The following is a 47,927-nucleotide window of genomic DNA, read 5'->3' as shown; positions in this document are numbered from 1 at the left end:
AGCCGACTCCGCAGGCACCCCGAGTACGGGTACGTCACCCCGCTCGAAACGAGAACCTTGCTCAGGCAGGACCTCACCCCCGCAGCGTAAACACCCGCTGTCCAGGACCCGGGGGGAACTTCAGGCAGCCGACCCGGTGACACCGCAAAACCCTGCGAATCACCCCAACGAGGCACCCTCACAAGATCTGCACCCAATCGCTTTCCGTGCCCGAGTCCCTCGTTTCCGGCCTCTCCTTCGCCGATTCCTACGCCTATCTGGACGACTGGGTCCTGACCGCACTCGGGGACATGGGCATCAAGGCGTGGTACCAGCCGCTCAACGATATCGCGACCGAGGTCGGCAAGATCGCGGGCGCGGCGCAGAAGCGCCTCCTCCCGCGCGACGGCGGCACCGGAGCCGTCCTCCACCACGTGACCATGTCCTACGACATCGACGCGGACAAGATGCTGGAGGTCCTGCGGATCGGCAAGGAGAAGATGTCCGACAAGGGCACCACCTCCGCCAAGAAGCGCGTCGACCCGCTGCGCCGTCAGACCGGTCTGTCCCGCTCCGAGGTCATCGACCGCATGATCGCCTCCTTCCGCACCCGCTACGGCCTGACGGTGGGTCACGTCACGAGGAGATGGCCAAGGCCGAGGAACTCGTCCGCACCAAGTTCGCCACGGAGGAGTGGCTCCACCGGGTGCCGTGACCGCCAAGTGTCTGATCGGCCCGTGCGACCAGGGGTCTTCAGCGGGCCCTTCGGTGATAACCAGGCTCATGCCCGAGGGCCCACGGTGACGGAGCGGTACCTTGCCCGCGAGGACATCCGTGAACTGGGATGGGACGCGACGATATGTGTTCCTCCAGGTCTGCGGTGCGGGTGGGGTCGATGAACGGCCCCTCCCGGCTCCGCACCGTTCGCACGACGGAGAGCCGCCCTCGTGCGAACGGTGCGGACAAGGGGGCCCGCCGCACGTGTGCCCCGAACACGGGCGAACACCCGTAAGCCACCAGGTGCTACACCCTCACCGCCGGGATCGAGGTCCTCGCACAGGGGCTTACGCCACGCCCGCATCGGCGGGCGCAGCGGCGTCGGCGTCGAGCAGCCCGGCTCGCAGTTCGTGGGGTTGGCCGAACAACTGCGTCAGTGCCTGGGTGCGTTTGAAGATCAGGTGGGCGTCGTGTTCCCAGGTGATCGCGATGCCGCCGAGCAGCTGGATCATCTCCCCTGCCGTCTTCAACGCCGCTTCGGTGGCGTAAGAGGCCGCGACTTCGGCCTTGATGTCGCCTGCGGCTGCCGCCCAGGTGGCGCTGCGGCTGGTCTCGACCAGGACGAGCATGTCGGCCATCCGGTGCTTCAGCGCCTGGAACGATCCGATCGGCCGCCCGAACTGGTGTCGCTCCTTCGCGTACGAGACGGTCACGTCCAGGGCACGCTGGGCGGCGCCGGTCGCGAGGGCCGCGGCCCCGATGCGGGCGGCTCTCCTTGCTCGTACAGCCGCTGCTTCTGCGCCGGTCGAGACCGGTGTCGCAGCCGCCGGGTCGAATACCACGGTCGCCAACTGGATCGTCTGGTCCATCGCGGGCGTCATGGTGACGTCGGCGGCGTCGACGAGCAGGAGGCGGTCGCCGTCGACGGCCAGGAGGATCTCCGCCTGCCCGGCGTAGAGCGTGGGGCCGGCCTGGACGACGGTGGCGACCGCACCGGCCGCGATGCGGCCGAGCAGCTCGTTGCGCAGATCCGACTCCGGTGCGGCCAGGAGGGCTTCCGCCGCGATGACACCGGCGATCAGGGGCGTCGGTGCCAGGGACCTGCCCAGCTCTTCGAGGACCAGCACGGCTTCGACGAGGGAGGCGTCGGCGCCGCCGAACTCCTCGGGGATCGTGAGGGCGGCCGCCCCGATCTGTTCGACGAGCACCTCCCACAGGGAGGAGTCGAAGCCCGCCGGGTCGTCGAGTGCCTTCCGCACGGCGGCGGAGGCGGCGCGCTTGCCCAGCAGCGCCTGGACGGTGGAGACGAGGGCCTGCTGTTCGGGAGTCACCGTGCCGCCCCCTGCCGGACGTCCCGCTCGCCCAGGAGGGAGTCGAGCACGCGCTGCCTGTGGAACGCCGGCGTGCCCCAGGCGGTCGACAGCGCCTGGATGCGCAGCAGCCACAGTGACAGGTCGAGCTCGCGGGTGTAGCCGACCGCGCCGTGCACCTGGAGCCCGGTGCGGGCGGCGAGGACCGCCGCGTCGGAGGCGCACGCCTTGGCGGCGGAGACCGAGCGGGCGGCGTCGGCGCCGCCGGCGTCCAGGGCGAGGGCGGCGCCGTGGATCAGCGGACGCACGAAGTCCAACTGGATGCGGACGTCGGCCAGGGCGTGCTTGACCGCCTGGAAGCTCCCGATCGCACGGCCGAACTGGCGGCGCTGCTGGGCGTAGGCGACGGTATCGGCGAGCACGCGCTCGGCGGATCCGAGGAGTTGGGCCGAGGCGGCGAGGCAGGCGGCCTCGAACCCGGCTCCTGCGGAGGTGGCGTGCACGCCGGGAGCGGGCGCCTCGCATCGGAAGAGTCTCCGCGTGATGTCGACGGACTCGGCGAGGTCGCCGACGCAGCCGTCGCCCACCACCGTGGCGACATCGGCGTCCAGCACGTACCCGTCGATCGGGACGCTGGCGACCAGGCCCTCGGCGATCGCGGTCGCCTCCTTGCCGCTCAGCGTTGCGGCCAGGAAAGCGGTCGACTCGATCCAGGGGCCGACGGCGAGGTGGCGGCCCAGCGCCTCGTGCGCGACGGCCAGGTCGACGAACGATCCGCCGACGCCCCCGTCCTCCTCGGCGACGAGCAGGGCGTTGACGCCCTGCTCGGCCAGCCTGCCCCAGATCTCCAAGCCGGGCCCGTGCGAGCCCTCGGCCCAGGCCCGGGCGGCGTCGACGGTGCGGGACGAGGCGAGCAGGGCGTCGAGGGAGGCGGCGAAGGCCTTCTGCTCGGCGGTGAGCTCGAAGTCCATGTCAGTTTCCCTTCGGTTCGCGGGGAAGGCCCAGGATGCGCTCGGCGACGATGTTGCGCTGCACCTCGTTGGTGCCGGCGTAGATCGGCCCCGCCAGGGCGAAGACGTGCCCGTCGGTCCACGCGTCGACCACTTCGGCGGAAGGCCCCCGCAGGGCCAGCGCGGTCTCGTGCAGGGCTAGGTCGAGTTCGCTCCACCAGACCTTGTTGACCGAGCCGGCGGCGCCCATCTCCGCGCCCGCGGCGAGGCGGGTCACGGTGCGCCAGGTGAAGAGCCGGTACGCCTCGGCTTTGATCCAGGCGTCGGCCACATCAGCTCCGAGGCGCGGATCCGGGGCGGTGGCGTACAGGTCGAGCAGTCGGTCGGCCGCCGCGAGGAACCGGCCGGGGGAGCGCAGGGAGAGGCCGCGCTCGTTGCCGGCCGTCGACATGGCCACGCGCCAGCCGTCGCCGGGTGCGCCGAGTACGTCGGCGTCGGGGACGAACACGTCGTCGAAGAAGATCTCGGCGAATCCGAGCCGCCCGTCGAGCTGGGCGATCGGGCGGACGGTGACGCCGGGAGCGTCCAGGGGGTAGAGGAAGTACGTGAGGCCGCGGTGGCGTTCGGCGGTCGGGTCGGAACGGAACAGCCCGAAGCCCCAGTGGGCGAAGGAGGCACGCGAGGACCAGGTCTTCTGGCCGTTGAGGACCCAGCCGCCGCGCTCGTCGTCGCGGGTCGCCGTCGAGCGCAGCGACGCGAGGTCGGAGCCGGCTTCGGGCTCCGACCAGCCCTGTGCCCAGATCGCCTCGCCGCGCGCCATCGCGGGCAGGAAGCGCTGCTGCTGCTCGGGCGTGCCGTGTTCGAAGATGATCGGTGCGAGCAGGAAGATGCCGTTCTGGGAGACCCGGCCGGGGGCGCCGGCGCGGTAGTACTCCTCCTCGAAGATCACCCACTCGTTCAGCGAGGCGTCACGCCCGCCGAACGCCTCGGGCCAGGACACGACGGAGAACTTCGCGTCGGCCAGTCGGGCCTCCCACTCCTGGTGGGCTGCGAACCCCTCTGCGGTGTCCATCGAGCGGAGCGGCTCGGCGGGCACGTTGGCCTTCAGCCACGCGCGCGCCTCGTCGCGGAACGCGGTCTCGGTGGGGGAGAGCTCAAGATCCATCGGCTGCCGCCTTGTTCTGTGCCGCCATCGACTTGGCGTCGAGGCCGCCGAGGGAGTCGCTGGAGACCTCGGCGTTGTGGGCGTGGGCGAAGTGGTGGAGCCCGAACACGGAGTCCATGCCGGCGCGCAGGCCCTGCAGGTCCTCGGCCTGGTTGATCGCCTTCTTGGTCAGGGCGAGGCCGAACCGCGGCATGTTCGCGATCCGTTGGGCCAGCGCGGCGACGTGGTTCTCCAGGTCCGCTCGCGGGACGACCTGGTTGACCATCCCGAGTTCGAGCGCCCGGGCGGCGGAGAAGCGGTCCCCGGTGTAGAGGAACTCCTTCGCGGCGCGCGGGTTCATCACCCACGGGTGCGCGAAGTACTCGACGCCGGGGATGCCCATGCGCACCACGGGGTCGGAGAAGAACGCGTCGTCGGAGGCGACGATGAAGTCGCAGCTCCAGGCCAGCATCAGGCCGCCGGCGATGCACGCGCCGTGGACGGCGGCGACGACGGGCTTGGGGATCTCGCGCCAGCGGCGGCACATGCCGAGGTAGACCTCGGACTCGCGGGCGAAGCGCTGGTCCCCGCCCTCCTTGTCGACGTGGGTCCACCACATCACGGCCTTGCGCTCGTACGCGACGTCGACGTCGCGGCCCGGCGTGCCGATGTCGTGGCCGGCGCTGAAATGCGCGCCGTTGCCGGCCAGCACGATCACCTTTACCTCGTCGTCGTCGACCGCCCGCGTGAAGGCGGCGTCGAGGGCGTAGGTCATCGCGGAGTTCTGCGCGTTCCGGTACTCGGGCCGGTTGAGCCGCACCCACGCCACACCGTCGACGACCTCGTAGGTGACGACGTCCTCAGTGGTTGTCACTGCTTCCCCAATTCTTTCTTGAGCACCTTGCCCGACGGGTTGCGGGGAAGGCCGTCGACGACCTCGACCAGGCGCGGCACCTTGAAGTTGGCGAGCTGGGCCCTGGCGAACGCGATCACCTCGTCGGCGGCGACCGTCCCGACGACGTAGGCCTTGCCGACCTCGCCCATGCGCTCGTCGGGCACGCCGACCACGGCGACGTCGCTGACGCCGTCGAGGCGCATGAGGGTCTGTTCGACTTCGGCGGGGTAGACGTTGAACCCGCCGGAGATGTACATGTCCTTGAGCCGGTCGACGATCTTCAGGTTGCCGTCGGCGTCGACGGTTGCGACGTCGCCGGTGTGCAGCCATCCGTCGGCGTCGATCGCCTGGGCGGTGGCCTCGGGGTCGTCGAGGTAGCCGAGCATCACGTAGTCGCCGCGCACCAGGAGCTCGCCGCCGTCGCCGAGGCCGATCTCCATGCCGGGGACGGCCCGGCCGCTGGTGTTGGCGACGGTCTCGGCGGAGTCGCCCTCGCGGCACATCGTGACCACGACCGCCTCGGTCATGCCGAAGGCGGAGACGATCCGGTCGATCCCCAAGGCGTCGCGCATCTGCTCGATCAGCACGACGGGCACGACGGCCGCACCTGTGACGGCGAGGCGGAGCGAGGACACGTCGTACTGCGGCCGGCTGGGCGCGGTCAGCAGCGACTGGTAGATCGTCGGGGCGCCGGGCAGGACGGTGATCTTCGCGTCCTGGATCAGCCGCAGCGTGTCGTCGGGGTCGAACGTCGCCGGCGGGTAGAGGGTCGCCCCGGTGACGAGCCCGGTGACGATGCCGACCTTGTAGCCGAAGGAGTGGAAGAACGGGCTGATCGCCAGGTAGCGGTCGTCAGCGGTCACGCCGGTGAGCCCGCTCCAGGCGCGGGCGACGCCGACGGTCTGGCGGTGGGCGCTGAGGGCGCCCTTGGGCTTTCCGGTGGTGCCGGAGGTGAACAGGATGTCGGCCACGTCGTCGGGGGAGACCTTCGACGCCCGCACGACCACCTCGTCCTCGGAGACGGTCGGTTCGACCGCGTCGAAGAACTGCTCGGTCCCGCTCGGGCGGAGGGTGACGACGGCGGCACCGGTCGCACCGGCGGCGCGCAGCTCGGCCGCCTGGCCGCGGCCGAGGAAGCCGTCGTCGAGCACCACGACCTTCGCACGCGTACGCGTGACGATGTCGGCCGCCTCGCGACCGGTGTAGCGGCTGTTCACCGGGACGAGCGTCGCCCCGCAGTAGTGCACGCCGAGCGCGGCCATCACCCACGCGACCGAGTTGGGCGCCCAGACCGCCACCCGGTCGCCGGGGTCGACGCCGAGGGTGGCGAACCGGCGGGCAGCCGCCCGCACGCGCTGCCGCAACTCGTTGAACGTGACGACGTTCGAACCGCTGACGTACGCCGGCTTGTCGCCGTGGGTCCGCGCGGCGGCGTCGAGGACGGCAGGGATGGTGTTCGGTGCGGCGACCGGTTCTCCGGAACGCACAGGGCCATCCTCCTTTTCGGGTTCTATCAAATGCTTGTTAGGTAGGCTATCGTAACGCCGTCCGGTGGCAACAGGGGCCGGGCCGCACATCTTGATCCCATCCAGGAGGCCGGCGACGTGTCCGACAACGAGGCGTTTCGCACCGATGTGCGAACTTGGCTCGACACGCACCTGTCCGGCGAGTTCGCGGGCCTTCGCGGGACGGGCGGCCCGGGCCGCGACCACGAGGCCTTCGAGGAGCGGCTCGCCTGGAACCGCCACCTCGCGGCGGCCGGTTGGACAGGGCTGGGCTGGCCGGAGGAGTACGGCGGTCGCGGCCTCTCGCTGGAGCAGCAGGTGATCTTCCACGAGGAGTACGCCCGCGCGGACGCGCCGCACACGGTGAACCACCTCGGCGAACAACTGCTCGGACCGACGTTGATCGCCTTCGGCACCGAGGAGCAGAAGCAGCGGTTCCTGCCGAAGATCCTCGACGTAACCGAGCTGTGGGCGCAGGGCTACTCCGAGCCCGGCGCGGGGTCGGACCTCGCCTCGGTCGCCACGAAGGCGCGGCTCGACGAGCGGACCGGCGAGTGGGTCGTCGACGGGCAGAAGATCTGGACCTCGCTGGCGCACTGCGCCCAGTGGATCTTCGTCCTGGCCCGCACCGAGCCCGGCTCGGTCAAGCACGCGGGCCTGTCCTTCCTGCTGGTGCCGATCGACCAGCCCGGCGTCGAGGTGCGCCCCATCGAGCAGCTCACCGGTGGCTCGGAGTTCAACGAGGTCTTCTTCACCGGTGCGCGGACGTCGGCCGACCTGGTGGTCGGCGAGGTCGGCGGAGGCTGGCGGATCGCCACCGGCCTGCTCGGATTCGAACGCGGCGTGTCGACGCTGGGCCAGCAGGTGGGGTTCGCCCGCGAGCTCGACGACCTCATCGACGTCGCCCGGGGCAACGGCTCCATCGACGACCCGGTGATCCGCGACAGGCTCGCCCAGCTGAAGGTCGAGTTCGAGGTCATGCGCGCCAACGCCGTGCGCGGACTCTCCCGGCTCGACGGCGGGTCCGACTCCGCCGCCGGCGGGGGCGCGGCCTCGATCGCCAAGCTGGTCTGGGGCAATTGGCACCGCAAGCTCGGCGAGGTGGCGATGCAGGTGCGGGGGCCGGCGTCCCTGCTCCAGAGCTCCGGCCCGGAGGCCTACAACCTGGACAACTGGCAGCGGCTGTTCCTGTTCAGCCGCGCCGACACGATCTACGGCGGATCCGACGAGATCCAGAAGAACATCCTCGCCGAGCGCGTGCTCGGCCTCCCGAAGGAACCGAAGGTGGCCCTGGCATGACCGCAAAGCCGTTCGCCCTCAATCCGACCTATGTGCCCGGCCACAACCTGCTCGACGGCAGGACGGTCGTCGTCACCGCGGGGGCCGGCGCCGGGATCGGCGCCGCTGTCGTGCGCCGGGCGCTCGACGAGGGCGCGAGGGCCGTCGTCATCGGCGACACCCACGAGCGCCGGCTCAAGGAGGCCCAGGAGGAGCTGGGCACGGAGTTCGGCGCCGACCGGGTGCGCACCCTGGTCTCCGACGTCACCAAGGACGCCGACATCGAGGCGCTGCTGGATGCGGCCGACGAGTTCGGCGGCGTCGACGTGATGATCAACAACGCCGGACTCGGCGGCACCGCCAACATCCTGGACATGACCGACGAGCAGTGGGACAAGGTCATCGCCATCTCCCTGACCGGGACGTTCAAGTCCATCCGCGCCGCGGGCACACGGATGAGGGAGCGCGGGGGAGTCATCGTCAACAACGCCTCCGTCGTCGGCTGGCGCGCCCAGGAGGGCCAGGCCCACTACGCCGCGGCCAAGGCCGGGGTGATGGCGCTGACCCGGTGCGCCGCCCTCGACCTCGCCCCGTACGGCATCCGCGTCAACGCGGTCAGCCCGTCACTGGCGATGCACGCGTTCCTGGCCAAGGTCACCTCCGACGAACTGCTCGACGAGCTCACCGGCCGTGAGGCGTTCAACCGCGCCGCCGAGCCGTGGGAGGTCGCCAACGTCATGGTCTTCCTCGCCTCCGACTACTCCTCCTACATGACCGGCGAAGTGGTCTCCGTGAGCAGTCAGCGAGCCTGAGGAGGACCCGTGTCGGCGAACAGGCGGCACGGGTGAGGCGAGAATTCCTCTGTGACCAAGACCAGCAGCAGCGACAGTAAGAAGACCGCGATGAGCCCGTCGCCCGAGCGGCGCGAGGAACTCCTGGCCACCGCAGCGGAAGTGTTCGCCGCGCAGGGCTACAACGCCACCACGGTCCGCAAGATCGCGGACGAGGCGGGCCTGCTCGCAGGCAGTCTCTACTACTACTTCGACTCCAAGGAGTCGATGCTCGACGAGATCCTCTCCGGGTTCCTCACCGAGCTCTGGGCCCGGTACGACGCCGTGCTCGGCACCGACCTCGGGCCCAGGGAGACCCTTGAGGCCCTCGTCACCGAGTCCTTCCGGGAGATGGACCAGCGCCGCGCCGCCGTCGCCATCTACCAGAGGGAGTCCAAGCACCTCCAGAACCAGCCGCGCTTCGCCTTCCTCGTCGAGTCGCAGAAGAAGTTCGAGAAGGCGTGGCTGGGCACGTTGGAGCGCGGAGTGGCCGCCGAGGTCTTCCGCGCGGACCTCGACATCCGGCTCACCTACCGCTTCCTGCGCGACACCGTCTGGGTCGCCGTGTCCTGGTACCGGCCGGGTGGACAGCACAGCCCGGAGGAGATCGCCCGCCAGTACCTGTCGATGGTGCTGGAGGGCATCGCCCTCCGCGAATGACACCGATACATCGCAGATTCGAAGAAGGAGCGGCCATGGCCGAGGCATACATCATCGAAGCGGTACGCACCCCCGTCGGCAGGCGGGGCGGCGGGCTGTCCGCCGTGCACCCGGCCGACCTCGGCGCGCACGTGCTGAAGGCGCTGATGGAGCGCTCCGGCGCCGACCCGGCGGCCGTCGAGGACGTGGTCTTCGGCTGCCTGGACACCGTCGGACCGCAGGCCGGCGACATTGCCCGCACCTGCTGGCTGGCCGCCGGGCTGCCCGAGGAGGTGCCCGGGGTGACCGTGGACCGGCAGTGCGGCTCCTCCCAGCAGGCCGTGCACTTCGCCGCCCAGGCGGTGATGTCCGGCACCAGCGACCTGGTGGTCGCGGGCGGCGTGCAGAACATGTCGCAGGTGCCGATCGCCTTCGCCAGCCGCCAGGCCGCTCTGCCGCTCGGGCTGACCGAGGGCCCGTACGCCGGCTCCTCGGGCTGGCGGGCCCGCTACGGCGACCAGCCGGTCAACCAGTTCCACGGCGCCGAACTCATCGCCCGCCACTGGGACATCTCCCGCCGTGACATGGAGGAGTACGCGCTCCGCTCCCACCAGCGGGCGGTCCGCGCGATCGACGAGGGCCGCTTCGAGCGCGAGCTCGTCCCGTACGGGGACGTGACGGCCGATGAGGGCCCGCGCCGCGACACCACCCTGGAGAAGATGGCGGGCCTCGCGCCGCTGGTCGAGGACGGCCGGCTGACCGCCGCCGTCGCCTCGCAGGTATCCGACGGCGGCTCCGCGATGCTGCTTGCGAGCGAACGCGCGGTACGGGAGCACGGGCTGACTCCGCGCGCCCGCATCCACCACCTCTCGGTGCGCGGCGAGGACCCGATCCGGATGCTGTCCGCGCCGATCCCGGCCACGGCGTACGCGCTCAAGAAGGCCGGGATGACGCTCGACGACATCGACCTGGTCGAGATCAACGAGGCGTTCGCCTCGGTCGTCCTGGCCTGGTTGAAGGAGACCGGCGCCGACCCGGACAAGGTCAACGTCAACGGCGGCGCCATCGCCCTCGGGCATCCGCTGGGCGCCACCGGCACCAAGCTGATGACCACGTTGCTGCACGAACTGGAGCGCACCGGCGGGCGGTACGGCCTGCAGACGATGTGCGAGGGCGGCGGCCAGGCCAACGTCACCATCATCGAACGCCTCTGACACGCGCCTGCCCGGCCGCCTCCCCCCCCTGTGCGGGCGGGCGGCCGGTCCCTGCTGAGCAGGCTCTTCTCCCGGCGGCGCAGCGCCGGGGCAGGGTTTCGGAATCCCGGCCCGAAAAGCGTTGACGCAAATGTAGCCATTGGCTAGCGTCATCGCATTCACGCTACATGATTCCGGTCACATCGAATGCCGGGCCGGTCTGCACCCACCTCGAGCGGCCGTCCCCCAAGCACAGATCAGGAGCAACAGGGTGAAGACACGTAAGACCAACTGGGGCCGCTGGGGCGACTCGGATGAACGGGGCACCCTCAACCTCCTCACCCCGGAGTTGGTGCTCGCCGCGCTCCGACTGCCCAAGACCGGCAAGACCTACAGCCTCAGCATCCCGATCCAACGGTCGGGCGTGCCGAACCTCGAATACCGGGGAACGCCGCAGCGGCTGACCCTGACCAACCACGACGACGAGGCTATGGCCCGCGCCAATGGCGGCGCCCCCGGCGTCGGCGCCAACGAGGACCAGCTGATCCTCCCCTCGCACACGTCGACGCACCTGGACGCGCTCTGCCACGCCTACGCGGACGACAAGATCTACAACGGGTACCCGGCCGACCAGATGACGCCCTACTCGGGCGCGGCGAAGTGCAGCATCGACAAGGTCGGCGGGATCGTCGGCCGCGGCGTCCTGGTCGACGTCGCCGCGTCGAAGGGCGTGGACCGGCTGGAGCCGGGCTACGTCATCACCCCGGCCGACCTGCAGGAGGCACTGGACCAGCAGGAAGTCGCGTTGCAGCCGGGCGACCTGGTGCTGATCCGCACCGGCTGGCTCGAAGCCTTCATGGCCGGCCGGGTCGACATCATGCCGCAGCCGGGGATCGGCCTCGAAGCCGCCGCGTTCCTCGCCGAGAAGGACCCGGCGATCATCGGATCGGACAACTCGGCCATCGAGTCGATCCCGTTCGACCAGCACGTGTACCTCGGCGGCCACATCATCCTGCTCGTGGAGCACGGCATCCACCTGCTGGAGAACATGAACCTGGCCGAGTTGGCGGCCGACCGGTGCTTCGACTTCCTGCTCAGCATCGGCGCCCTCAAGATCACCGGCGCGACCGCGAGCCCGGTCACCCCCGTGGCGATCGGCTGACCCCTCCACCCGGCCCCACCTGGCAAGGACCTCTGATGACCGAGAACACCGGCACGACCGCGAGCCCCTACCGCACCTCCCACGTCGGACTGTGCGTCTCCGACCTGGGGAAGAGCCTTCGCTTCTACTGCGAGGGACTGGGCTTCGCCAAGATCATGGAGTACGACCTCGACGAGCAGATCCCCGAGGTCGACGCCCCGTGCAGCCTCACCTCGACCTTCCTCCAGAAGGACGGCTTCCGGGTGGAACTGCTGTCCTACCGTCAGCCGGGCGTGATCGGCGCCCCGCCGACCCGCCGCAACCACCTGGGGATGACCCACCTGTCGTTCTTCGCCGACGACATCGACGCCGCGGCGGAGGCGCTGAGCGAGTTCGGCGGCACGCTCGTCCCGGACACCCGCGCGGGCCTGGGCGATCCGGACGCGCCCCAGTTCGTCTTCGTGGCCGACCCCGACGGCAACCGCATCGAGCTCATGCACATCCCGGCCGGAACCCCTTGGTAATCGACCCTCAGAGCCGAGACGAATACAAGGACGACAATGACCATCTCCGAAGAGAAGACCACCCGCGACGCACACCTCTGGACGCCTCAGCGCAAGGTTGAGGACCTGGAGTGGTTCCGGGCCAAGTACGCGGCCGAGCGGGACAGGCGTCTGCCGAACACCGGCGCCGACACCTTCAAGGCCGTCGACTTCGACGGCGCGCTCGCCGGCTTCGACGCCGACCCGTGGGCGGACGGCCCCCGGACCGCGCCGGCGGTGACCGCCGATCTCGACATGCTCATCATCGGCGCCGGCTTCATGGGGCTCAGCGCCGGCATCGAGCTGAAGAAGATCGGCGTCACCAACTTCAAGATCCTCGACGTCGCCGCCGACTTCGGCGGCACCTGGTACTGGAACCGCTATCCGGGCGTGCGCTGCGACGTCGAGTCCTACATCTACCTCCCCTTCCTGGAGGAGACCGGCTACATACCGACCGAGCGGTACGTGCGGGGCAGTGAGATCTTCGCGTACTGCCGTCAGCTGGGCGAGCGGTTCGGCCTCTACGAGAACGCCCTCTTCCAGACCCGCGTCACCGACATGGAGTGGGACGAGACCACCGCCCGCTGGACGGTTCGCACCGACGGCGGCGACGTCCTCCGTGCCCGCTTCGTCTCGACGCAGAGCGGCCAGTTCACCCGCCCGCAGCTCCCCGGGATCCCCGGGGTGGAGACCTTCCGCGGCCACAGCTTCCACACCAGCCGGTGGGACTACGCCTACACCGGCGGCGACATCACCGGGAACCTGGAGAAGCTGCGCGACAAGCGCGTCGCCATCATCGGAACCGGCGCCACCGGCGTGCAGGCCATCCCGCAGCTCGCCGAGTACGCGGAGTCCCTGGTCGTCTTCCAGCGCACCCCCACCCAGATCGCCCCCCGCGAGAACGCGCCGACCGACGTCGAGTGGTTCCGGTCCCTCCCGGAGGGCTGGGGCAGGACGCGTCGCGCGAGCTTCGACAAGTGCGCGATGGACCGGGCCACCGCGGACTGCGAGGTCGACGACGGCTGGATCAAGTTCGCGAAGTACCAGCTGAACGCGGTCTACGAGGCCGGGGGAGCGGAGCCGACCCTCGACCAGTACATGGACGCCATGGAGCGCTCGGACTACCAGTGGAACGAGATGCTGCGCGACCGTGTCGACGCCGTCGTCACGGACCCCGCGAAGGCCGAGAAACTGAAGACCTACTACCGCACCATGTGCAAGCGGCCAGGCTTCAGCGACGACTTCCTGCCCGCGTTCAACAAGGAGTCGGTCGACATCGTCGACACCACCGCGACGCCGATCGACCGGATCACCGGGACGGGCATCGTCGTCGGCGACCGCGCGTACGAGGTCGACCTCATCGTCTACGCCACCGGGTTCCAGCAGGGCCGCACCTGGACCGACAAGGCCGGCTACGACGTGGCGGGCTGCAACGGGAACCTCCTGTCGAAGAAGTTCGCCCACGGCGTCAGCACCTACCACGGCTTCCTGAGCGGCGACTTCCCCAACCTGTTCTTCCTGGGCTTCACCCAGTCGACGCAGGTGTCGAACATCGCCAACCTCATCGACCACCAGGCCAAGCACATGGTCTACATGGTCGGCAAGTGCCTCGCCGAGGGCATCCGGGCCATCGAGCCCACCCCCGAGGCCGAGGCCGCCTGGAACCGGACCATCTCCGAGCACGCCGAGATGCGGCGCGACTGGAACACGACCTGCACCCCCGGCCAGTACAACAACGAGGGCCGCCTCGACGACAGGCGCAGCACGCTCGTGGCCGGCCTGCACGGACCGGGCTACGTCTACTTCGACCTGCTCCGCACATGGCGCGAGGACGACAGGTTCGAGGGCATCGCCGTGACCCGCTGAGGCCATCGGCCCGGCGCACGTTTCCATACGCATCCTTCAAGGACGAGGGAGTACGCATGACATTGACCCCGGTAAGGCTCGGACAGGCGTTGTTCACCCTGGTGGACCCGGTGCGTGGACACGAGGCCGCCTACAACCGCTGGTACGAGCGCGACCACCGCTACTCGGGCTGCATGATCGGGCCCGGCTGGTTCGCCGGCTCCCGCTGGGTCGCCCCCAAGCGGCTCAAGGACCTCCGTTTCCCCGAGAGCGGGCCGGTCGCCACCAAGACCGAGGACGGTTCCTACCTCGCGATCTACTGGGTGCACGAGCCGGAGACGGAGGAGGCCGAGGCCTGGGCGCGCACCCAGGTCGGCGAGCTGTACGCCGCTGGCCGCGGCTTCGCCGAGCGCGAGCACGTGCACACCGGCCAGTACCTGCCCGACTCCACCCTCTCGGCCCAGGAGGACGGCGTCCCGCTCGAACTGGCGCTCGACCACCGCTATCAGGGCCTGGTCACCGTGATGATCGAGCCGGCCGACGGCGTCGACCGCGCCGAGGCGATCAAGGCCATCGACGCGGGGCCCGTCAGGACGCTGCTCGACACCGGGGCGGTCGACCGGGTGAGCAGCTGGCGGATGAAGCCGTGGCCCGCCGATCACAACGTGCCGATGAAGATGGGCAACGACGGCGGGACGATGGAGCGCATCCTGCAGCTGTGCTTCCTCGAAGGCGACCCCGTCGAGAGCTGGCAGCACATCGTCGACTACGCCGCGGACATCGAGCGCACGGGCGTCGGCCGGGTCACCTTCGCGTCGCCGTTCCTCCCCACCGTGGTCGGCACCGACAAGTACACCGACGAGCTGTGGTGAGACGCCATGCTCAGCGGTGAGAAGATCCTGGTGACCGGGGTCGCCGGGCAGATCGCCTTCCCGATCGCCCGCGCCCTGGCCGCCGAGAACGAGGTGTGGGGGCTGGCGAGATTCAGCCGCCCCGACGACCGGCAACGGGTCGGCGCGGCCGGGATCACCCCGGTCGCCTGCGACCTCGGGGGCGGCGATTTCACCGACGTCCCCACGGACTTCACCTACGTCGTGCACCTGGCCGCGACCCTGGCCCCGGACTGGGACTTCGACGCAGCCCTCCGCACCAACGCGGAGGGCACCGGGCTGCTCCTCCAGCACTGCAGGTCGGCCAAGGGGACGCTCGTCATGTCGACCCACTCGGTGTACCGGCCACAGGACGACCCCTGGTACGTGTTCACCGAGGGGTCGCCGCTCGGGGAGTGCAACAGCACCCACACCCCGACGTACTCGATGTCGAAGATCGCCCAGGAGGCCACCGCCCGTTTCGCCGCCCGCGCCTTCGGCGTCCCGGTGACGATCGCGCGGATGAACGCCTCCTACGGCCCCAACGGCGGACTGCCCGCCATGCACATCGACGCCCTCGCCGAGGGCCGCACGATCACCACGCGGTGGGATCCGTGCCTCTACAGCCCGATCTACGAGGACGACATCAACTCGCAGGTCGAGGCCCTGCTCCAGGCAGCGTCCACCCCGGCCACCATCGTGAACTGGGGCGGCGACGAACCGGTCAGCGTGCAGGAGTGGACGGCCTACGCCGGCGAGCTGATGGGCGTCCGCCCGACCGTCGAGGTGGCCCCGATCGAGGGGACGCTCCGGGGGTCGGTCGCCGACACGACCCGCCGCGCGGCCATCACCGGGCCGTGCGCGGTCGACTGGCGCGAGGGCATCCGCCGCACCGTCGCCGCCCGGCACCCGGACAAGCTCGTCGCGACCGCGCGCTGAACGTCCGTGACGAAGACCTCTTTGGGAAAGACATGCAAACCACACTGCACGGCACCCTGCCCGCCGAGCGGGCGGGCGCCCCCGCGCCCCCCGAACTCCTGGCCCGCCGGGCACAGTTCGCCGCGACCGAGATCAACCCCGCGCTGGGAGTCATGGCGGGCGACGCCGACCTCGCGGGCGTGTCCTGCCGGACGATCAGCGCCGGCGACCGGGCCACCGTCCTGTACCTGCACGGCGGCGGCTACCGTATGGGCACGCCGGAGGCCTACGACGCCCACCTCGCGCGTCTGGCGGCGGGCGCCGAGGCGACCGTCGTCGTACCGAGGTACCGACTCGCGCCGGAGCACCCGTTCCCGGCCGGACTGCGTGACGCCGTCGCCCTCTACGAGGAGCTCGCCGCCACGACGGCCGGGCCGCTCGTCGTCGCCGGCGACTCGGCGGGCGCCGGCCTCGCCGCCTCCGTCGCCGCCGTCGCGGACACCGGCGGCATCCGCGCCCCCGACGGGCTGATGCTGCTCTCCCCGTGGCTGGACCTGCGCTGCTCCTCGCCGTTCTACGGGACCGCGACCGATGCCTTCTTCCCGCTGGCGACGGCCGCATCGGCACGCGAGGACTACCTGCAAGGCGCCCGTGCGGACGACCCCCTGGTCTCGCCGCTGCTGGCCGGCCACGCCGGCTTCCCGCCCACCTTGATCCAGGTCGGCGCCGCCGAGGCGCTCCTGGGGGACGCCCTGGACCTGGCCCGCTCCCTCGCGGGCGCGAACATCACCTGCACGCTGGAGGTGATCGCGGACCGAGGGCACACCTGGCCGCTGATCCACCCCGACCACGACGCCTCCGTCGCCGCCGTCGAGTCGTGCGTGCGGTTCGTCCGGTCGACGGCCCGGTGACGACGAGAGCGGGAGACGAATGAAGCATCCTTGGGCAGGCCGCGATCTGGGGACCAGGACGGTCTCCTACGACGAGGACGACGCGATCCTGTACGCACTCGCCGTCGGGGCCACGGCACAGCAGTTGGACCTGGTGTTCGAGCGCGACCTGCGCGTGCTGCCGACGTTCGCCCTGGTCCTGGGGCAGTGGGCCCCCGACGCGGTCGGAACGGCCGGAGCGTTCGACCCGCGTGTCGCCGTGCACGGGTCGCAGCGCCTCGACGTCCACGGCCCGCTTCCCCGCGCCAGCGCCGTCGAGATGTCGGCGCGGGTGCGCGAGGTGTGGGACAAGGGCAGCGCCGCCGTCTTCGACATCGAGGTGGCCGCCGAGCAGTTCACCGCGGTCTGGTCCGTCTTCGCCCCCGGCGCGGGGGGTTTCGGGGGCGAACGGGGCGCCTCCGTGCCCCGAGGGACCGGGGAACGGGCGCGCGAGGTGCCCGTGGCGACGCGGGCCGAACAGGCGGCCCTGTACCGGCTGCTCGGCGACAAGCACCACATCCATGTCGATCCCGAGGCCGCAAAGGCGATCGGCGCCCCACGTCCCATCCTGCACGGCCTGTGCTCGCTGGCAGCCTCCGCGCTGGCGCTCGCCCCGGCGTACGGCGCGCACCCCGCCGACCTCACCGTGCTGGAGGGACGCTTCGCGAGCCCCGTCCTCCCGGGCGACTCCCTGGCGGTCCGCGACTCGGGCGCGGGCGGCTTCGAGGTCGCCGTCGAGGACAGAACCGTGATCAGCGGAGGCCGGATCGGCTTCGCGTAACCGCCGTCGGCTGTCGTCTGCGGCCGGTCCGCCCATCCGGGCGGACCGGCCGCAGAGCTGTGCGGGGACGGCGGTCAGTGCGGAGAAGGCGTGGCGTACGAAGCGGCGCGCCGCAAGGCCGAGACCGCCTCGGTGACGACGCGCTCGATGAGCTCCTCGCACGACGGCAGGTCGTCGAGCACGCCGACGACCTGGCCGGAGGCGAGCACGCCCGCGTCGGTGTCGCCCTCGACGAGGCCGGCGCGCAGCATCGTCGGGGTGTTGGCCGCGAGCGCGAGTTGGGCGAGCGAGCGCCCCTGGGCGTGCTTCATCGCCTTGCCGTCGGCGGCCAGTTGCCTCCAGGTGAGGCCCGACGCCTTCTTGAACTCCAGCGTCCGGCGGACCGTCGGCAGGAGGCGTCTGGCGAACGACGCCTCCTCCAGCTCCTCGACGAGCTCCGTGCGCAGCATCCGGTGCGGCATGCCGTCGACCTTGTCGGTGACGACGGTGCCGTCCAGACCGTAGGAGAGGTAGAGCTCTTTTACTGCCTGCGGCACCGCCGAGTCGGCGGTCAGCAGGAAGCGGGTGCCCATCCCGATGCCCGCCGCTCCGTAGGACAGCGCGGCGGCGAGTCCGCGACCGTCGAAGAACCCGCCGGCTCCGATGACGGGGATGTCGACGGCGTCGACGACGGACGGCAGCAGCAGCGTGGTGGGCACGGCGCCGGTGTGGCCGCCGCCCTCGCCCCCCTGCACCATCACCGCGTCGGCGCCCCACGAGGCGACCTTCTTCGCGTGCTTGGGCGCCCCGATGGAGGGGATCACGACGATGCCGTGCTCCTTCAGCATCGCGATCAGCTCAGGCTTGGGCGCGAGGGCGAAGGAGGCGACCTTGACGCCGTGGTCGATCAGCAGTCGGCAGCGGTCGACGGCGTCGGCAGCGTCGGCACGGAGGTTGACGCCGTACGGCGCGGTCGTGCGTGAGCGGACCTCGATGACGGCCTTTTCGAGTTCGCCGAGGGTCATCGTGGCCGAGGCGAGGATGCCGAGGCCGCCCGCGTTGGCGGTGGCGCTCACCAGGCGGGGTCCGGCGACCCAGCCCATGCCCGTCTGGACGACGGGGTGCTTGATCCCGACGAGGTCGGTCAGCGGTGTGCGGAGCAGTTGTCCGGTCACGATGCGGCCTTCTCGGGCTCGGGGACCTCGCGCAGCCGCAGGCCCTTCGGGTCGAGCACGTCGCGGATCAGGTGCAGTTCCTCGGAGGTCGGCTCCCGGGTGGTCGCCACCTCTCCCGACGCGGATCGCAGGACGTCGAACGCGAAGCCGGTGGCGGCGACGACCTCCTCCAAGGTCACGCCCGGGTGGAGGGAGAGGAGACGCACGGTGTCGCCCTCCCCCCTGACGTCGAAGACCGCGAGGTTGGAGACGATCCGGTAGATGTCGTTGTACTTCGACGCCGCGACCCCGGCCGTGCGGGCCCGCTTGGGGCCGACCCCGCAGACCACGTCGACGGCTTCGACGAAGACGCGCGGCGAGTGTCGCGGCACCCAGTAGGAGGTGCGGTTGTTGACGGTGTTCCCCGGGGCGCCGCGCGAGCCGAGCAGTTGGCGCGTGGGCTGGGCGAAGTCGCCGAGGGCGGAGATGTTCTGGTTGCCGTCGCGGTCGACCTGGGTGGCGCCCATCATCACGTGGCGCTTGCCGTAGTTGACGATGTCGAAGACCTTGCGGAACGGGATCCATCCCTCGACCACGCCGGTCCTGCCGATCGCGGGGGCGCTGGCCAGCCACAGCGACTCGCCGTCGGAGACGACCAGGTCGGGGTTGGAGGTGAGCTTGGCGAGGCGGGCGCCGATGGTGGGCAGGAGGCCCATGGGGGAGGCGAAGATCTCGCCGTCGTCCGCGAACGCGTCGGCGATGGCGGCAGCGCACACGTCTGCCCGGGTGTGGTCGGTCATGCCTGCTCCTCGTGGAACGCCTTCACGGCGGCCTGGTAGTCGTCCTCGGTTCCGGCCAGGAACCGTTCGTGGAAGGCGGCCCAGTCCTCGTCGGTCCCGGCAGCGGCGGTGGCGTAGGCCTTCTGGAACTTCTCGTCGCGCTCGTAGTCGGGCACGCAGCTGGTGAAGTGGGCGCCGTTCGGGGTCTGCACCACGCCGGTGACCTCGATCCGCGACAGCAGGAGCCGTTGGACCGGGGTGTCGCCGGTGAGCTCGGCGGTGTCGACGATCTGCTCGACCGACAGGAACGTCCGGTCGGCGGCGCGTGCGAACAGGTCGTCGAAGTAGGGGTCCGGGCCGAGGTAGGCCGCGTTTCCGTGCGCGTCTGCCCGGTTGAGGTGGACCAGTGCGACGTCGAGCTTGAGGGCGGGCACGGCGACGAGCTCTTCGTGGGCCCCGTCCTCGTCCGGGTAGGGGGAGGCGACCGTCCGGATCCAGGAGTTGTTGACCAGCACGTCCGACCCCAGCCCGGCGCGGGCCGGCAGGAACGGCAGGCGCTCGGCGGCGGCCCTGAGGCCGGTGTGGAACATCCCCTCGTCGAGCTCGACGACCTCGGGGATCAGCTTGTGCTGGCGCGCGCGCTGGAAGTTGGGCTCCAGGGGGATCGAGTCGAGGGAGACGAAGGCGTAGACGAGCTTGCGGATCTTGCCGGCGCGGGCGAGGAGGCCCACGTCGGCGCCGCCCCAGGACACGACGGTGAGGTCCTGGAGGTCGGAGTTGCAGATCGCCCGGACCAGGGCCATCGGCTTGCGGCGCGGGCCCCAGCCGCCGATGCCGATGGTCATGCCGTTGCTGAGCCGGGAGACGACCTCGTCGATGGAGACGGTCTTGTCACGGGGCTTGCTCGCCATCACTTGCCTGCCTTGTCGGTCCCCACGAAGGAGTCGCGGAGTTCGTCGGAAACGCCGGAGAGGTTGAGTTCGAAGGTGAAGCCCTGCTCGAAGCGGTAGGACTTGTTGACGTCGATGGGGTCGATGCCGTTGAGGGCGGCCTTGGCGGCACGGATGACGCGGGGGTCCTTGTCGGCGACCTCGGCCGCGAGCGCCAGCGCGGCCCGGTCGAGCCGGTCGCGCGGCACGACCTCCACGACCGATCCGTGCGTCACCAGGTCGGCGGCGGGGATGGTCCGGGCCGTGAAGTAGAGGGTGCGCATCAGGTGCTGGGGGACCAGGCGCGCCATGTGGGTGGCCGCGCCGAGCGCGCCCTGCTTGACCTCGGGGACCCCGAAGAACGCGTCGTCGGAGGCGATCACGATGTCGGCGTTGCCGACCAGGCCGACGCCGCCGCCCAGGCAGAAGCCGTTGACCGCGGCGATCACCGGGACCTCGCACTCGTAGACCGCCTTGAACGCCGCGAAGCAGCCGCGGTTGGCGCCGATCAGGGCGTCGAAGCCCTCGGTGTTCTGCATCTCCTTGATGTCGACACCGGCGTTGAACCCCCTGCCCTCGGCCCGCAGCACCACCACCCGCACCGCCTGGTCCCGGCCGGCGGCGGTGACGGCGTCGGCGACGTCGAACCAGCCCCGCACGGTGAGGGCGTTGACGGGGGGAGCGTTCATGGTGACGACGGCAACCCCGTTGTCACGGAACTCGGTTGAAACAGTCATGGCCATCCGATCTGCGGTGGGGACGATGTTGAATCTAATGTTTGTTTGGTACCGTGGCAACATGAGTCTTCACATCGACCTGGGTCGTCGGGTGGCGCTGGTGACCGGAGGCGCCCGTGGTGTCGGACGGGGGATCACCCGCTCCCTGGTGGAAGCGGGAGCGACCGTGGTGACCTGCTCCCGCTCCGACGTGACACCCGTCGAGGGCACGACGCATCGGGTGTGTGACGTACGCGACCCCGAGGCCGTCGCCGACCTGGTCGCCGGGATCGTCGAGGCCCACGGCCGCCTCGACGTGCTCGTCAACAACGTCGGGGGCGCGCCGGTGACGCCCGCGGCGACCACCAGCCCCCGGCTCCACGCCAAGGTGATCGAGCTCAACCTGTTCGCACCGCTTCTGCTGAGCCAGGCGGCCAACGCCGTCATGCAGGGACAGCCCGAGGGTGGCGCGATCGTCAACATCTCCAGCGTCTCGGCGCTGCGGCCCAGCCCGGGCAGCGCCGCCTACAGCGCGGCGAAGGCCGGACTCGACGCCCTGACCCGCTCGTTGGCCGTGGAGTGGGCCCCCAAGGTGCGGGTCAACGCGATCAACGTCGGTCCGGTGCGCCCCGACGACCCGGCCACGGTGACGGACCACTACGGCGGCGAGGCCGGCATCGTCGCCATCAACGCCACCATCCCGCTCGGCCGGATGGCGGAGCCCCGTGACGTCGGCCGGGTCGCCCTCTTCCTGGCGAGCCCGCTGGCCGACTACGTCTCGGGCTCCACGATCGCACTCCACGGCGGGGGAGAGACGCCCGCTTTCCTGACCGCACAGCAGAACCTGGCGAAGGAGCCGACCCCATGACCGACCACCGCCTGCTCGAAGGCCGCATCGCCATCGTCACCGGAGCCGGCCGCGGCATCGGCCGGGCCCACGCCCTCGAACTCGCCCGGCACGGCGCCAGGGTGCTCGTGAACGACTACGGCGTCTCCCTCTCCGGCGAGAAGGGCGACTCGCCCGCCCACGACGTCGTCGCCGAGATCCGCGCGGCAGGCGGCGAGGCCGAGGTCAACGGCGCCGACGTCGCCGACTTCGCCCAGGCGCACGCCATGGTCCACCAGGCGATCGAGACCTGGGGCGGCCTCGACATCCTGGTCAACAACGCGGGCTTCGTCCGCGACCGGATGCTCGTCAACACCTCCGAGGAGGAGTGGGACTCCGTCGTCCGGGTCCACCTCAAGGGCCACTTCGCCCCGCTGCGCCACGCCGGGGCCTGGTGGCGCGAGGAGTCCAAGGCCGGACGCCGGCCGGTCGCGCGCGTCGTCAACACCTCCTCCGGGGCCGGGCTGCAGGGCTCCGTCGGCCAGGCGACCTACTCCTCGGCCAAGGCCGGCATCGCGGCGCTGACCCTCGTCGCCGCCACCGAGTTGGGGCAGTACGGCGTCACCGTCAACGCGATAGCCCCGGTCGCCAGGACCCGCATGACCGAAGGCGCCTTCGACACCTCCGGCATGGCCCTGCCCGAGGACAACGCGCCGATCGTCGCCTGGCTCGCCTCGGTCGGGGCCGGAGATGTGACGGGTCGGGTCATCGAGATCGACGGCTCCAGGATCACCGTGGAGAACGGCTGGGCCCACGGGCCCTCGCACGACCTGGGACGGCGGTGGGAGGCGGCGGAGGTCGGCCCGTGCGTTCGCGACCTGATCGCCAAGGCCCCCGCCCCCGAAGCCGTCTACGGCACGCAGGGCTGAACCGGGGGCGCGGCGTCTGTCAGCAGATGGCGCATGGCGTGGGTGACGACGTCCAAGGAGGGGGGAAGGACGTCGTCGAGCCGCGTGGCGGCGTTGTCGGCCCACAGGCGGACGGCGCCGCCGGCCGCGCCGAGGTAGGCGTAGGCGACCGCGTCGGCGATGGGCCCCCTGGGGGCGCGTTCGCGGATGTGGGCCGCCACGGCCTCGGCCCATCGGACGATGGTGGCGGCGTTCTCGCTGAACAGCTGCGGCGTGTCGGCGATCAAGGCGTCGCGTCGCCGCAGGAGGGCGCGATCGGCCTCCGTGTAGTCACTGCTCGCGAGGATCGCCCCGACGACGCCGGCCAGCAGGTCGGCCTCGGGCGGAACGGCCTGGAGCAGGGCGCCCAACCGGTCGACGCGTTCGACGTAGTCGTGCCAGATGACGGCCGATTTGGTCGGAAAGTAGCGGAATAAGGTGGTCCGGCCGATGTCGAGCGGGGTTGTGATGTCGTCGACCGTGGTGGCGGCGAAGCCCCGGGTCTCGAAGAGGCCGAGAGCGACCTCTTCGATCTCGGCCTTCGTCGTGGCGAGCGGACGGCCCGGACCACGTGGGCGTCGACGCCTCGGTGGGGATGACGGCGCGGACGCGGGCACGGGACGCATGCGGCGATCCTATGTCGGCGAATGCGGTGTCCCGGAAGCAGCCCGCAGATCAGCGGCGGTTCCCCGGCATGAGCAGGACGCCGCGGTCGAGCCTGCCCTGCCTGGAATCGGCGACGAGGCTCTCGAAGTCCTCCAACTCGTAGGTGGCGGTGACCAGTTCGTCGAGAAGGAGCCGGCCCGAACGGTAGAGGTCGAGGTACTTCGGGATGTCCGCCCCCGGCCGGGAGGAGCCGTAGCGGCACCCCAGCACCGACCGGTCCATGTAGAAGGAGGTCGCCGGGACCGTCAGCCTGGCCTCCGGGCCGGCCACGCCGAGCATGATCATCTGCCCGCCCCAGGCGACCATCTCCATCGCCTGACCGGTGATCGCCTCGCCGCCGACGCAGTCGAAGACGTGGCCCGCTCCGCCGTCGGTGAGCTCGCGTACGGCGGTGACCGTGTCGCCCGCGGTCGCGTCGATGAAATGGGTGGCGCCGAAGAGCTGCGTCCTCGACTCCTTCCCGGGGTTCGTGTCGATGGCGACGATGACCGCCGCGCCGGCGATCCGGGCGGCCTGGATGACGTTGAGGCCGATGCCGCCGGCTCCGATCACGACCACGGAGTCGCCCGGCTGGACGCGGGCCCGGTTCAGCACCGCGCCCGCGCCGGTCAACACCGCGCAGCCGATCAGGCACGCGGCCGTCAGGGGGATGTCCTTCGGGATCGGCACCGCCTGTCCGGCCTTGACGACGATCCGCTCGCTGAACGTCGACAGGGCGGCGTAGTTGTGGACCGGGGCGCCGTCGAGTTCGAACGGGGTTGCGGTCTTGCCGAACGACTCCCGGCACATGGTGGGGCGGCCGGACGTGCAGGCCGCGCACTGGCCGCACGTGGCGAGCGTCGACAGCACCACGTGGTCGCCGACCGAGGGCGTGCTGACGCCCGGACCGACCGCCTCGACGACGCCGGCGCCCTCGTGGCCGAGGACGACCGGGACGGGGAAGGGGATCTTCCCGTTGACCACGCTCAGGTCGCTCTGGCACAGGCCGCTCGCGACGATGCGCACCTGGACCTCGCCCGGCCCGGGGACGCGGACCGTGAGGCCGTCGACCAGCTTGTTGCCGACGCCGTCGAAGACAATCGCTTTCACTTCTGACCTCGTTTTTCCATTTGAGTGCCGGGGGCCGAGAACGCCGACGCGGCTCAGCTGCCGACCGCGCGCCGGCCGGCCGTCGCCGCGCCGTCCACGACCAGGTCGTGACCGGTGACGTAGTTGGCCTCGTCCGAGGCGAGGTAGAGGACGCCGGTCGCCATCTGGGAGGGGTTGGCGGCGTAGCCGATGGGCTGGAGCTTGTCGAGCATCTCGACGATTCCGGGCACGTCGGGGACCATGTCGGAGAGCATGGTGCCGGGGGAGATCGTGTTGACCCGGACGCCGAGCGGTGCGAGCTCGATCGCCGCCGCCTTCGACATGGCGATCACGGCGGCCTTGGTCCCGCTGTAGATCGCCATCCCCTCGCTGGGGGAGCTGCCGCCGTTGGAGGCGGTGTTGACGATGACGCCGGAGCCCTGCCCGACCATGACCCGGCCGGCGGCCCTGGTGCCGTAGAAGATGCCGCCGAAGTTGACGTCCACCATGCGCGAGTAGCTCTCGTCGGTGGTCTCGACGAGGGGCGACATGCCGATGAAGCCGGCGTTGTTGCACATCACGTCGAGCCGCCCGTGGCGGGCGACGGTGCCGCTGACCAGGGCGTCGACCTCCGTCGGGTTGCTGACGTCGGTGCGGACGAACTCGACCCCGATCTCCTTCGCGACGGTCTCGCCCTGCTCCTGGTTGATGTCCGCGATGACGACACGGGCGCCCTCGGCGGTCATCAGCTCGGCGATCGCGCGCCCGAGGCCCGACGAACCCCCGGTGACAATGACGATTTTCTCCTGCATGCGACCGGCCATTGAGCAACCCTTCATAAGTTTTCGTATCGGCGAAAAGCGCCTCTACGACGGCGGCGCGGAGATGCTGGGCGGATTCCCCAGCGAAGGTTTCACCACCGTAGCCAGTGGCTACTTTTGCGTCAATGACAACGTCGCTGCGGGCTCCCGTCAGGAGCCCAGCCTCGCGCGGATCACGCCGGCGGCCGTGAACAGCTGCGGAACGACCGCGTCGGCATTGGCCAGCGCACCGCGCCACGCCAGGGAGACGGCGGCGATCCCCTGGCCCCGGTGGGTGACGGGGACGGCCACGGCGGAGACCCCGTTCCGGTTCCTGGCCTGCTCCGAGGCGACGCCCCGCTGCGCCCGGACCGCTGCGAGCCGCTGGTGAACGGCGTTCTGCTCGCTCTCCGACAGCGCCCTGCGGTGGACGTCGGCCAGGAGGCAGTAGACGGCCTCCGGAGCCATGGTAGCGAGGAGGGCCCGCCCGCCGGCGCTGTCCGCCGCCGGAATGCGCGTGCCCACACCGGTCGGCACGCTGTCGTCGACGAGGCCGCCGACCTTGTCGAGGCAGTAGACAAATCCGCCGGTGAGGACCCAGAGGTGCGCGACGGCGCGGGTGCGCAGGTGGAGCGTGTTCAGCTGTTCATGTGCCGTGACCCGGATCTCCTCCTGGCTGTGGGCCTGAGTGGTGATCAGGGAGGCGCGGGGGCCGAGGGCGTAGCCACGGGCGTCGTGGGTGACCCATCCCTGGTCGATCAGTTGCCCGAGCAGTCGGAACGCGGTGGAGCGGGGCAGGCCGGTGATGCCCGTGAGTTCTTCGAGCAGCAGGTGTCCGGGCGCGTCCACGAAGGCATCCAGGAGCTGGGTGATGCGGCGGACGACGCCGACGCCTGTCGCGGCAGCGGGACGGGGTGCCTTTGCCAGGGTTGCGCTCACTGTGGCTCCTCCCGAACGGTGTGTCGGCGCATGGCACGGACCTGGGCGTCTGTCTCAGTTGTCGGAGCCGGTGATGCTCGGGGTGAGACGCTTCTGGGCCACGTACCCGACGTAGCCCTCGTCCGCGGCGCGGGTGCACCGGTCGGAGTAGCGCTGGAATCCGCCGACGTACATCAGCAGGACCCGCGGCTTGCCGGGGATGTTCGCGCCCACGTACCAGGAGTCGGTTCTCGCGTGCATCGTGCGCGCGGCCACGGCCTCCACCTCGGCGGCCCACTCGTCCTCCAGCTCGGTCGTGGTGCCGAAGCGGGAGATCTGGTTCTCCTGGAGGAAGTCGATGGTCCGCAGGATCCAGTCGACCTGCCACTCCCCGACGGTGATCATCTGCGCGAGAACGGACGGGCTGCCGGGACCGTGCACCATGAACAGGTTCGGGAACCCGGCCGTCGTCAGGCCGAAGACGGTCCTCGGGCCGTCGGCCCACCGGTCGGCGAGTCGGACTCCGCCGACGCCGGTCGGGTTCATCTTCAGCATCGACCCGGTCATGGCGTCGAAGCCGGTGGCGAAGACGATCATGTCGAGCTCGTGCTCGGCGTCGCTCGTGCGAAGGCCCTGTTCGGTCATTTCCACGATGGGGTGCGAGCGGACGTCGACCAGCGAGACGTTGTCCCGGTTGAACGTCTGGTAGTAGCCGGAGTCCACGCAGATCCGCTTGCCGCCGATCGGGTAGGTCTTCGGGCAGAGGAGCTCGGCGGTCTCGGGGTCGTGGACGATGCCCCGGATCTTGTTCCGCACGAACTCGGCGAGGATCGCGTTCGCCTCCGGGTCGCTGGAGGTGTCGGTGAAGGTGCGGATGAACTCGAGTCCGTTCCGGGCGTTCCAGGCGCGCTCCATCACCCCTTCGCGCTCCGCTTCGGTGTAGTCGAAGATGGAGCGCTGCTCGGAGGCGTTGCTCATCAGGACGACCCCGTGGGTCGCCAGCACCTCCTTGCGCCGCTGGGCGTAGTGCTCCTTCCAGTCCCGCTCGTACTCCGGGTCCAACTCCCGGTTGAACGACGGGAGGCTGAAGTTCGGGGTCCGCTGGAAGACGGTGAGGTGGCCGGCCGAGGCGGCCAGTTCCGGGGTGAGCTGGATGCCGGTGGAACCGGTGCCGATCAGGCCGACGCGCTTGCCGGCGAAGTCGACGCCCTCCTTGGGCCACCGGGAGGTGTGGTAGGTCTCGCCCTGGTACCGCTCCGAGCCGGGCCAGTCCGGAACGTGGGAGACGTCGAGGCTGCCGGTCGCCGCGATCACGTACGCGGCCACGAAGCACTCGCCCGAGGCTGTCCCGACGCGCCATTCGTCGGCGGTCTCGTCGAAGGTCAGTTCGTCGACCCGCGTCCCGAACCGGATGTCCTCGCGCAGGCCGAAGCGGTCGGCCACGTGGTTGGCGTACGCCTCCAGCTCCGGCTGCGGCGCGAAGTGCTCCGACCACGACCACTCCTGCTGGAGGGCCTCGTCGAACGAGTACGAGTACTGCATGCTCTCGATGTCGACGCGCGCGCCGGGGTACCTGTTCCAGTACCAGGTGCCGCCGACGCCGTCGCCGGCCTCCAGGCAGACGACCCGCCGGCCCTGTCGGCGCAGGCGGTGCAGGGCGTACATGCCGCTGAAGCCCGCGCCGATGACGACGACGTCGAAGCGTTGGGGGGTACGGTCGTCCGCCGGTCCCGAGGTGGACATGGGTTGCTCCAAGGATCAGATCTGAGCGCGTCGTCGGCTCGACTCGCGCGGGGGTGGGGTGGGGCCTACCAGCCGAGCAGGGAGCCGCCGTCGGCCACGACATCGGTGCCGTTGACGAACGACGCGTCGTCCGAGGCCAGGAAGACCGCGACGTTGGCGGTCTCGGACGGGTCGGCCTGGCGCTTCAGGCCGGTCGGGGTCTCGCCGCCGGCGGTCGTGGGCGACATCGTCGTCCGGAGGTTGCCGGGCAGGACCGCGTTCACCCGGATGCCGGACGACACGAGTTCGATCGCCGCGGTCCTGGTCAGCCCGCGCAGGGCCCACTTGGACATGCTGTAGGACCCGTGCGCGGCGTACGACGTGGTCCCGGCGAGCGAGGAGACGTTCACGATCGATCCGCCCTGCCGGGCGCGCATCGCGGGGACGACGGCCTGGATGCCGAGGAACGGCCCGTGCAGGTTGACGTCGAGGACCTTGTCGAGCTCGGCGAGGGTCTCGTCCTCCAGCAGCTGCCGCCGGTAGACCGCGGCGTTGTTGACGAGGATGTCGAGCCCGCCGAAGGCGGAGGTCGCCAGGGCCACCGCGTCGGCCCAGTCGGACGGGGCCGTCACGTCGAGGTGCGCGTGGACGACGGACTCCCCGAGCTCGTCGGCGAGGTTCTTCCCCAGGTCGTCGAGCACGTCGCCGATCACGACCGAGCAGCCCTCACGCGCCAGGGCCCGGACGATCTGCTCGCCCTGGCCGCGCGCGCCACCGGTGACGATGGCGACCTTTCCTTCGAAGCGGTACGGCATGCTTCCCCATTTCTCAGCGGTGTGCGTGGTTCGACGGCGCGAGCGCGCGTCGGATGGCGGCGGTGTAGTCCGCGTTGACCCGCTGGGAGATCGCGGCCTGCGGGAACGCTCCGGCGGAGCCGTGGAAGGTCCCGGGATACAGGTGCAGCTCGGTGGGCACGCCAGCGTCGGTCAGCCGTTGCGCGTACTCGATCCCCTCGTCGCGGAGCGGGTCGAAGGAGGAGACGGTGATGTAGGCCGGCGGGAGCCCGGCGAGGTCGCGTGCGCGTGCGGGGGCGGCGTACTCCGATGTCCGAGACAGGTCGGCGTTGGTCCCGAGGTAGTGGTGCCAGCTGTCGGCGGCGTTGGGCCGGTTCCACAGCAGGGAGTCGGTGTACTCCGTCGCCGAGACGGTGCGCAGACGGTCGTCCAGAACAGGCGAGTCCAGGGCCTGGAAGCAGACCGCGGGCCCGCCGGCGTCGCGTGCCCTGAGCGCGACGGCCGCGGCGAGTCCCGCGCCGGCGCTGATGCCGGCGACGACGATCCTGGTCGGGTCGATCCCGAGGTCGTTGTCGCCGGCGATCCAGGCCAGTGCGTCGAAGCAGTCGTCGAACGGCGTCGGGAACGGGAACTCGGGAGCGAGACGGTAGTTGACCGACACCACCACGGCGTCAAGGTCGGCGGCCAGGGCCGAGGGAACCCGGACGTCGGTGCGGGCGTCGCCGAAGACGAACCCTCCGCCGTGGAAGTAGGCGACAACGGCAGGCGGCTGCGCCGGGCGGTGCGCCGGCCGGAAGACCACGACCTCGATCTCCGAGCCGTCACGTGCCGACGCCTGCCGGATCTCCACGGCGACCCCTTCGGGGACGGCGGCCATCGGGTCCTCGGCGCCCATCGAGCGGATGACGGCGCGGGCGGCCGCCACGTCGGAGAGTTCGAGACGCGGGAGGAACCCCGTCATCGGCAGGTAGTCGGGGTCGACGGGATGCACCATCATGTCCTCTCCCTTGTGCCTTCGTCGGCACGACCGGCGATCGTCCGCTTCCCGGACCGCAGATATGTGATGGCCGTCACCCGAGCGATCGCATCCGCACCGTAGCCAGTGGCTACATCGTCGTCAACCATTGCCAGGGTATTCGACGCCCCGACAATCGGTCGGCGATTTCGTTGACGCACTGGTAGCCGCTGGCTACAGTGCTGTCCACCGCAGCGCAGGTGTCGTGAGCGATCCGCGCGTGCCGCCGGCCCGCAGAACAGTCGGGCAGCTGTCTTGAGAGCCGCTGTTGCCGCAGATCAGGAGGATGAAGTGTCATCAATGGCCTTGTCGATGAAGCCAACGGGGTGGTTTCAGATCGGCTGGTCCACCGACCTCGCGGTCGGTGACGTCAAGCCGCTGCGCCACTTCGGCCAGGACCTTGTCGCCTACCGCGCCCGGAGCGGCCGGCTGGTGGTCCTGAACGCCTATTGCGAGCATCTCGGCGCCCACCTCGGGCACGGCGGCTCCGTGTCCGGCGAGGACATCCGGTGCCCCTTCCACGGGTGGGAGTGGAGCCCGGCCGGGCGCAACACCTGCATCCCGTACCAGGCCACGACCAACCGGGTCCGCAGGATCGGCACGTGGACGGCGGCCGAGCGGGACGGGCTCATGTACCTCTGGCACGACGCCGACGGCGGCGCTCCGCTCTACGACGTGCCGAGCGTTTTCGAGCTCTTCCCCGAATCCGGTCCCGCGACGGGCTTCCACGAGCTGGGCGAGGCCGGCCGCTTCGAGACGCCGGCGCTGCCGATCCATCCGCAGTACGCCGCGGAGAACGGCGTCGACTTCGCCCACTTCAAGTACGTCCACCGCGCGGACGAGATCCCGACGGTGGTCCGCCGCGAGTTCGGCGAGCACGACTTCAGGACCGAGCTCGCCCTGGACTTCAAGCGCCGGGGCGGCGACGGGACGCAGGAGATCGTCGAGGGCCGCACCCGCGCCTCCCTCCTCGGCCTGGGTCTGGGCTTCTCCTACGCCGACGGGGTGGGCGGCATCTGCTCGGTGACCGCGGTGACGCCGGTGGACGACGAGCGCTCCCTCGTGCGGTTCACCGCATGGGCGAGCAAGGAGGACGGCGAGGGCGACGCGCGGGTCGCCAAGCGCCTGCGCAGCGCCGTCGAGCAGTTCAAGGCCGACGTCGCGATCTGGGAGCACCAGCGGTACACCGAGCCGCCGGGCCTGGCCACGGCGGAGGCCGCGGGCTTCCGTGACATCCGCCAGTGGGCCCGTCGCTTCTACCCCGAGGGACACCTCGGAAACGGCGGCGTCGAGCAGAGCGCCGGCACCGACGCGCTCCGAGCGGAGAACGCGTCGTGAGAGAAGCACTGGCACCCGAACACGAGGCCTGGCGCGCCGAGATCCGTGCGTTCCTCGACGCCGAGCTGCCGAAGGAACACGCCTTCAACCCGGAGTTCGACGACTCCCCGGAGCAGTGGGCGATCGCCGTCGAGTTCAGCAGGAAGGTCGCCGCGCAGGGCTGGATCGGCCTGACCTGGCCGAAGGAGTACGGCGGCAAGGGGCTCCCCCCGGTCATGAACCAGATCCTCCTGGAGGAGCTGTACGCGGCCGACGCGCCGATGATCAACTCGGTCGGGATCTTCCTCGCCGCCGGCACCATCCTGGTGGGCGGAACGGAGGAGCAGAAGAAGCGCCTCCTCCCCGACATCGCCGCCATGCGCACGCTGTGGGCCGAAGGGCTCACCGAGCCGGAGGCCGGCTCCGACCTGGGCTCCCTGCAGACGAAGGCTGTCAAGGACGGCGACGACTGGGTGATCACCGGGCAGAAGGCGTTCACCTCGTGGGGACCGATGTCCGACGTCCTCTACGTGGCCGCCCGCACCGACACCGGAGCCGCGTCGCGCAACGCGATCAGCATCTTCATGGTCGATCTGCGCAGCCCCGGCGTCACCCTCCACCCGATGCGCAACTACGGCGGCGGCGTGCAGTCCAGCACCTACCTCGACCACGTCCGGGTGCCGGGGACCTCGCTGATCGGCGAGGAGGGCGCGGGCTGGCAGTACATCATGCGCGCCTTCTACGCCTCGGGGACCGTCGAGCCCATCTACGCGATGCAGGAGCAGCGACTGCACGACCTGGTCGCGCACTGCGGGAGCGTTCCGGGCAAGCTCGACGACCCGCATGTCCGGGCGGGCCTGGCCGAGCTCGCCGAGATGGTCCAGACCCAGCGCCTGCTCGCCTACGAGATCATCGGCAACGCCGCGAACGGACGGAAGACGCCCTGGGACGGCGGCGTCCAACAGGTCGTGGCCAAGGAGTACGAGCCGCTGTTCGCCCAGGTCTACGACCGCGTCCTCGGCCCGACCGCCCAACTCCGGCCGGGTTCGCGGTACGCCCCGCTCCACGGCAGGCCCGAGGCCTGGTACCGGCAGTCGTTCGCCAACCACGCCGGCGGAACGTCCCAACTCAAGCGGATGGTGCTCGCGACGCGAGGCCTCGGCCTTCCCCGATAGGAGCACAGGATGGATCTGACATGGGGCGAGGACTACGCCGCCCTCGCCGAGGTCAGCAAGTCGGTCTTCGCGCGCTACTCCCCGCTGGAAGACCGGGCGAACCAGGTTGCGATCGCTGATCAGATCGCCCAGTTCGCCGAACTCGGGTGGTTCCAACTGGGCGACCCCACCGGCTCCGACCCCGACAGCCCCTCGCTCGGGACGATCGCCGGGATCTTCGTCGAGTCGGGCCGCGCGCTGGCCGCCACACCCCTGCTCGAACTGACCATGGCCCGCGACGCGCTGCTGGCGATCGGCACCGGGAAGGCGCTCGGCGTCGCCGAGAGCATCGGCGACGGCGGGTCCGTGGTCGTCCCGGTGTTCCCCTCCCCCCAGTGGGGCTCGGCGGTCTCGTACGAGAACGGCGCCCTGAACGGCACCGCGTTGGCGGTGTCCTACGCCGATCACGCCGACAGTTTCCTGGTCCACGCCGAAACGGGGGACCACGGGGACGGCGTGGTCGCCCTGATCGACGCGAGCGCGCCGACCGGCATCGAACCGCTCCCGAACATCGGCGGACACCCGATGTTCGCGCTGACCTTCGACGGCGTCCCCGTCGCCGACGACGCCGTGCTCGCGCGCGGCGAGGAAGCCGACCGCGCGGTCGAGCTCGCCGAGCAGCGCGGCGCGGTGCTGAGCGCCGCACAGGTCCACGGCGCCGGACTGAGGCTGCTCGACATGACCGTGCTGTACGCGCAGCAGCGGCACCAGTTCGGCGGGGCCATCGGCCGCTTCCAGGCGGTGCAGTACCTGTGCACCGACATCGCCATCGCCGCGCACCTCACCTCGGCGCACGCGCGATCGGCGGCCCGCGCCATCGACGCCGGCACCGATCCGCAGCCCCATCTCGGCCTGATGCGCAAGCACGCGGCCAAGGCCGCGCTGCAGATCGTCCACGCGGCCCACGAGGTGCACGCCGGCATCGGATTCATGGTCGAGTCGAACGTCCACCTGTTCACCGACGCAGCCAAGCGCTGGCAGTACGACTTCGGCTCCGCGGCCGTCAACGACGCCGAGATCGTGTCCGCACTCGACCGGATCTACACAGGAGCATGACCGTGAGCCACATCGGCTACCGCCTGGACGGCTCCGTCGCCGTGATCAGCCTCAACCGCCCGGACAAGCACAACGCCCAGGACGAGTCGCTGCTGCGCGACCTCGACGCACGCTGGCGGCAGGCCGCCGAGGACGACGCGGTCAAGGTCGTCGTCCTGCGCGCCGACGGCAAGCACTTCTCCTCGGGCCACGACCTCAAGACCCCGGCTCCCGGCTACTTCCGGGAGGGCAAGACGGTTCTGGAGAGCGCCTACCGGTGGGAGACCGAGCACTACCTCGGCTACTCCCGCAGATGGCGCGACGTGCCGAAGCCCTCGATCGCAGCGGTCCAGGGCGCCTGCGTCGCCGGCGCGCTCAACCTGATCTGGCCCTGCGACCTGATCGTCGCCGCCGACAATGCCTACTTCAGCGACCCGGTCGTGCAGTTCGGCGTCGGCGGCGTCGAGTACCACGCGCACACCTGGGAGCTCGGCGCCCGGCGCGCCAAGGAGATGCTGTTCACGGCCCGCAAGTTCACCGCCGACGAGGCCTTCGCCGCCGGCATGGTGAACCGGGTGGTCCCGCTCGACGAACTCGACACCCGGACGATGCAACTGGCCCACGAGATCGCGGAGATGGACCCGTGGGCGCTGGCCACGGCCAAACGCGCGGTCAACCAGACCCTCGACGTCATGGGCCAGCAGGCCGCGCTGCAGTCGGCCTTCGATATCCACTGGCACGGACACGCCAACGCGCTGCTCCGTACCGGCTACCCGCTCCTGACGCCGGACCCGCTTCCGTCGAAGGCACGTACGAAAGAGGCAGACGCGTGAACACAGACATGCCACCCGCCGACGCGACCTCGCTGTGGGGACTGCTGACGCTGCGGGCTGCCGCCACCGGCGACGCGGTCGCCGTCATCGACGAGTCCGACTGGCGCCTGACCTTCGCCGAGCTCGTCTCGGCGGCCGAGCGCGTCGCGGCGGGGCTGCTGGCCCGGGGCGTCGAACCCGGAGCCACGGTGAGCTGGCAGCTGCCCACCCGCATCGACACCATCGTGCTCAGCCTGGCGCTGTCACGTCTCGGCGCCGTCCAGAACCCGATCATCCCGCTCTACCGGGCGCGCGAGGTCGGGGCCATGATCGAGCAGTGCGGGTCGCGGTGGCTGATCATGCTGCCCGAGTTCCGCGGGTTCGACCATGGGGCGATGGCCGACGAGCTGCGCGGCGCGAGCGACGGCCGGCTCGAACTCCTCATCCTCGGGGACGAGTTGCCCGAGGCCGACCCGACCGCTCTCCCCGCCGCACCGCTCGGCAACGACGAGGTGCGCTGGATCTACACCACCTCCGGCACCACCTCGGCGCCCAAGGGCGTCTGCCACACCGACAGCACCCTCATCGCAGGCGGCGTCGCACTCGCCGACGCGATCGGGGCCCGTCCCGACGACGTCGGCACCATCCTGTTCCCCTACGCCCACATCGGCGGCCCCGACCTGCTGATCACCTCGCTGACCAGCGGCATGTCGCTGCTGCTGATGGAGGTCTACGAACCGGTCGCCGCCGTCGAACTCATGCGCCGCAACGCCGTGACCATCACCGGCGGATCGACCCCGCACTACGCCCTCCTGCTCGACGAGCAGCGGAAGACCCCGGGCACCCCCGTGGTCCCGACCCTGCGCATGCTGACCGGCGGCGGGGCTCCGATGCCGGAGAAGCTGTTCCGCGACGTGCTTGACGAGGTCGGCGTCCCGGTCCTCCATGCCTACGGCATGACCGAGTCCCCGATGATCGCCTCGGCCCGGATGAGCGACACGGTCGAGCAGCTCGCCACCACCACGGGACGCCCCGTGCTCGGATGCGAGGTGCAGATCCGCTCCGAGGACGACGACGTGCTCGCCCCCGGCGCGGAAGGCCGGGTGTGGCTGCGCGGCCCCATGCTGTTCAAGCACTACATCACCGACGGCGGGATCGCCCGTCCCTTCGACGCCGACGGCTGGATGTTCACCGGTGACACCGGAAGGCTTGAGCCGAGCGGGCATCTGGTCCTGGTCGGCCGGGAGAAGGACCTGATCATCCGCAAGGGCGAGTCGATCAGTCCGGTGGAGATCGAAGAGGTGCTGGCCAGCCACCCCCAGGTGGCCGAGGTCGCCGTCGTCGGCCTGCCCGACGACCGTGCGGGCGAGCGCATCTGCGCCGTGCTCGTCCTGCGTGACGGCACCCCCGGCATCGGGGTCGGCGAGATCAGGGACCACTGCCGCGATGCCGGCCTCTCGCCGGTGAAGTTCCCCGAGGACGTCGTGATCGTCCCGGAGATCCCGAAGACCCCGACCTTGAAGATCCGCAAGCAGAGTCTGCGGCAGTCCGTCATCGAGCAACGGGCCGCCTCCGCCACGGCGTGAGCCCCCGCTCGCCTGCCGCCACCAGACATCAGATCAAGAGGAGGGCCCCATGCCATCACGCAACTACCTGGAGTGCGCCGTCGAGTGCGCGGATGTGAACGCCCTGCGAATGGCGCTCTACCAGGCAACCCGCGATCCGGAGATCGCCGCGGTCACTCCGCAGCGCGCGTTCGGCCCGGTCGGCGACACCGTCGTGTTCTCCCCCGACGACATCGCGCTCATCCGGGCGAAGGCCGTCGACTACCTGCTCACCGAGCCCGACGAGGCCGCGCTCCCCGTCCCGTCGCGGGAGGAGATCGTCGACCTGCTCCAGATGGCCGAGGCGCGCGAGCTCGGCCCCGACGACCTGATCATGCGCCACCACATCCCGGCCTTCACCGACATGCCCTTCCAGGCGCAGTGGACCGGGGAGAAGAGGGCCCCGCACGACTACCACGTGGCGATCGTCGGCGCCGGCTTCGCCGGCATCGCCATGGGCGTCCAACTCGCCCAGCTGGGTGTCCCGTTCACGATCTACGAGCGGCGCGCCGAGGTCGGCGGCGTGTGGAGCATCAACACCTACCCCGACGTCCGCGTCGACACGCTCAGCTTCAGCTACGAGTACTCGTTCGAGAAGAAGTATCCGTGGACCGAGTACTTCGCCCGGCAGGCGGACGTCCGCGCCTATCTTGATTACGTCGCGCGCAAGTACGGCGTCCACGAGCACATCCGGTTCGGCTCCGACGTCCAGGTCGCCCGCTTCGACGGGGCGACGCAGCGCTGGACGCTGACGGTGCACGGCGAGGACTCCAGCGCCGACGTCACGGCGAACGTGGTGGTCGCCGCCAGCGGCGTGTTCGCGACGCCGCGCGACCTGCCGGTGGAGGGGGCCTCCGGCTTCACCGGAGAGATCGTGCACACCGCCCGGTGGAGCAACGACGTCGAGTTCGCCGGGCGGAAGGTTGCCATCATCGGGAACGGGTCGACCGGCGTCCAGCTGCTGTCCAAGGTGGCCGAGAAGGCCGAGTCGGTGACCGTCTACCAGCGCACGCCGCAGTGGATCTCCCCGCGCGCCCACTACGGGGCCCCGATCGCCGGGGAGCTCCAGTGGCTGATCCAGCACATGCCGTACTACTGGAACTGGAACAAGTACGCCGCCGGACTGGGCACCATCGACCTGCGCAACGTGCTCATGCCGGACGAGGAGTGGATCGCGAACGGCGGCGCCGTCAGCGAGCGCAACGACATGCTGCGCGAGCTCCTGGTCGGCTACATTTCCCACCAGGTCGACGGGCGGCAGGACCTCATCGACCGACTCGTTCCGGACTACCCGCCGATGACCCGGCGACCGGTCGTCGACAACCACTGGTACGCCTCGTTGACCAGGAACAACGTGGAGCTCGTCACGACCCCGATCGACCGGATGACCGGGACCGCGATCGTCACGGCCGACGGCCGGGCCCGCGACGCGGAGCTGGTCATCGCCGCGGTCGGCTTCCAGACCGAGAAGTACATCTGGCCGACGCAGTACCACGGTCCCGACGGCGCGACGCTGGAGGACGTCTGGGCGGCTCGGGGGGCCCAGGCCCATCTCGGCATGACCGTCCCGGGGTTCCCGAACCTGTTCATGCTCTACGGCCCCAACTCGCAGCCGGTGGCGAGCGGATCTGGACTGCCCGTGTGGTTCGAGATCTGGACCGGCTACATCGCCCAGTGCATTGTCGGGATGATCGAGCACGGCCGTTCGGCGATGGCGGTTCGCCAGGACGTCTTCGAGGACTTCAACGACCGGTTGCACGAGGAGGCGCAGAAGCTCATCTACCTCTCGCCGAGCTCCGCGATCGAGAAGAACTACTACGTCAACGCGTTCGGCCGGCTGCAGATGAGTGCACCGTGGAACGGCGAGAAGTTCTACGAGATGTGCGCGGGCCCGGAGGACTCCCACTTCCACTTCACCCCGGCGGTCGAGCAGTAGGCCCCCGCAGTTGCATTAATAATGGGCAGCATTAAACTTGCCTCCATGACCACCAGCGCGGGCAGCGACACCAAGGACAAGCTGATGCGCGCGGCCGAGCGGCTGTTCGCCGTGGACGGGGTGCACACGGCCCAGCTGCGCGACATCGTCCGGCTGGCCGGTCAGAGCAACCCGTCGGCGGTGCACTACCACTTCGGCTCCCGGGAGGGGCTGTTCGAGGCCGTGATGCGCGCCCGACAGCAGCGGGTCGACCGCGTCCTCACCGAGCGGCTGGCCGCGCGGCAGGCAGACCGCGCGCGGGCATCCGACGGTGAGGCCGACCCCCTGGCGGAGGCCGTCACGCTGCTGGTGGAGACGGAGGCCACCGAGCTGGCCCAGGAGCGCGGCTGGTACGGGCTGCTGATCAACGCGCAGTCCAGTCGCGAGAGCGGCGTGCGCACCGGCACGCCGCACCCCTTTCTCGTCGGGACCCCCTACTGGGAGCTGTTCACCGGCATCGCCGACCTCCTGGCCCGGCGCTACCGGCTCGACGAACCGGTCCGCCTGGAGCGCCTGGACCTGGCGCTGACCGTCATCGGCGCAGCGCTCGCCGACCGTGCCCGCCAGTACCTGGACGGCAGGACCCCGCTCACCGGCGAGCGCTTCTTCCTCGACGACCTCGCCGCCACCACCACGGCGCTGCTGCGGGCCCCTCTGCTCGCGTCACCGCCGACCCCATGACCTCCGCGACGGCGGGCGAGAGGCCGGTCGGCCCCCGTGCTCGTTCGTCAGGACACCCGAGTGAGAGAGACCTGCACATGACCACCACCAGCACCACCCCCGGCATCGACCTGACCGGCAAGACCGTCCTGGTCACCGGCGCAGCCCGAGGCATCGGCGTCGAGGTCGCCCGCCAGGCCGTCGCCGCCGGCGCGAACGTCGTCATCGCCGACCTGCTGGAGGAGGAGGGCCAGGAGACCGCCGCGAAGCTGGGCGACCGCGCCCGCTTCGTCCGGCTGGACGTCACCTCTGAGGCCGGGTGGCAGGCGGCCGTCGACTTCGCGACAGCCGAGTTCGGCGGGCTCGACGGCCTGGTGAACAACGCCGGCATCGCCACCGGGACGCTCATGGAAGCGGAGAGCGTCGAGCACTTCCGCAGGGTCCTCGACATCAACCTCACCGGTGTCTTCATCGGCATGAAGACCGCCGTGCCGGCGCTGCGCACGCGCGGCGCGGGCTCGATCGTCAACATCTCCTCCGCGGCCGGCCTGATCGGGCTGGCGCTGACGGCCGGCTACGGCGCCTCCAAGTGGGGCGTGCGCGGCCTCACGAAGCTCGCCGCCGTGGAGCTCGGCACCTCGAAGATCCGCGTCAACTCGGTGCACCCCGGCATGACCTACACCCCGATGACGTCCGAGACCGGCATCCAGTCCGGCGACGGCAACTACCCCAACACCCCCATGGGCCGCGTCGGCCAGCCGGAGGAGATCGCGGCCGCCGTGGTCTTCCTGCTGTCCGACGTCGCCTCCTACATGACGGGCGCCGAGCTGGCGGTCGACGGCGGCTGGACCGCCGGCCCCACCGTCAAGTACGTCATGGGCCAGTGACACGCGACCGCCCTATCTGCGCGGACGCGTCGCGTGGACAAGGACCTTCAGGATGTCGGTGACTTCCCGGCGCACGTCGTCACGACTGTGCTCCGGATTGTTCGCCAGCTCCGCGAGATAGGGCTCGTACAGGTCCCACACGGAGCCGATGAGAGCGACCAGGGACGCCACGACGTTCGCGTCGAACTCCTCGCGCGTCTCCGGCGCGGTCGGGTTCTCCCACAGCGCTTCGATCTGTGAACGGTAGCCGCGTGAACGGGCCGTGCCGATCAGGCGGTCGGGACGGATGCCTTCGAGGATCGACCATGCCAGCATCCGGCCGAACTGTCCCGCGTCGACGTCCGAACCGAATGAGTTGTCGATCGCGGCGTAGATGTCACGCTCGCTGGACAGCCGTTCGCCGTAGTAGGAGACGAGCAGCTCCATCACCGCCACCAAGAGGTTCTCCTTGGTGCGGTAGAACCGGTGGATCAGGCCGTAGGACACGTCCGCGGCGGCGGCGACCTCGCGCAGCGACACGCTCGCGGGGCCCTTGCGCGAGAAGAGATCGGCAGCGGCGAGCAGGATGGCGTGCTGCGCGCCGGTCATCTCGTCCGGCGACGGCATCCACTCGTCGATGTCCTTGCCGGTGGGTTTGACGTGGGGGTCGACAGCCGGGGCGGTGCGCTCCTCGACCGGGAGGGGAGCGTAGGCCTCGGCCAACCGAAGCGCCTCGTCCCTGGTCTCCGAACGGATCAGCAGTTCGGCCGGCGTCCGACCCGACGCGCCGACGCCCGTGATCGACCACCGGGCGATGTCCTGCGGGTCGAAGTCCTCCGCGAAGGCCGCCAGATACTCCGCCACCTCAGGGCGGGCCTCGCCGTTCTCCGGATCGAACTGCCAGACCGGGAACAAGGTTGCTCCGCGACCGGGGTAGCCCAGCATCTTTCGGCTCCGGACGCGCCGATTGATCGCCTGGCGACTGATCTTGAGAAAGTCTGCCACCTCTGGCGTTGTCCAGACATCATCAAGGGAGGCCGAGGCCTCGCTCCCGTCTTTCATGTTGAGCATGCTCTCAGAACCTCGTCCTGACGTAGATCGAAAGTGTCGGAAGTGAGCGCCGTCGCTCGGCGGGGCCGACCCCGGTGCGCAGCCCCCTCTGCGATCCGCATGGCTTGATTCCTCACAGCAGCCGGTCTCGGTTGACGCTGCTGTAGCCAGTGGCTACCTTAACATCGGCGAGCATCGCTGTGACGGCGATTGCGCCGAGCGGCGCGCCCTTGGGTGTTGCCCGGCATCGCCCACCGGCTCGCGGAGGGCATCGACGAAGGGATTCCCATGGGACCAGCCCAGAGTGCGGAGGCGATTTCGATCGCCTCACCCGCACCTGTGATCGGACACGAACTGATCGTCGTCGACGTGATCCAGGAGACCCCGGACTCGAAGTCGATCGTGCTGCGGTGTCCGGACGCATTCCGCGAACTCTTCGCGTATCGGTCCGGTCAGTTCTTGACGTTTCGCATTCCGAGCGACCGCACAGGACACGTCGCCCGGTCGTATTCGTTGTCGAGCGCCCCCGGCATCGACGACGACCTGAAGGTGACCGTCAAGCGAACCGTCGGCGGGTACGGATCGAACTGGCTGTGCGACAACCTCGCGCAGGGAAGCACGATCACCGTCCTGCCCCCCTCGGGCCGGTTCACTCTCGACGGCGACGAGGACGACCTGCTGCTGTTCGCGGCGGGCAGTGGCATCACGCCGATCATGTCGATCTTGAAGACCGCCCTGCACCGATCCCAGTCCTCGGTGATTCTTTTCTACGCCAATCGAGATCACGCCTCGATCATCTTTCGCCGTGAACTCGAAGAATTCGAGGCCGCCTTCGACGACCGTCTGAGGGTTGTCCACTGGCTCGACGATCACCAGGGCTTTCCGTCCTTCGAGGACATTGCCACCATCGCGGCCGACAACCCGTCCTGTGCGACATTCGTCTGCGGACCGGCGCCATTCATGAACATGGTGAACGAGGGGATCCGAAAGGCAGGCCTCCCACCGGAACGCCACCACCAAGAGGTCTTCGCATCGCTCTCCGGCGACCCGTTCGCCGCACGCCCGACCCCGACGGGCTCCACGGGACCCTCCGTCGAGACGGTGGTGAACCTGGCCGGAGAGGCCCACCGGTTCGACTGGCCGATGGATCGGACGCTTGTCGACGTGCTCCTGGACCGCGGGGTCGACGTCCCGTACTCCTGCCGGTCGGGCGAGTGCGGCTCCTGCGCGTGCGTGGTGGTCGCCGGCAAGGTGCTGATGTCCGAGTCGGACGCCCTGGACCCGGCCGACCTGGCCGAAGGCTACGTGCTCGGATGCCAGTCACGCCCCGATGCGGGCCCGATCGAGATCGCGTTCTGATGTGAGCGGGCTCCGGCTCGCCTGCACCAGGCAGGCGAGCCGGCAACGGTCAACGGCCATGGGGACGCCGTGCTCTCAGCCGAGCACCCGTGTCAGGCCTCCGCCGCAAGCACCTGCGACGGCGCCGGCAGCGGAAGCTCCGCTTGGTGACCCATCCCGTGCGGCAGCCACCGGGCGGCGATCCCGGCGAGCGCGGCGACCGCCGCCAGCACGACGAAGCCGGTGGTCACCCCCGACTCGCGGTAGAGGACGGCGCCCTGGACCACGGTCACCCCGCGGCCGTTCATGATGGCGAACAGCACGACGGGAACGACCGCGCCCAGGGCGAGCTGCACAACCTGGACCATGGATGCCATCGAGCCCTGGAGGGAGGCCGGGACCGCGTCGATGACCGCGTTGGCCGTTCCGGAGTAGAGCAGCCCCTGGCCGATGCCGAAGACGGCGGCCCACACGACCACGAGCCCGCGGCTGTCGTGCATGAGGCCAGCTCCCAGCGCGGCGAGCGCCAGGGGGACGGCCGACGTCATGAGCACGCGCCGGGAGCCGATCCTGCGTACGGCGAATCCGACTCCGAGTCCGGCGAGGACCGAGGCGATCGACCACGGCGCCTGGTAGATCGCGTAGCCCTCGGCGGAGGTACCGAAGCCGTAGCCCAGGCCAGCCACCGTCGGCATCATCACCATGATCGGCAGAAGCGTGGCGAAGCCGCCGATCATGCCGGAGCCCAACCCGGACGCCAGAGCGGTGAGGCCGACGGAGCGACGGGCGAAGAAGCGCAGGTCGATGAGCGGCTCGCTGGTCCTCAGCGCGGTGATCACCCACAGCGCGAGCAGCGCGACACCGGCAACGATGAAGGCCACGGTGCGCGCGGAGGAACAGCCCCAGTCGGTGCCGAAGCTGACCCCGGTGAGGACGCCGACCAATCCGGCGCCGAGAAGGACCGCGCCGAGGTAGTCCACCGCCTGCGTTGCGGTGCGCACCGTGCTCTCCTCGGTGGTCAGCCGGATGGCTACGGCGAGGACGACGAGCGCGATCGCGAAGAACCAGAAGATGCCACGGAAGCCGTAGTGGTCCAGCAGCCAGCCGGTCACCCACGGCGCCGGGATGAGGATGATCCCCAGCCCGGCGGTCACGATGCTGACCGCCAGCTCCAGGATCCGCGGCGGGAAGACGTCACGCATCAACGAGTAGGTCAAGAACATGGAGGGACCGAGCAGGCCCTGCAACGCCCTGCCGACGAGGAACCAGCCGAAGGTCGGCGCAACAGCGGAGACGACCGCGCCCACCGCCGCACCGGTCACCGCGAGCAGCAGGACCCGCCGCTTGCCGTGCATGTCCGCGAGCTTGCCGAGAATCGGACTGCTCATCGCACCCGCCAACAGGAAGGACGAGGTGCCCCAGGCGCCCTGGGTCGTCTGGTAGTGGGTCATGATCTTGGGGGAGCGCCGTTGCCGCCATGATGTAGCTGATCGACAGCAGTTCGAGCACCATGGCCAGGCTGAGCATGGACAGGACGAGACGCGGGCTCCAGCCCCGGGCATCGGGCTCTCCCGGCGTGGGCGCGACAACTTCTGGACCCATGACGATTTCTCCCTCGGGATGGGATCCGACGTGGTGTGCCCGCATGGCGACCGTGAATGTGACGTGGGCCACGCGGCTCGTTGAATCTAAGGCGCTGCCGGATCAGGTTCGGCGCTGCTCCCGCTGACCGGGAACGGGAGGTGGTGGTGAACCGCTCTCTACCGCAATGGCCTTCGCTTTTCTCTCTTGCGGGGTATGCGGCGGGCTTGTCACGGGTGTCGCGCGTCAGAAGTCGTTGCGGAAGGGGCCGTGGACGGCAGGGAGCCGTGGGTAGAACCGACCCGGACAGGGCGATGGCGCGCAGCCGCCGCCCCGTCCGGGTCGGTTACCTGACGGCGGCGAAGGTCACTCTCGCCAACACGGCCCCGAGGAGAGCCCCGCTCGCGACCTGGGCCGGGGTGTGGTCGCGGAGGGCGGTGCGGGACCAGGAGACGAGGGCGACGAGGGGGTAAGCGGCGAGGGGCCAGGGGCCGTAGGTGAGGGTGAGGAGGGCGATGCTGCCGGAGGCGACGGCGGCGTGGACGGAGATCTTCCAGGTGAAGGTGACCGCCGTCAGCCCGGCGAGGGTGGTGAACATGGCGACGACGAGCGCGGTCATGGTGCGGGGCGCGCCGAGGGCGGCCATGAGGGCGGTGCCTGCGGTGATGGAGGCGAGGATGAACGCCATCACGACCAGGCGTGCTGTGCGCGCGCCGACGTGGCGGTCGCCCCAGTGGCCGTGGCGGATGCCGGAGTTGATAAACAGGGTGGGGATGACGGCGGCGAAGAGCGCGCCGACGACGCCCCAGGCGACGCCGGCGGCGTGGTCGGCTGCCGGAAGCCTGGATGGCACCGCCCGCCACGCGCGAACTACGCGAGATGGCGCGCGGGCGCTACAAGCTGGTGACTCTGCGCACGAATTGCCGCAACCAGGCCCATGGCGTGGTGGCCAAGATGGGCACCGCGATGCCCATGAGTGATCTATTCGGTGCGCACGGGACGGCGTTCCTCGACGAGCTGCCGCTGCCCGCCGGCTTCGCCGCACGACTGCGCTCCCTGCGTGCGGTGATGGATGAACTGAACCGGCAGGTGGCCGTGTTGGACAAGGAGATCGCTGTTCGCCTCGCCGACGACGTCGGCTACCAGGCGATCCAGAAGATCGGAGGGATCGGGCCAGTGCTGGCCGCGGTGTTCGTCGCCGAAATCGGCGACGTGATCCGCTTCCCCGATCCCAAGCACCTGTGCTCGTGGGCCGGGCTCACACCCCGCCACCACGAGTCCGACGTGAAGGTGCACCGCGGGCACCTCACCAAGCAGGGCTCGAAGCTGCTGCGCTGGGCGGCCGTCGAGGCCGTCCAGCGCGCCCCCGAGAACACCCCGATGCGTGTTCACCGGGACCGCATCGAGGCCCGCCGCGGCGTCGAGGCACGCAGCATCGCCAAGGCCGCCGCGGCCCGCAAGCTGCTCACCCTGGTCTACTACGGGCTACGCGACGGCGAAGTACGCTGCCTGGCCCGCAAGGAATCGGGGTGATCAGCATCCGGAACCACGACCGACGCAAGATCGCTGGAGTGTCTGGCCCCCGCACCGCGGCGAGGCCGTATTCATGATTGATCCCGTCGGTCGTGCGCCGAACCACACCATGCCGCCCCGCACCCACGACGCGGGCGCGGCGCAGGGATGACCGGCAGCCGCAGCGCCGCCACTTCAGCATCACACCTGGTCCCCGTCTGCGACGGGGAGTTGGAGCCGTTGCTGTAGCTCGCACGGTGTCTGGTTTGGCGGTCAGGCAGGGATGGGGACCCAAACGCCTCGGCCGTCGAAGGGCCGGGTGATGGCGTCGAGCCGGTTCCTGCCCTGCTTGGCGGCGGTGGACAGGTAACCGCGCACGGCGAAGAAGCGCTCGGCGCCAAGCATCGTGCGCCAACCGTCGGAGATTTTCTGTCGTACCTTGGCCATCCGGATGGTTTGCTCGCTGGCCTTGTTGTCGAACGGCACCCGCTCAGTCGAAGGTGAACCGGTGCACTTGATCACCGTTGGGCTGGTCGAGTATGTTCGTCGGCTTCGACCGCCTTCGGCGAGGCCGCCAGGTGTTCGGGGCGGTGATGTGCCCGCCCGGCGGCGATTATCTCCTCGTAGTGGGCCGTGAGGAACTCCAGGGTGTCCATGGTGAAGCCCCCAGCTTGGGGCCCCTCACACGTCGGTGCTCTCGATGGTCGGACCGAAGGTGGCACCAGATGGACGCGCTCCTCGGCGTTGAGACGGACGTGCATCGGGCCTGCCCCGACCTCGAGGGGACGGTGACGCGCCGGTGGGCTACCTCTACTGCTCCAGTGTCAGTGGGTACCCATCCATATCGATTGGGTGCAGATCTTGTGAGGGTGCCTCGTTGGGGTGATTCGCAGGGTTTTGCGGTGTCACCGGGTCGGCTGCCTTCTACGGTCGTCGGCGTTGAGCCCGCCGTGGGTGCGGGCGCCGTTCCGGGGTGGGTGGTGTGGTGCCGTCGTTGATTGAGGCGCTGGAGGCCAGGGAAGCAGCGGCTCGCGGCCGGGCCGATCGGCTGCGTGAGCAGATCGCCGGGCTTTCCGAGGAGTTGTCACGGGTGGAGGCGGAGCTGTCGCGGCTGCGGATCACCCGGGAGACGGTGGACGAGGTGCTGTCCGACGGCCCGGGGGCGGCGGCCCCGGTGGGGAACGTGGAGTTGGCGGTGTTGCCGTTGACGGACCTGGCGCCGGTGATGCTCGCTGCGGAGGCGTCCGGGGACGCCACGGTGACCTCGCCGGCCTACCGACGGATCCTGGTGGCGTTCGCCGAGGCTCCGGGGCCGTTGCGGTGCAAGGATGTGTGCGCCGCCGGGGGGCTTGGGACGCAGGCCAACCACGTCGAGGGCATGCGGTCGAAGCTGAAGCGTCTGGTCGAGCGCCAGATCCTGGCCGAGACCGAGCCGGGGCTGTTCACGCTGTCGTCCCGGTCGGGTGCGCGGTGAGCGGCGGGGCCGGGGCGGATCTGGCCACCGCGGAGACCGTGTTCGCCGCCTCCCGCTGCCTGTTCGATCAGGTTACCGAAGAGCTGGGGTCCACCGACGCGGCGGCGTTGACGCACTCCCAACTGGAAGACCTGCTGGGCTCACGGATGCGGGAAGTGACCCGGCAGCTGTTCCAGGATCATCTGCGGCTGCGGGAGCTGACCGAGCAGCGGCTGACGGAGGTCGTGGACGCCACGGGCGTGGAGCGCACCCGGATCGAGCGGGGCCGCTCCCGGATCCTGGCGACGGTGTTCGGGAAGGTGACGGTGACCAGGATCGCCTACCGCGGTGCCAAGGTGGCCGATCTGCACCCGGCCGACGCGGTGCTGAACCTGCCGGCGGGGATGCACAGCCACGGATTGGCCAAACTCGCGGCGATCGAGGCCTCCCGGGGCTCGTTCGCCGAGGCGTGCGAGCGGATCAACGCCGTCACCGGCGCCGGGATCGGGCACCGGCAGGTCCAGGAGCTGGCCGTGGGCGCCGCGGCCGACATCGACTCCTTCTACGACGCCCTGGTGCCCGCCCCGTGCACCGACGCCACGGCGCTGGTGCTCTCGGTCGACGGCAAGGGCGTGGTGATAAGGCCGGAGGCGCTGCGCGAGGACACCGCGAAGGCCGCGTCGGCCAAAGGCGGCAACAAGATGAAGTCCCGCCTGGCCGCCGGGGAGAAGCACGGTCGCAAGCGCATGGCCACCCTGGGCGCCGTCTACGACGCCGAGCCCGCCGAGCGCGGCGTCGACGACATCATCACCGACCCCGACCCCGACCCCGACCCCGACCCCGACCCCGGCGACGGCGACGGCGACGGGCACGAACGCCGTCCGGGGCCCAAGGCCAGGTCCAAGTGGCTGACCGGCTCGATCGACGACACCGCCGCGCAGGTCGTGGCCGCGGTGTTCGACCAGGCCGAGCACCGCGACCCGACCCACCGCCGGTGCTGGGTCGTCCTCGTGGACGGGGCCCGCCACCAACTCGACCTGATCAACGCCGAGGCCGAGCGCCGGGGCGTGAAGGTACACATCGTCATCGACCTCATCCACGTGCTCGAATACCTCTGGGACGCGGCCTGGTGCCTACACGAGGCCGGCGACCCGGCCGCCGAAGCCTTCGTCGCGCGACACGCCCGCACCATCCTCGGCGGCGGCGCCGAACAGGTCGCGGCCGCCCTGCAGACAGCCGCCCGCACCGCCCAGCTGCAGAAGAAGCGACGCAAGGGCATCGACGACGCCATCGGCTACCTCCGCAACAAGGCCCAGTACCTGCGCTACGACACCGCGCTGGAACGCGGCTGGCCCATCGCCACCGGCATCATCGAAGGAGCCTGCCGCCACCTGGTCAAAGACCGACTCGACATCACCGGAGCCCGCTGGGGCCTGCCCGGAGCCGAAGCCGTGCTCAAGCTCCGCGCCCTGCGCGCCAACGGCGACTTCGACACCTACTGGTCCTGGCACGAGAAGCAGGAGTTCGCCCGCAACCACCAGGCGCGTTACCGCGACCAGCTCATACTCACGGCCTGATCGACAACACCCTCATCAGATCTGCACCCAAAGGCGTTTGTGCAACGTTCCGCGAGTTCGCCGTTCCCCAACGGCTGGCAGAGCCGAGGCTTAGAAGCTGTTGTCTTTCCGAGCTTGAGGACGGCGTTTTGCCTGGTCGGGCATAGGGGTGGTGG

Annotated in this window: 45 protein-coding genes and 1 pseudogene; 26 read left to right on the top strand and 20 right to left on the bottom strand. The window is 70.2% G+C overall.

Annotated elements, in window-relative coordinates:
* Positions 1–191: 191 nt before the first annotated feature.
* Positions 192–694, top strand: a pseudogene (locus ACFPZI_RS19165) (lipoate--protein ligase family protein); the annotation flags it as partial.
* Between the two features lie 349 nt (positions 695–1,043).
* On the opposite strand, the gene ACFPZI_RS19160 reads toward ACFPZI_RS19165, so the two are convergent.
* The 5 genes from ACFPZI_RS19160 to ACFPZI_RS19140 are packed head-to-tail and all read right to left on the bottom strand — an operon-like array spanning position 1,044 to position 6,482.
* On the bottom strand, positions 1,044–2,027 hold the full coding sequence (locus tag ACFPZI_RS19160) for an acyl-CoA dehydrogenase family protein (RefSeq protein ID WP_381364480.1): 984 nt from the start codon (positions 2,025–2,027) through the stop codon (positions 1,044–1,046).
* On the bottom strand, positions 2,024–2,977 hold the full coding sequence (locus ACFPZI_RS19155) for an acyl-CoA dehydrogenase family protein (RefSeq protein ID WP_381364479.1): 954 nt from the start codon (positions 2,975–2,977) through the stop codon (positions 2,024–2,026). The genes ACFPZI_RS19160 and ACFPZI_RS19155 overlap by 4 nt, the downstream gene beginning before the upstream one ends.
* A gap of 1 nt (position 2,978) precedes the next feature.
* The gene (locus ACFPZI_RS19150) at positions 2,979–4,121 is read right to left on the bottom strand and encodes an acyl-CoA dehydrogenase family protein (RefSeq protein WP_381218580.1); all 1,143 of its coding nucleotides are present in this window, start codon (positions 4,119–4,121) and stop codon (positions 2,979–2,981) included.
* On the bottom strand, positions 4,111–4,974 hold the full coding sequence (locus ACFPZI_RS19145) for an enoyl-CoA hydratase (RefSeq protein ID WP_055628920.1): 864 nt from the start codon (positions 4,972–4,974) through the stop codon (positions 4,111–4,113). The genes ACFPZI_RS19150 and ACFPZI_RS19145 overlap by 11 nt, the downstream gene beginning before the upstream one ends.
* The gene (locus ACFPZI_RS19140) at positions 4,971–6,482 is read right to left on the bottom strand and encodes a FadD3 family acyl-CoA ligase (protein WP_055628919.1); all 1,512 of its coding nucleotides are present in this window, start codon (positions 6,480–6,482) and stop codon (positions 4,971–4,973) included. The genes ACFPZI_RS19145 and ACFPZI_RS19140 overlap by 4 nt, the downstream gene beginning before the upstream one ends.
* Positions 6,483–6,599: 117 nt before the next feature.
* Between ACFPZI_RS19140 and ACFPZI_RS19135 the strand changes: the two genes are divergently transcribed.
* The 11 genes from ACFPZI_RS19135 to ACFPZI_RS19085 all read left to right on the top strand — a co-directional run bounded on the left by ACFPZI_RS19135 (position 6,600) and on the right by ACFPZI_RS19085 (position 17,465).
* Positions 6,600–7,799, top strand: coding sequence for an acyl-CoA dehydrogenase family protein (locus tag ACFPZI_RS19135; protein WP_055628918.1), 1,200 nt, complete (start codon positions 6,600–6,602; stop codon positions 7,797–7,799).
* Positions 7,796–8,590 (top strand): SDR family oxidoreductase, encoded by a 795-nt coding sequence (locus ACFPZI_RS19130; RefSeq protein WP_055628917.1) that lies wholly within the window; start codon positions 7,796–7,798, stop codon positions 8,588–8,590. Before ACFPZI_RS19135 ends, ACFPZI_RS19130 begins: the two co-directional genes overlap by 4 nt.
* 90 nt (positions 8,591–8,680) lie before the next feature.
* On the top strand, positions 8,681–9,268 hold the full coding sequence (locus ACFPZI_RS19125; protein WP_055628934.1) for a TetR/AcrR family transcriptional regulator: 588 nt from the start codon (positions 8,681–8,683) through the stop codon (positions 9,266–9,268).
* 35 nt (positions 9,269–9,303) lie between these two features.
* On the top strand, positions 9,304–10,461 hold the full coding sequence (locus tag ACFPZI_RS19120; RefSeq protein WP_055628916.1) for an acetyl-CoA C-acetyltransferase: 1,158 nt from the start codon (positions 9,304–9,306) through the stop codon (positions 10,459–10,461).
* A 250-nt stretch (positions 10,462–10,711) separates the two neighbouring features.
* Entirely contained in the window at positions 10,712–11,602 is an 891-nt protein-coding gene (locus ACFPZI_RS19115; RefSeq protein ID WP_381364476.1) for a cyclase family protein, read from the top strand.
* 35 nt (positions 11,603–11,637) lie between these two features.
* Positions 11,638–12,105: a VOC family protein gene (locus tag ACFPZI_RS19110; protein WP_055628914.1), complete on the top strand. Its 468-nt coding sequence runs from the start codon at positions 11,638–11,640 to the stop codon at positions 12,103–12,105.
* Positions 12,106–12,141: 36 nt separating this feature from the next.
* Positions 12,142–13,989, top strand: a complete 1,848-nt coding sequence (locus tag ACFPZI_RS19105; RefSeq protein ID WP_381364474.1) for a flavin-containing monooxygenase — start codon at positions 12,142–12,144, stop codon at positions 13,987–13,989.
* A 56-nt stretch (positions 13,990–14,045) separates the two neighbouring features.
* Positions 14,046–14,840, top strand: a complete 795-nt coding sequence (locus ACFPZI_RS19100; protein ID WP_141666153.1) for a hypothetical protein — start codon at positions 14,046–14,048, stop codon at positions 14,838–14,840.
* A gap of 6 nt (positions 14,841–14,846) precedes the next feature.
* Entirely contained in the window at positions 14,847–15,776 is a 930-nt protein-coding gene (locus ACFPZI_RS19095) for an NAD-dependent epimerase/dehydratase family protein (protein ID WP_055628912.1), read from the top strand.
* 32 nt (positions 15,777–15,808) lie between these two features.
* On the top strand, positions 15,809–16,666 hold the full coding sequence (locus ACFPZI_RS19090) for an alpha/beta hydrolase (protein ID WP_381364471.1): 858 nt from the start codon (positions 15,809–15,811) through the stop codon (positions 16,664–16,666).
* Between the two features lie 19 nt (positions 16,667–16,685).
* On the top strand, positions 16,686–17,465 hold the full coding sequence (locus ACFPZI_RS19085; RefSeq protein WP_381364470.1) for a MaoC/PaaZ C-terminal domain-containing protein: 780 nt from the start codon (positions 16,686–16,688) through the stop codon (positions 17,463–17,465).
* Positions 17,466–17,539: 74 nt separating this feature from the next.
* On the opposite strand, the gene ACFPZI_RS19080 is transcribed toward ACFPZI_RS19085, so the two are convergent.
* From ACFPZI_RS19080 to ACFPZI_RS19065, 4 genes are read right to left on the bottom strand one after another with little or no spacing between them, the layout of a single operon-like run.
* A complete protein-coding gene (locus ACFPZI_RS19080) occupies positions 17,540–18,619 on the bottom strand; it encodes an NAD(P)H-dependent flavin oxidoreductase (RefSeq protein ID WP_381364468.1) in 1,080 nt (359 codons plus the stop codon).
* On the bottom strand, positions 18,616–19,398 hold the full coding sequence (locus ACFPZI_RS19075; RefSeq protein WP_055628909.1) for a CoA-transferase subunit beta: 783 nt from the start codon (positions 19,396–19,398) through the stop codon (positions 18,616–18,618). The genes ACFPZI_RS19080 and ACFPZI_RS19075 overlap by 4 nt, the downstream gene beginning before the upstream one ends.
* A complete protein-coding gene (locus ACFPZI_RS19070) occupies positions 19,395–20,288 on the bottom strand; it encodes a CoA transferase subunit A (protein WP_055628908.1) in 894 nt (297 codons plus the stop codon). The genes ACFPZI_RS19075 and ACFPZI_RS19070 overlap by 4 nt, the downstream gene beginning before the upstream one ends.
* Positions 20,288–21,043, bottom strand: a complete 756-nt coding sequence (locus ACFPZI_RS19065; RefSeq protein WP_381218573.1) for an enoyl-CoA hydratase family protein — start codon at positions 21,041–21,043, stop codon at positions 20,288–20,290. The genes ACFPZI_RS19070 and ACFPZI_RS19065 overlap by 1 nt, the downstream gene beginning before the upstream one ends.
* 61 nt (positions 21,044–21,104) lie before the next feature.
* Here ACFPZI_RS19065 and ACFPZI_RS19060 point away from each other — a divergent pair, with 61 nt between their 5' ends.
* Positions 21,105–21,890 (top strand): SDR family oxidoreductase, encoded by a 786-nt coding sequence (locus ACFPZI_RS19060; RefSeq protein ID WP_381364467.1) that lies wholly within the window; start codon positions 21,105–21,107, stop codon positions 21,888–21,890.
* Positions 21,887–22,777 (top strand): SDR family oxidoreductase, encoded by an 891-nt coding sequence (locus ACFPZI_RS19055; protein WP_055628905.1) that lies wholly within the window; start codon positions 21,887–21,889, stop codon positions 22,775–22,777. Before ACFPZI_RS19060 ends, ACFPZI_RS19055 begins: the two co-directional genes overlap by 4 nt.
* Here ACFPZI_RS19055 and ACFPZI_RS19050 read toward each other — a convergent pair.
* The 7 genes from ACFPZI_RS19050 to ACFPZI_RS19020 form a co-directional block, all read right to left on the bottom strand.
* Complete coding sequence (locus ACFPZI_RS19050; protein ID WP_381364465.1) at positions 22,759–23,421, bottom strand: acyl-CoA-like ligand-binding transcription factor; 663 nt, start codon at positions 23,419–23,421, stop codon at positions 22,759–22,761. The genes ACFPZI_RS19055 and ACFPZI_RS19050 overlap by 19 nt on opposite strands.
* Positions 23,422–23,470: 49 nt before the next feature.
* Positions 23,471–24,550 (bottom strand): Zn-dependent alcohol dehydrogenase, encoded by a 1,080-nt coding sequence (locus tag ACFPZI_RS19045; protein WP_381364463.1) that lies wholly within the window; start codon positions 24,548–24,550, stop codon positions 23,471–23,473.
* Positions 24,551–24,603: 53 nt separating this feature from the next.
* Positions 24,604–25,353 (bottom strand): SDR family NAD(P)-dependent oxidoreductase, encoded by a 750-nt coding sequence (locus ACFPZI_RS19040; RefSeq protein WP_063793878.1) that lies wholly within the window; start codon positions 25,351–25,353, stop codon positions 24,604–24,606.
* A gap of 147 nt (positions 25,354–25,500) precedes the next feature.
* The gene (locus ACFPZI_RS19035; protein WP_381364461.1) at positions 25,501–26,268 is read right to left on the bottom strand and encodes an IclR family transcriptional regulator; all 768 of its coding nucleotides are present in this window, start codon (positions 26,266–26,268) and stop codon (positions 25,501–25,503) included.
* A 54-nt stretch (positions 26,269–26,322) separates the two neighbouring features.
* On the bottom strand, positions 26,323–27,990 hold the full coding sequence (locus tag ACFPZI_RS19030; protein ID WP_381218569.1) for a flavin-containing monooxygenase: 1,668 nt from the start codon (positions 27,988–27,990) through the stop codon (positions 26,323–26,325).
* Positions 27,991–28,055: 65 nt separating this feature from the next.
* A complete protein-coding gene (locus ACFPZI_RS19025) occupies positions 28,056–28,784 on the bottom strand; it encodes an SDR family NAD(P)-dependent oxidoreductase (RefSeq protein WP_381218568.1) in 729 nt (242 codons plus the stop codon).
* A 13-nt stretch (positions 28,785–28,797) separates the two neighbouring features.
* On the bottom strand, positions 28,798–29,760 hold the full coding sequence (locus ACFPZI_RS19020) for an alpha/beta hydrolase (protein ID WP_381218567.1): 963 nt from the start codon (positions 29,758–29,760) through the stop codon (positions 28,798–28,800).
* Between the two features lie 330 nt (positions 29,761–30,090).
* Between ACFPZI_RS19020 and ACFPZI_RS19015 the strand changes: the two genes are divergently transcribed.
* The 8 genes from ACFPZI_RS19015 to ACFPZI_RS18980 all read left to right on the top strand — a co-directional run bounded on the left by ACFPZI_RS19015 (position 30,091) and on the right by ACFPZI_RS18980 (position 39,282).
* A complete protein-coding gene (locus ACFPZI_RS19015) occupies positions 30,091–31,116 on the top strand; it encodes a Rieske 2Fe-2S domain-containing protein (protein WP_381364458.1) in 1,026 nt (341 codons plus the stop codon).
* Positions 31,113–32,270 (top strand): acyl-CoA dehydrogenase family protein, encoded by a 1,158-nt coding sequence (locus ACFPZI_RS19010; protein WP_055628898.1) that lies wholly within the window; start codon positions 31,113–31,115, stop codon positions 32,268–32,270. The genes ACFPZI_RS19015 and ACFPZI_RS19010 overlap by 4 nt, the downstream gene beginning before the upstream one ends.
* A gap of 9 nt (positions 32,271–32,279) precedes the next feature.
* Positions 32,280–33,365, top strand: coding sequence for an acyl-CoA dehydrogenase family protein (locus ACFPZI_RS19005; RefSeq protein ID WP_381364456.1), 1,086 nt, complete (start codon positions 32,280–32,282; stop codon positions 33,363–33,365).
* A 2-nt stretch (positions 33,366–33,367) separates the two neighbouring features.
* Positions 33,368–34,177, top strand: a complete 810-nt coding sequence (locus tag ACFPZI_RS19000; RefSeq protein WP_381364454.1) for an enoyl-CoA hydratase — start codon at positions 33,368–33,370, stop codon at positions 34,175–34,177.
* Complete coding sequence (locus tag ACFPZI_RS18995; protein WP_381364452.1) at positions 34,174–35,742, top strand: class I adenylate-forming enzyme family protein; 1,569 nt, start codon at positions 34,174–34,176, stop codon at positions 35,740–35,742. The genes ACFPZI_RS19000 and ACFPZI_RS18995 overlap by 4 nt, the downstream gene beginning before the upstream one ends.
* A gap of 49 nt (positions 35,743–35,791) precedes the next feature.
* The gene (locus tag ACFPZI_RS18990; RefSeq protein WP_055628895.1) at positions 35,792–37,696 is read left to right on the top strand and encodes a flavin-containing monooxygenase; all 1,905 of its coding nucleotides are present in this window, start codon (positions 35,792–35,794) and stop codon (positions 37,694–37,696) included.
* Positions 37,697–37,741: 45 nt separating this feature from the next.
* Complete coding sequence (locus tag ACFPZI_RS18985; protein ID WP_055628894.1) at positions 37,742–38,416, top strand: TetR/AcrR family transcriptional regulator; 675 nt, start codon at positions 37,742–37,744, stop codon at positions 38,414–38,416.
* A gap of 77 nt (positions 38,417–38,493) precedes the next feature.
* Entirely contained in the window at positions 38,494–39,282 is a 789-nt protein-coding gene (locus ACFPZI_RS18980) for a glucose 1-dehydrogenase (protein ID WP_055628893.1), read from the top strand.
* A 12-nt stretch (positions 39,283–39,294) separates the two neighbouring features.
* Here ACFPZI_RS18980 and ACFPZI_RS18975 read toward each other — a convergent pair whose 3' ends face one another.
* On the bottom strand, positions 39,295–40,176 hold the full coding sequence (locus ACFPZI_RS18975; protein ID WP_381364450.1) for a TetR/AcrR family transcriptional regulator: 882 nt from the start codon (positions 40,174–40,176) through the stop codon (positions 39,295–39,297).
* Between the two features lie 372 nt (positions 40,177–40,548).
* Between ACFPZI_RS18975 and ACFPZI_RS18970 the strand changes: the two genes are divergently transcribed.
* A complete protein-coding gene (locus tag ACFPZI_RS18970; protein ID WP_248844158.1) occupies positions 40,549–41,670 on the top strand; it encodes a ferredoxin--NADP reductase in 1,122 nt (373 codons plus the stop codon).
* Between the two features lie 92 nt (positions 41,671–41,762).
* Here the strand turns inward: ACFPZI_RS18970 and ACFPZI_RS18965 are convergent, their stop codons facing one another.
* Both ACFPZI_RS18965 and ACFPZI_RS18960 read right to left on the bottom strand, forming a co-directional pair.
* A complete protein-coding gene (locus ACFPZI_RS18965) occupies positions 41,763–43,100 on the bottom strand; it encodes an MFS transporter (protein WP_381364448.1) in 1,338 nt (445 codons plus the stop codon).
* A gap of 476 nt (positions 43,101–43,576) precedes the next feature.
* Positions 43,577–44,083 carry a hypothetical protein gene (locus tag ACFPZI_RS18960; protein WP_055628890.1) on the bottom strand — a complete coding sequence of 169 codons (507 nt, stop codon included), beginning with the start codon at positions 44,081–44,083 and terminating at the stop codon, positions 43,577–43,579.
* Here ACFPZI_RS18960 and ACFPZI_RS18955 point away from each other — a divergent pair.
* Positions 44,077–44,763 (top strand): IS110 family RNA-guided transposase, encoded by a 687-nt coding sequence (locus ACFPZI_RS18955; protein ID WP_381364446.1) that lies wholly within the window; start codon positions 44,077–44,079, stop codon positions 44,761–44,763. The genes ACFPZI_RS18960 and ACFPZI_RS18955 overlap by 7 nt on opposite strands.
* A 252-nt stretch (positions 44,764–45,015) precedes the next feature.
* Here the strand turns inward: ACFPZI_RS18955 and ACFPZI_RS18950 are convergent, their stop codons facing one another.
* Positions 45,016–45,228, bottom strand: a complete 213-nt coding sequence (locus tag ACFPZI_RS18950; protein WP_063793876.1) for a hypothetical protein — start codon at positions 45,226–45,228, stop codon at positions 45,016–45,018.
* Positions 45,229–45,727: 499 nt separating this feature from the next.
* Here ACFPZI_RS18950 and ACFPZI_RS18945 point away from each other — a divergent pair, with 499 nt between their 5' ends.
* The gene (locus ACFPZI_RS18945) at positions 45,728–46,216 is read left to right on the top strand and encodes a hypothetical protein (protein ID WP_381364444.1); all 489 of its coding nucleotides are present in this window, start codon (positions 45,728–45,730) and stop codon (positions 46,214–46,216) included.
* 20 nt (positions 46,217–46,236) lie between these two features.
* The gene (locus ACFPZI_RS18940; RefSeq protein ID WP_381364482.1) at positions 46,237–47,772 is read left to right on the top strand and encodes an ISKra4 family transposase; all 1,536 of its coding nucleotides are present in this window, start codon (positions 46,237–46,239) and stop codon (positions 47,770–47,772) included.
* The last annotated feature ends 155 nt before the right edge of the window (positions 47,773–47,927 follow it).

This window comes from Streptomyces chlorus (assembly GCF_042655885.1).
In the GTDB taxonomy this organism is placed as follows: Bacteria; Actinomycetota; Actinomycetes; order Streptomycetales; family Streptomycetaceae; genus Streptomyces; species Streptomyces chlorus.
This window is presented reverse-complemented; position numbering and strand designations above follow the sequence as displayed.

What these genes read in the sequence shown, in the direction of transcription:
- ACFPZI_RS19155 (WP_381364479.1), bottom strand. Translation starts at nt 2,977, where the DNA reads ATGGACTTCGAGCTCACCGCCGAGCAGAAGGCCTTCGCCGCCTCCCTC.
- ACFPZI_RS19150 (WP_381218580.1), bottom strand. Translation starts at nt 4,121, where the DNA reads ATGGATCTTGAGCTCTCCCCCACCGAGACCGCGTTCCGCGACGAGGCG.
- ACFPZI_RS19130 (WP_055628917.1), top strand. Translation starts at nt 7,796, where the DNA reads ATGACCGCAAAGCCGTTCGCCCTCAATCCGACCTATGTGCCCGGCCAC.
- ACFPZI_RS19125 (WP_055628934.1), top strand. Translation starts at nt 8,681, where the DNA reads ATGAGCCCGTCGCCCGAGCGGCGCGAGGAACTCCTGGCCACCGCAGCG.
- ACFPZI_RS19120 (WP_055628916.1), top strand. Translation starts at nt 9,304, where the DNA reads ATGGCCGAGGCATACATCATCGAAGCGGTACGCACCCCCGTCGGCAGG.
- ACFPZI_RS19110 (WP_055628914.1), top strand. Translation starts at nt 11,638, where the DNA reads ATGACCGAGAACACCGGCACGACCGCGAGCCCCTACCGCACCTCCCAC.
- ACFPZI_RS19105 (WP_381364474.1), top strand. Translation starts at nt 12,142, where the DNA reads ATGACCATCTCCGAAGAGAAGACCACCCGCGACGCACACCTCTGGACG.
- ACFPZI_RS19100 (WP_141666153.1), top strand. Translation starts at nt 14,046, where the DNA reads ATGACATTGACCCCGGTAAGGCTCGGACAGGCGTTGTTCACCCTGGTG.
- ACFPZI_RS19095 (WP_055628912.1), top strand. Translation starts at nt 14,847, where the DNA reads ATGCTCAGCGGTGAGAAGATCCTGGTGACCGGGGTCGCCGGGCAGATC.
- ACFPZI_RS19090 (WP_381364471.1), top strand. Translation starts at nt 15,809, where the DNA reads ATGCAAACCACACTGCACGGCACCCTGCCCGCCGAGCGGGCGGGCGCC.
- ACFPZI_RS19085 (WP_381364470.1), top strand. Translation starts at nt 16,686, where the DNA reads ATGAAGCATCCTTGGGCAGGCCGCGATCTGGGGACCAGGACGGTCTCC.
- ACFPZI_RS19075 (WP_055628909.1), bottom strand. Translation starts at nt 19,398, where the DNA reads ATGACCGACCACACCCGGGCAGACGTGTGCGCTGCCGCCATCGCCGAC.
- ACFPZI_RS19070 (WP_055628908.1), bottom strand. Translation starts at nt 20,288, where the DNA reads ATGGCGAGCAAGCCCCGTGACAAGACCGTCTCCATCGACGAGGTCGTC.
- ACFPZI_RS19065 (WP_381218573.1), bottom strand. Translation starts at nt 21,043, where the DNA reads ATGACTGTTTCAACCGAGTTCCGTGACAACGGGGTTGCCGTCGTCACC.
- ACFPZI_RS19060 (WP_381364467.1), top strand. Translation starts at nt 21,105, where the DNA reads ATGAGTCTTCACATCGACCTGGGTCGTCGGGTGGCGCTGGTGACCGGA.
- ACFPZI_RS19055 (WP_055628905.1), top strand. Translation starts at nt 21,887, where the DNA reads ATGACCGACCACCGCCTGCTCGAAGGCCGCATCGCCATCGTCACCGGA.
- ACFPZI_RS19050 (WP_381364465.1), bottom strand. Translation starts at nt 23,421, where the DNA reads ATGCGTCCCGTGCCCGCGTCCGCGCCGTCATCCCCACCGAGGCGTCGA.
- ACFPZI_RS19040 (WP_063793878.1), bottom strand. Translation starts at nt 25,353, where the DNA reads ATGGCCGGTCGCATGCAGGAGAAAATCGTCATTGTCACCGGGGGTTCG.
- ACFPZI_RS19030 (WP_381218569.1), bottom strand. Translation starts at nt 27,990, where the DNA reads ATGTCCACCTCGGGACCGGCGGACGACCGTACCCCCCAACGCTTCGAC.
- ACFPZI_RS19025 (WP_381218568.1), bottom strand. Translation starts at nt 28,784, where the DNA reads ATGCCGTACCGCTTCGAAGGAAAGGTCGCCATCGTCACCGGTGGCGCG.
- ACFPZI_RS19020 (WP_381218567.1), bottom strand. Translation starts at nt 29,760, where the DNA reads ATGATGGTGCATCCCGTCGACCCCGACTACCTGCCGATGACGGGGTTC.
- ACFPZI_RS19015 (WP_381364458.1), top strand. Translation starts at nt 30,091, where the DNA reads ATGAAGCCAACGGGGTGGTTTCAGATCGGCTGGTCCACCGACCTCGCG.
- ACFPZI_RS19005 (WP_381364456.1), top strand. Translation starts at nt 32,280, where the DNA reads ATGGATCTGACATGGGGCGAGGACTACGCCGCCCTCGCCGAGGTCAGC.
- ACFPZI_RS18990 (WP_055628895.1), top strand. Translation starts at nt 35,792, where the DNA reads ATGCCATCACGCAACTACCTGGAGTGCGCCGTCGAGTGCGCGGATGTG.
- ACFPZI_RS18985 (WP_055628894.1), top strand. Translation starts at nt 37,742, where the DNA reads ATGACCACCAGCGCGGGCAGCGACACCAAGGACAAGCTGATGCGCGCG.
- ACFPZI_RS18980 (WP_055628893.1), top strand. Translation starts at nt 38,494, where the DNA reads ATGACCACCACCAGCACCACCCCCGGCATCGACCTGACCGGCAAGACC.
- ACFPZI_RS18965 (WP_381364448.1), bottom strand. Translation starts at nt 43,100, where the DNA reads ATGACCCACTACCAGACGACCCAGGGCGCCTGGGGCACCTCGTCCTTC.
- ACFPZI_RS18955 (WP_381364446.1), top strand. Translation starts at nt 44,077, where the DNA reads ATGGCACCGCCCGCCACGCGCGAACTACGCGAGATGGCGCGCGGGCGC.